Here is a 57,671-nt window from a genome sequence, read left to right on the forward strand (position 1 = left end):
TTTCATCCTTCGTAGTTCAAAGTCGGGTGGTTGTCAAGATGATTTTTTTGGTTTGGTGTCGTCTTTTAAGCTGCCGCATAACGTGCCGCGTATTGGCGATGGGCGGGATTTTTAGCACTGAACTTTAATCGAAGAACAGAAGTTGAATTTTGCACTTCCGTTGATACGAAGCCGTTCAGCCCGCCTATTGCCAATACGATGTTGTACGACGTAGTTATGTTTTGGGTTTTAGTCCAGCTAAATATTTTCGTATGTCATTTTCTAATTTATCCGGGTATTTGTACTCTAATTTTTTTGACAATTCAGTTCCTATTTCTGAAACTAAATCAGTCATTGAAAATAGAGCAGTCCAATTTTCCTTTATATCGCTCCCTGAAAATGTTTGTTCTGTTTTAGCCCACATTTCCTGGTTAAGATACTTTTTGAAAAGTCGTCCATATTTATTGGTCGTTATGTTCCAATTGTGTTCACTTGCAATGTGCCATTCAATTAAAGGAATTAAATATTCTGTGCGAATAACGGTTTCCGACATAAATTTCGCATAGAATATTTCATCTCTCACAAGACACTTTGCCACGTAAGTTGTGTCCCACCAAAAATCGTTTATTAGATTTTGAAACTCTTTTTCAGACGGTTTTTTGATAATGGAAATTTGATAAGTTGGTTTCAGCATTTGCTTTGTAATACCATCTTTATCAATTAAAATTTTATAACCAATATCCCAATCTTCTGGTAATTCTTTCTCTTGCGTTTCCTTTATAAATTTTGATTTGCTGTAAAGTTTAAAATCTACTTTCACACCGTCTTCATAAAGTAGCATTTTCATTGCGTGTTTATGGTTAAAACAACTTTCGTCTTCTTCAATCATAGCAATTGGATTTCCGAATTTAAGCGTCCAGCTTTTGTCTGAAATGTAATTTGTATTATCCTCAAAAACAAATTCAATGTCTAAATCACTAAATTCGTCAACAAGTGCTAAAGGATTTACAAGTGAACTTGTCAGAAGAAGAACTCTTACATCTTCGTTTTTCTCCGACCATTCTATAATTGTTCTTAACTTTTCTTCTCTGACTTTCATTTTGTTTGGTTCGGTTTTACTATGTCGTACAACGTTTTTCAGCTACACGCAGGCAGGGATTTTTACCACTAAGCTACCTACGATGAACTGAACTTTAAATTTACCACTTTCCAGTCTTACGAAGCACGAACCCCCTGCTTGCGTATAGGTGATGTTATGCGGTCGGCTTTCATTTTCTCTTCTTTCTCGTTAATTTGTCAAGCAAAGTTACTAAATTTGCAGTCAAGCAATTTCAATTTTTGAATTATGTATTTCAGCAGACCTTGGACTTCTATCTAAGTGATAGGCAGTCCTGAATAAATTCCAATCAATCTTTTAGGGCAAGACAATCAGTCTATGCTTTGTGTGTGCAGTCATTTTTTTTGATGGCATTGCTTTGTCGTAGTTGCTCTGTCGGGTAATACTGTCTATTCACTTCTCTGTGATTTGAATTCAAGTATTCACCTGTAAGACTTGAAAAAGAGTCTCCGAAACCTCATACAAAAAGATTCAGATCCGCAATTGGTTAAATTTGTCAATTCGATAGATTCAGTACCTGAGGTTGAAACCGCGTAAGTATTTGTCTAACAAGTCCGAATTTTACGATTTTACCCGTCAGAACTGAAGTGCCCCCCAAAAAAATTGTATCCAACTTTTGGGGGTCACTTCAAACTTCGATAGGGATAATTTTCAATTTTGGGGACTTGTTAGACAGTCTCATTATCTGGTAGCAGTTTACACAGCACCGGATCGTTTTTGATACGCTCCAGTTCCTCCTGCACAATCTGCTTCACCTCTTCCTTGATGCGCCGGTAGTTCGCCTGCACCGTTTCCTTCATGCGGTCGTTGCCGTCCTCGTCCGTGAAGTTTGTAATGACGGGAATTTTCTTGTAGGCACTTTCTTCCCGTTTCACCTTTTCGGCATCCACCACAATCTCGCAATGAAAAATCTTCTGCTCGATACGCTCGTTGAAGTTGTCGGATACAGAACCGACAAACATTCCCTGCGTAAGCCCGGAAATCTTACTCGGTGGAATGAGCGCGTCCATCTGCGTGTTGATGGAGGTGGAAACATCCTGCCGGTTGATGGAGATGGACTGCCGTTTCTGCAACACCTTACCGAACCGCTCGGATAAAGTCTTGGCGGTCTCGCCAACGACCTGACCGCTGAAGATGTTACCTACCGTATTGATAACCACCTTTGCCTCCTTGTCTCCATAATCGCGAACCAACTGCGAGAAGTCTTGGAAGCCTAAACACACCGCCACCTTGTTGCTTCGTGCCGTAGCAATCAGGTTATCCAATCCCTTGAAATAGATGGTCGGCAACTCGTCAATGATAACGGATGATTTGAGTTGTCCCTTCTTGTTGATGAGCTTCACGATACGGGAATTATACAGACCGAGTGCCGCACCGTAGATATTCTGACGGTCGGGATTGTTACCCACGCAGAGGATTTTCGGCTCTTCGGGATTGTTGATGTCCAGCGTAAACTCGCTGTCTGACATCACCCAGTAGAGCTGCGGTGAAATCATCCTCGAAAGCGGGATTTTTGCCGACGCTATCTGACCCATGAGCTGCTCCGCAGCCCCTCCAAGCCACGCATCCATGAACGGCGAAAGGTAGTTCTCCAGCTCCGGATAAGAGGTCAGTATCGGAAATATATCCTCGTAACGGCGGTTCAGAAACTCGATAGCATGGGGAAAGGTACAATACTTCCCGTTCTTGTAGATTCTTAGGTACCAAATGATGGCTGCAAAGAGGATAATCGGACTCTCCACGAAAAAGTCGCCCTGCTTCTGGACCCACGTCTTGTTGAGGTTGAGCATGATGGTGTATGCACTCTCATAAGCATCGGAAATGTCACTCATGAAATCCGGGTGAATGGGATTGCAGCGATGACTTCTGCGAGGATCATCAAAGTTGATGACATAGAACTGGGGCTTGACCTTATATCCATTCTGATGGTTCATCATGTGGTTGTAGGCAATCGTCGAAAGGTCGGGAAACTTGAAATCATAGATATACATTGAATACCCCTTCTCTATCTGCTGTTTGATGTAGTTGTTCACTACAGCAAAGGACTTACCACTACCCGGTGTACCTAACACGATGGTGGCACGGAATGGATTGACTACATTGATCCATCCTCTCTGCCATTTCTTCTTGTAATAGAATCGTGTTGGCAGATTGACGGAATACTCGTTCTCCATGAGTTTGGTCTCCTGCATGAAACTCTCGTTCTCATTATTGAACACATCCTCCATGAGGTTGTGTTTCAAGAGTCTGCTCATCCAGAGTCCTCCCATCAACAGGCAGATATAACCCGCTGTCATTGTAAATATGTACAGCGTGGCATTGCCCAAATTAGATATAGGCAACAATAATATCCACCAGTTGAGGAAGAACAGACAGGAGCCAACGACAAGAACCGTCCAAATCCTGTTCCAACTCATCTTTTCTGCTTTCACGCCCTTGGTTCCCAGACATGAGAGCGCCAGGAGTAAAAGCGAGAACAGCTTGGTGTAGAGGATAGAATGAAACAAGCCACCTGTACGGTTGAAGTTGATAAGGATTCTGTCAACAACCCCGATTGTCACTCCCCATATGTGCATTGCCTCGTAGCAATACCAATACACATTCATAATTGCGAGTATGATACTCACAGCACGGAGAAAATCCATAATTTTCCCCAATGCTCTTAAATCGTCTTCTTGTGCCATTGTTTTTTATTTTGAAGTTATACAAATTGTTTTTGATTGAAGGCTGACTTTCTCCATTGCATAAGAAAGTCAACCTTGATAACACGATTAAAGACTTCGCCCTTTTCGTTTCTTCTTCTTTCTACGCAACTCCCTGTCAAATGCAGCTTCCTGTGCTTCATTTGAAGGACCTCCTCCAGACATGAGTCCAAGACCGCTGCCGTATTCATCGAACAAGCCAGAATCGTGACGCTCTTGTTCTGAGATTGCACCATCTTCCTTTGGAATGGCAAGCGGTATCGGCTGTTCGTTCTCGTAAGGCAAGGTGAAGTGCTCCTGTAGAGCATTGGCAGAAAGATCCGTTCCAAGCCTTGAACCATTGAACACGCTTTGGGTGCGGTGGTCAATGAATGTTGCTCCGTAGATACGGCCGTCAGCTGTATGGCGGAAAACGACATCAATACCCTTTGCTTTCAGCAACTCAACGAACTTATCCTTATGGTAAGTCTGCTTCAAGACTGCTTCCACGCTATGACGGGTCATCTCGGAGAGTTTCTTTTCCTCCTTGAACTTCTTGGTAGAATAAGCGAACCGTTTTTCTATTGCCTCCACACCGACAGATTTGTCAATCTTGGAAGCCTTGAAAGGATTTCCAACTTTGTTGCCCAGTCCGTCAGTGGCAGAATAGACGAAGCCATGATACTCACGACCGCCAACTTCGCCTCTGACCTCCTCCAAGGATATATTATATAAGGAAAGAAGTGCACGGTATTCGCCCAATGACTGGAACCTGTAGGTAGCGCAGAGAGATTTTACGGTGTTGGCAACCTGCTTCTTCACATTGCCTTGGCTTATATCCACCTTACGGAGTGGATTGTCTGCCTGACGTTGCTTGCGGTCTGCCTTGTGGAGATTGTACTTCTCCTCCAAGTCACGGGTGATAGCCTTGCTCCTATGGTAGTTGTATCGGCTATCCAAACACTTGCCGTTTTCATCCACTCGGATGGTCACGATGTGCATGTGATGACGGTCGATATCCTCATGCTTGTAAACCATGTATGGCTGGTTGCCATATCCCATGCGCTCCAAGTATTCCCGTGCGATGTTCTCCATCTCCATATCCGTCAGCACATCATCAGGATGCGGATTCAGGGAGATATGCACGACAGGCTTTTCCGTTCTGATGTGCGGAGAAAGGTATCGTTGGAAATCACGCAAGGCATTGGCGATGCTCGTCTTTCCCGAACAATCATCGAAGATCTTGTTCGTTGCCAAGAGCTTTCCCTCTTCCTTGTTAATCTTCTCACCATTGTATGCCAGTGCGCCATACAATGAACTTCCGAAACTTATCTTTGCGACCATCTTTCCTCAAACTTACGGGTTAGTTCAACTATCTCACGGGTAAGAGAGACCAGTTCCCTGGTGCAGTTCTCCAACTTATAGAGCAAAGCCATCGCCTTTTTCTCTGAGAAATGACAACGGAGTTCCTTGACAACCTGGTTGTAGTTGTTGCCAATCATTCGGTACTGCGAGTGAAAAGAAGAAAGCTTGGTGTAGTATTCCACCAATGTCTTGTCCTCGCGCAGCACCTTGAACGGCTCGCCGAAAATACGTGCCTTGGCAAAGACAGCCTTCGCTTTCACATCAGTCTGCTCATACATGACGAGGAATTTCATCCACTCGTCATCGTCGAACCGAAGCATCACATGGTGCGACTTCGGGTTCAGCTTGGGGATTCGTCCCCCTCGTTTTCTTTCTGTGTTCATATTAAATGGATTAAGTGGTACATGCGGCAATAATGGAATTGCACAAACTATCGTCAGATTGGAACATGGGGAGCCCGACTTCGGAGAGGCTACCAACCCGGCAGGGCAAGGTCTTTGGAGAGTAACTCCAAAGGTTTTGAGTAACTCAAAACATACCTTGCTATGTCTTTGAGGACATAAAAATCCGCTTAGGGTGGATTGAAGTTAGCCTTCGTAAGAAGCTGTCCCATCCCGAATGGAAGCTGTTCGGGAAATCCTGTCCTTTGCGGAGCATCAAGCCTTGTTCTTGTCGGAACGATATGGATGCGCTATCCATTGCTTTGCCTTTCGGGTGCAAAATTACGGCTAAAAATGCGCCCTTGTAACAATGCGACCCCAGACAACCACTGCAACTATCGGCAACATGCTGCCACAGGATTTGAAAACCATTGTTTTTCGGAAATTTCGTTGTTATTTTGCAGCCAAACATTGAACCAATGATTTGAAAATATGATGAAACAAGCATTTGCAGCAACGAATAAGCCTGTCACTATTGCAGCGTCTCTTTGCATCCATGATGCTCCACTGACGTACAGACTTACTGATTCACTGTCGTACTGTCGTATGGAAATGATGAAGCATTGCAACAGTTCAAGGTCTCCATAATGGAGCAATGACCGATAGACATGGACATCAAAGTGTTCATATCTTTGAATTGGCAGGAAATCATAGAAACGAGTAATCAACAATTTAAAAAGTTAACGATATGAGTAAGACAAGATTTGTTGCGTTCGCAACACAGAAAGGCGGAATAGGAAAGTCCACCATCACGGCTCTTGTAGCCAACTACTTTCACAATGTCAAGGGTTACAATGTGGCGGTCATAGACTGTGACGAGCCACAATACAACCTTGCAGACCTGCGAGACGAGGAACTGGAACTCATCAAAAGCAGCGACTATTTCAAGGCGCAAGCCTGTGAGCATTTCAAAAAGCTGGGCAAGAAGTCCTTCAGCGTAACGAGAAGCAATGCTGTCAATGCGCTTGACGACGCAGAGACAGTGTTGAATGAAACAGAGGTTAAACTTGACTTCATCTTCTTTGACATGCCTGGAACTATCAAAAGTGAGGGCGTCATGAAGACCTTGTCTCAGATGGATTACATATTTGTACCCGTCAGCGCAGACCGCTTTGTTGTAGAAAGCGCAATGAGCTTCATGCAGTTGTTCCACGACAACTTTTTGACACAGGGTTGGTCGGTCACCAAGGAACTTGCTTTCTTTTGGACAATGGTTGACAAACGAGAACGCACGAGTTTGTATGATGTATATGAAGGTATGTTCAAGTCTCTCGACTATTCGGTTCTCAACACACGACTGCCAGACAGCAAACGTTTCAGAAGAGAGCTGTCGGAGAACAGAAAGGCAGTGTTCCGTTCCACCATCTTTCCATCAGACCCAAACCTGTTGCGAGGGAGTGGCATCAAGGAGTTGTCCGACGAGATTTGTGAAATCATAAAGACATGAGCCTATGGTAAGCAGAAAAATCAACACTGACGCAATAGATGAAAATCTGCTCATTGCCTCTATTGGCAAGAGCAAGATTGGCACGACAACGGCATCCATTCTTGACGGAGCTTCCCAATCCCAAGTGAAAGATACCGAAGAGAAAGAAGAGGTTGGCTGGAAGTCCCAATGCTCGCAGACCGATAAGCCGCCAATTTCACGCAAGCCTCCCAAGGCTTCTTCGGAAAGTTACGATTCGGCATTCTTCAAGCGAAACGAGATAAAGACTCGTCAATGCGTTTATATCAGCCGTGAGATACACAGGAAAATTTCAAGAATAGTCAGTGTGCTCGCAAAGCATGAGTTGACAGTCGGTGGTTACATCGACCTTATTCTTGAGAGACATCTTAAAGAGAACCAGGAAGAAATCAACGGCTTGCTGAGAAAAGAGATTGACGATTGGAATATGTAACAAAAAGGAACAAGCATGACAATGGAAACTATATTCTTGATAGTCTTGGCTGCATTCAATGTTTGGACTATCTATTTTTACAACAAGTTGCTTCTTGAAGTTGCGAACGGCAAGGAAAAGGAGAAAAAACCGCCTATCGACCCGATGGCACTTGTAGGCAAAAGTCTTTTCAAAGTGTCCCAACTGCGGAAGAAAGAAGAAACGGAACAAAAACAAACAGAATCCATGTCCGTATCGGATAATGACGTGACATTTGACGATTCTCCAAAGAGTACGGCACGGATTTCTGACGAACAGCTTGATGACGTGTTTACGAATGTTCGCATAGAAGATATTGGTATGAAATATTCTGACAACGAGGAAGATGCCGATGTGCCACAAGCCAAAGGGTCAAGTTTTGAGGACATTGACGCAGCTGTGAATACCGTCAAGGCACCGAAAGCAACGGACAAGGAGAAAAGACATGCAGGCAAGGTTTTCCATGAGATGGATGGCAACCAATTCTATGAGAAATTCATGGAGAACAGCGAGGAGTGCAAGAAGAACATCCATGATTACGTCACCTTCTACTTGCAAACTCACAAGATTGTAGAGATTTCCAAGCCAAAGAAAGAGTTTAAGGTGCCAGACAGTATAGAGGACTTCAATATCCTCGACTTTGTATAACAATTTAATAGGAGAATTATGGAAAGAACAGAAGAGAACAATGCAACAAAGGATAGATTTGCACATGTGGGCAAAACATTCTCGGAAATGGACAGCGAAAAGCTACAAGCTGAAATCGCAGAACGCTCAAAGATTATTAAACGCAAAATAGATGCGTTGATGGAATTGCATATGTCAGGTATCTGACAAAAACTGTTGAAGTCGGATTTTCAATAGTCAACAAGTATTTCAATAGCAGAGAATTTGTATAACAATTAAAAAATGATTATGGCAGACAAAACAAAAAACTGTGGTAAAGGACAACTCACTTCGACAGATGCCAAGGAGTTGTATGAGGCTTTCATGAGAAATTATGAAGAGACAATGGAGGAAGCTGGAAAACAGATTGACGCTTGTCTTGAAGAGACATTTCAAGACCGTACATCGTCAACTATTTCCGACAAGGAGGAGTGTTTTGATGAAGATGCAGCATATGAGAATTATGATGTGGGTGAATTTGAGCCAATCGACAGAATGGAGAAAGAGCGTGCTGAGCAGTATGTCGGCAAGTTCATGGCAAATGCAGGTTTTACCGCAAGATATGGCAGACATGTTGGCATCAGCGAGGACATTCATGAGCGTGTGACTAAATTTGTCAGTATCGTAGGCAAGGGAAAGATTTCCATTGCAAGTTATGTGGATAACATCATCAACGAACACTTCAATGCCTATGCAGCCGAAATCAAGGCTGCATTCGATGAAGGTCTCAAGTCGTATCGCCTCTGACAATAAATTAAGAGTACGCCAATGAAAAAGAAAGACTACGGCTAAAATCTCAGCTTGCCACTGAATCCACAGGACGGCATCATGCCACATTAGTAAGCAAAAGTGTCAATCGCCAGATAGGACTATCTCCCAAGGAACAGAAAAAAACGATTTATGAATAAAGGACAGTCCTTTTGATTTGGGCTGTCCTTTGTTATTCTGCAAGCATCGCAGATAAGGGCAAGAGGGTTTCTTTGCCACTTTCTTTTCCGCTCCTCGGCTCATGATTCCTAAGACATCACCAAATTTTTGAGAGCTTTTTTGTGTTAAAATAAGCAAAATTGCCCCCAGAAAGCATATAGTCATACCTACCCCTGTAGCAGAAGAAGACATTTTTTGACTTTTCTGTTACAAAAAAAACGATACGGAACTCTTTCTTTTAATAGCTTTTTGCTCGATTCCTAATTAGTTATCCGTATCTGTCCTCACAAGACTATAAGAGACAATGGTACATTGTCATAGTTCACTTGCTTTGGACTTTTCAATATGTAAGTTCTTTCTGTCGTCAGAGGTGTTCAACACTTCCCATTTTCTCTTTTGCTTGCCTATGGCAAACATTCTGCAAATGAGCTTAAACTTGACGGCATTCAATGCCTTACGCTTAGTATCAGAATCTTTTCTGCCTCCTAACTTTCGATTATAAAACATTTGCATTTCCACATCGTACTCAACAGCTCTCAATGCCGCCATAGACAGGTCAGCTTTCACTTGACCGTTACAGTGTGCGGAAGGTCGGGCACGCCATTTCACACTGGTACCAGAAGTGTGACTGCATGGAGCTACGCCAACATATCTCGCATATTGCCGAGCTGTGTCAAAAGCGGTAAAGTTTCGTGTGATGGCAATTATGTTTGTTGCATTGACAAAACCAATTCCTGGTATCGTCAACAGATTCTGAAAAGTGTCAAAGACATCTTCCTCCTTGGACATTAATTCACACTCTTCCTGATCTATCTTCTCAATGTCATGATTGAGCTTTTTAATGTAGCTCTCATACATGGCAGAATCCTCTTTCGTTTCAAACATCTGCATTCGGTTCATAAAGTTTGTCCGTTGCTCCACAAGGAACTTACGCTCATTGACAAGTTGCTTCAATTGTTGCATAGCCTTGCTTGGCAACTTGTATGGCTTGGCACATTCCGTGCCATCATAACGATAGAGGAAGTCAGCTATCTTTGCAGAGTCATTCTTGTCTCGCTTATCTATTGTCCCCATAGGATGATGTTTTACTATACGTGTACTAAGCATACAGAAAGAGTAATTCTTGGACGTGAGGAATTTTTCCAAGTCCAAGGAGTAGCAACCTGTAAATTCCATGCCAAACAGGGCTTGGGAAAGTACCACACGGCTCTTTTTGAGCCATGAGCACATATCGCCAAATCCCTTGCGAGTGTTGTTGAACACCTCATGAGGGAACATTTTGATGTTGGTGTCCTCACGAAATATAGATACATCTATGACATTTTTAGAGATGTCAATGCCTACAAATGATTTATTTTTCATATCTTTGCACCGCTTTACGAAAGGAACTCTCTATGTCAGGATAAGCCAAATCTTTTAAAAGCTGGGACGGACAGCTAATTCCCTAAAAGGCACTGAGTCTGACATTTCGGGCAGAGGAGACTATATCAAGGGAAAGGGCTTTGCCTAAGATTAAAAAGTTCACTACCTCTGTCTGGAGTTCCTTCCTTTTGAGGATTCCTCGCAAAGGTAGTGCCAAAAGCAACCAAGAGACTCTATCATGGTATAGTGATGGTCTTAAAACACTGTTAGTTCACTCCTGGTTGCTTGTTTTTCCCATTTCGATAATTGTCCGTCTCCACATACGGAGTACCTCGTTTTATAACGGCAAACATACGGAGTATCATCTTAAACTTGATTGCATTAAACACTATTCCACTGCATTTCTCCTTTCTCTTGCGTTCCCAGTAATCTCTGATGTTCGGAATGTGCTGCATGCAAACCAAACAGGCAATGGACAAATCTGCCTTTGCCTGTTTAAAACCTTTCTTAGAGACTGACGAGCCTTTTCTCACAGATGTACCAGATTCTTTCTTGAAAGGAGCGACACCAATATAGCAAGCGTATTTACGTGGGTTATCTATTGCCATGAAGTTTTCGGTCAAGACAATGGTTTCAAGTGCGACAACACGCCCAATACCAGGTATTGATGTCAGCAGGGAAAAGTTCTTGCTGATGTCCGCATCTTCTTTTATGTACATGTCAATTTCATTGTCTATGCCTTTAAGTGCATCATTGAGCGTTTTAAGTTGCCCATTCTTACGTTCCACAGACAAATCTGTGTCATACGCACATATATCATGAAGCTGCTGCTTGTAAAGGACTGACTGCTTGACTGTCTGCTTGCGTTCCGCCAAAAGCCTCTTCAACTTAAAATATACAGGAGAAGGAAGTTTTGATGGGTTGCGAAGAATCTTTCTGTGGTTCTGCTCACAGTAAATGGCTATGCGGAAAGAATCAAGCTCGTCAGTCTTGATGCGGTCGAGCGAACGCAGTCCATCATCCAAGTCTGGCTCAAAGCGATGCATCTTGCGAGGTTCCACCATCCTATAAATATAATGTTTCTCTTCCAACCACAGTCTAAAGTTTTGGGTGTAAAGTCCTGTATATTCCATACAGAACAAGACTATATCAAACCCCTTGCTTACCTTTGCCACCCATGAACCAATTTTCTTGAAACCTGCATTGTTGTTGCTCACCTTTATATGGGCTTTCTTCCAATCAATGCTTTCTCCGTCATAATAAGCAAGGTCGAGAGTCTGCTTTGAGACATCCACGCCTATGTAAAGTTCTTTATCCATAATTTTGACATTTAATAGTTAAATGGAATCAAGAAAGTTGGCTGGATTATATAAGGACTATGACATGAGAAAGGGCATACCTTGAAAGAAAGATAGTTCACCTTAACACCCATTAACCAAATATCCTAACTTGATTCCTGGGTGCAAAGGTAAAAGAAAGAAAGTGGCGGAACGAATTTTCATCGCTCCGCCGATATGGATTTTATGTTGTTGCAACCATTCGTTGCTCTATAAGTCTTGCATTGCTGTTCACCAAGTTGATGATGTCGGCATGGTGCTCGGTATCCTTGTTCTGTAGTCCGTGGCATTGTACGACTTTCATCTGTTCGAGTGAAAACTCCACGGTCTCAACCCTTTGTTCGGCTATTCTTGCTGAGAAGATGATGCAGTCGGGATTGAGTGAATAGTTTGTACCGTTGCCTACGCAATGATGCATCGCCTTGCCCTCAAGAACGTGCTCCTTGACGCTTTCAAGCATTCTCACCACGATATTGCCGTCCGTGAACATCAAACCGAAGAAACGGCTCTTCATTTCCTTGAACTTGTCCTCGTTCTTCAATGCCTTGCGTATCTCCTCCTCGGTGCGCTCCTTTTCTTTCTTGGCTCTGATTTTATCGGATATTCTGTCGTGCTCGGCTTCAAGGTTGTCGGGGCAAATGTAATGTGGACTTCTGATGTCTTTGCCCATTTCTACCAACATACAGATGTAGTCCGCCCATTTGCCGATGTCTGTAATAAGGTAATGGTTGCGGTTGGCTATCTTGTAGGCATTCCAACAAGTTTCCAAGTGCCGTGGATGGTCTATGAAGTGGCGGACGTGTCCGTAACGACATTGTTTCATCATCGTTTCGATGCGGTGGTCTGTCAGCATCGCCTTGAACAATGTAAGCGGTTCGATGCCGTGAAACGCTCCGTCAAAGCCGTTGCGCCATATCTGAGGAATGACTTTCATATCGGGGCAGACCGGAAATGAAGCAATATGCTGATAGGTGGTGTTGTCCTTGCGCAGTTCAATGTCGGAGTCGTAGCAGAACGTGTCCATATAGATACCCATTGTGCGCTTGCGTGCCATAACCTCCACCTTGCCTTTCTCGTTCATCCAATAGCGTGCCACCTCCCAACAATAGATGTCTGCCTTTTGTCCCTTGCGGTAATAGGCTTTCATCTGATATGCTCGCATGAGTTGCAGTCCCTTGCGCTCGGAGAGTACACTGAAATAGGTAGAAGACATTGCCTTCTGTCGCTTGGTGCGCTGCACTTCCAACTTTGCCTTACACTTCGGGCAGACACATTTGTCCGCATCCTCGTCCGTAGTCCAAGTGTGTCCGCAGTCCATGCAAGTGGTCTGTCCGTGCTTCAACTGAAAGGCATAGTGGTCAAGACATTTACGGAATGCCCATTGCATTTGCGCTCCCTTGATAGGTCGCAACCCCTTGTTTGAGGTTACGACTTGCTTCTGATATTTCGTTCTTGGTTTCATAACGTGTCGAATAATGATGGTTGGTGTACTTCTGTTTCCGTTCTCTGTGAGGTGCGCTTGGCGGTATCTCTGTTACGCATCTTGTTCATCTGCTCTTGCTGATATTGGCGGATGGCTTCCTGTCTTGCCTGTGCCTTCTCCTCCTCTGTGAGTTCGATGTGGTGGTTAACAGACACTTGGCAGTTCAATGGTTTTCCTACCTCGATGTCCTTCTCCTCGTAGTAGTGGATGGCTTGCCCATATATCTCGTCATCGCAAAAGCCGTTGCAACCGCTCTTCTGTACCCAATTAAGGATATAGGTGACGCAATCGTCTATGTTCTTGTCGGGGTTGTCATACTTGGCTGCAAAGAGTTCGTCCTCCATTGCACGCTCCTCCAAATAGGCTTGTATGGTTCTCTTGAAATATTCTGTAGTGTTCATGTCTGATGTTGTTAAAGGGGTTGTTACTCGTGATAGATGATGTCGCAGTCCTCAACTTCTGTAGGCAGTCCGAAGAACGGATAATGGCTGAAGTAAGGTTCTGTGCACATGTCCTCGTTGTATCTTGGACTTACTATCTCAATATTATTCTTGCGTATGGCTTCGTCCACCATACGGATTTCCTCGTCTGTCAGTCCGCTTGCATCGCCATTGATGATGTAGCAGAGTGCCCATGTAGGTATCGCTTCAATGCTTCTGTTCATATCGCTTGTACTTTAAAGTGTTAATAACCAAATGAATGTTCCAATCAGTACCACCATAGAAAGAATGGAAATGATGATGCCGAAGATGAACTTCACAATTCCCAATATGACTTCACCGACTATGCAGAGAGCCATATATCCCAACCAAGCCACCAAAGTGATGAGGGTTGAGCCGACTGCGGAGAGTAATCTCCACCAAGTCTGTGTTATGTTGATGTTTGTTGTCATATAGCCTTGAATTAAATTTATTTGCGGTTCCAGGAGCTGAAGGGAAGTTCTCGTTTCTTCACCTTTTTGTCGCTCCCTTTTCCGACATTTTTTTTGCGTCTTCCTGTCGCATCGGTCGTTTCGTTTCAGGTGCCTTTCAAGGGCGGCGAGGCTGGAAATACAAGGTTTTTCGGAAAAATACTACCCAACGGTGTGGAGATTTTTTCGAAAACCGAAGGCTCGACCTTTTATTTCCAAAGCCCGCTGCCATACCTTTGCACCTGCACGATAACGGTTGATGCCAAAAGGAAAGACCTTGTGGAGGAAAGAAAATCAGAGCGACAAATGAAAATAGAAACTTCACGGAAGTTTTTGGACTGCACGATTATCGCATACTCATTTCTGAGAAATGGATACAATTACTGTCTTGCAAATGTTTTTAGGAAAATGGAAATCGCATACAAGAATGGCACAGTCTTCAGAGAAATTCCGATGAAAGAAGAGTATGGCTTGTCCATGCTTCTTGCATCGGGTTTTCTCCAAGGCTGTGCAGCCAAGCATAAAAGTGGTCGTTGAGGTTTACATCAATGACTTCTTTCTTGCGGTGGAGTATGCAAACAAAATGGTACGGCAAATCAAGGAATGGTGTTTCTTTTGATCGGTTAGCCTGCAACCGACAAAAAGAAGCACTTTTCCTCATGCCGTACTACTAAGACATGAAAGGGTGGCGTGCCACTGTTTCATGTCGTTTGGATTGTGCGGTTAAAATGGAACTGCGAGTTGTGGCTATAAAAGTCAGCCGTTGTCAGCACGGCAAACAAAGAAAAGTCCTTGGCTGTATAGTCTTGAAGCATTTCAAGGCATACCGCCAAGGATTTTTCTTGCCGTGCCATAGTCGGAGGAAGTTAGTCTGAGGTACGAGGACTGTCTTTCTTCGACGACGGCTGACTTTTATACAAAACACACGACAGGATGAGAATATGCAAACGAAATAGACCATTCAAAAAACAGGAACCCTTGCCACATAAGTTTGAATGGATTGAAATGGCAATAGCAAAGAATAGAGAAGAATATGGTTTAATGAAAACAGATTTATCCAAGCAAAAAATCGAGGATAAAAAATCTTAAAACATTCTTTATCCCCGATTAAATATCGTACCTTTGCAACCGAAAGAGTTCTTTGGATGGTTATGCAAATCACAGCAGGATGCCACATTCTGTTTATTTCTAATTCGTAACCTCTTCTTTTTACGAGATAAAAACTTATCTCATTCTCAATCACTTATAAAAAATACGTACTTTCGTTAAAGGAAACAAATAGTTGCCCTACAGCATCGGCAAGGCAGCAAACAGACAAACGGGGCTGTAATACCTAATTACGGTCGCATGTGTTTCTCCAATATCGGGTAAAGTATCTCAGCATACCTCATAAAGCCCAAATCGGTAAAATGAATGCCGTCTACTGTAGCCTCCCCGTCGTGGCCGATGATGTCACGGGAAGCAAGGAAATAGATGTTTTTCTCTCCACGTTGCTTCAAAGAACGGAAAAAGGCATTCAATGTCTCATTCTTGTCCTTTACCTCCTTGGCAATCCTGGTGTCAAAAGGAGAGTGGGTAAAGAGAGGGTCTTCCACGAAAAGGACAGGCGTATCGGGATGCTTGCTGCGGATAGTGGTATAGAATTTATCGGCACGCTCTCTCATTTGCTCCACGGTAGCATTGGGCACAAAGTCGAGGACAAACATAGAAGCGTCCACACCGGCTATGACATCGGCAATCTCCAGGTCGAGCAAGGCATTGCCGCTAAATCCCAGATTGATGCACTCACGATTGAGCCAACGTTCCAGAATATTGGTATGCGCCATGCCGGGACGGGAAGCGCAGCCTCCCTGCAAGATGCTGGTACCATAGAATACCACCGGCTTCTCACGTTTCGGCAAGTCTACTGCCGGCGGGGTAATGGCGGATAAAGAATCCACGCCGATGGAAAGCGAGGTAACCCCATCATATAAAGAAAGGTACAAAAGGTATTCGCGCTCCTCGGGCAACATATTGCTTACGATAGTCGCCTTATTGATTTTGCCCTGCGGACGTCCGCTACCGGCAAATATCCACTTACCGTCTTGCAAGCAGTAGAGGTCGAGGCCTTTAATGCCGGTCGGTGTCATGTGGTTCATACTCATATTGTTCCTTACTTCCCATTTGGCAGAAATGCTTGTAGAGTTGGAACGGAAGCGCACGGCGAGTCCGGCACTGTTGCGGCCTAAGTCCCACAATGGCTTGCGGGAGATGTTCTGCAGAGAGTCCGGCAGACGCTCATAGCGGGTAAGGGTAGATTCTGTTGCTTTGCCCAGAAGGGGGAAGGCGGAAGCATCATGATAGATAGTCTGGGCATTGGCAACAGCGGCCAACAACAAGCCCATCAAAAGAATTCTGGTTCTCATATGACAAGATATTAAGTGTTAAGTATCAGATGGCAAAGATACAAGGTTTCTTTGAAAAACGAAGAAATGGAAGTATTTTACATCAATTAACTCCCACATGCTTGTTTCTTTACGAAACATTCGTAATTTCGCAAAAAACAATTTATATGAGACACATTCATTTACTCTTAGCAGGCTTCCTACTGTGCATCTGCTGTACCCTGCAAGCCAAAAACCGTGTGATTGACCAACCACCGTTTATCGTAAGAAACACGACTTCCATCGAAGTGAGTAAAGTAGTCATCAGTGACACGGCAACCGTGCTCCACATCTATGCCAAGTATCGTCCCAAGTACTGGATACAGATTGCACCCGACAGCTACCTGACAGACAATAACGGAGAAACCTACCAACTGCGTTCCGGTATAGGCATCATACCAGGTAAAGAATTTTGGATGCCCGAATCGGGCGAAGCGGAATTCCAGCTGGTCTTTCCTCCCCTATCCGACAATGCTACCTCCTTCGACTTCACCGAAGGCGAAAAGGTGGAAAACGGATTCAGCATCTGGGGAATACAACTGAAAAGCAAGAAACTGCCGGAACTGGCACTTCCCCAGAACGCCGTAGTACACAAAGCCGACCCTAATGCCGAACTTCCCGAACCGGTCATCCAATACGGAAAAGCCATGCTGAAAGGAAAACTCCTGGATTCACGCCCCAATATGGGAATGCCAATCAGTATTGCCGTGTGGGAGAATGTCAAAGGAGACATCACGGACATACCACTCGACATCCAGCCTGACGGCAGTTTCACCAAAGAAGTAACATTGCCCGGCACTACCCCATGTACCATATATTTGGGTAGAGAGCATATGCTCCAGTTCTTCATGGAACCCGGCAAGACAACAGAAATATACGTCAATCTACGCGAAGCTTCCCGGCGCAAGTCTAAATTCCACAGCGAAGGGAAACCCTATGGAGAAATGGTATATATCAACGGACCGCTGGAAACCGTGGCACAAGAATTGAACGGAAACCACCTCGGCATCGACATGCAAGACAAGCTCTATCAAAACATAGCTGCACTGGCTGGCAAGGATATTGATGCAGCCAAAGCATACGTACTTCAAATATCCGACGAAACACAAGAAGCAATAGACAAGTTGCCTTATAGTGCTTCTACCCGACAACTTTTGACTATCAATAACAAACTGATTACAAATGCCATGCTGTCTTCCGTTGCCAGCATCTTGACATCGGCTGCCCTACACGCCAATCTCATCAAACGGGAGGAAGCAAACAACTACTATCAGGAACTTGCCCGGAAAGTACCCGCCAACTACGTGTCCGACGAAGATATGAGTATATTGAATGTGCCGCAGGCAGTCTTGTCCAACCAGTATGTACAAATGGCTTCAAGGAATGTCGAACGGAGTGGAGAATTGGCCAAAGCCTGGGGAACCGACAAAGGTATCTTCTTCGATATAGCCCGTAATGTCACCCTCTACCGGGGTATCAAGAACTTCACCCCGCTCACCGACGAGCAAAAGGCCACCGTTGTCGCCATGCCCGCCGCATACCGTGAAATGCTGACTGCCGCCAATGACGAACTGCTGGCACAACTCGAAGCCAACAAGAAAAAGACGGGCTACACCATCAACCAAGTGGACGCCAACGTCAGCAACGAAGATTTGTTCACTTCCATCATCAGCAAATTCAAAGGAAAAGTATTGTTAGTAGATTTCTGGGCCACTTGGTGCGGTCCATGCCGTATGGCAAACAAGACGATGGCCCCCATGAAGGAGGAACTGAAAGACAAGGATATCCTATATCTGTACATCACCGGCGAAACCTCCCCCTTGAAGACCTGGGAGAATATGATTCCCGACATCCACGGCGAACATTTCCGTCTGACAGATGCCCAATGGAAATACCTATCGGATGCATTCAAGATAGAAGGGGTACCGACTTATCTGATTGTAGACCGCGAAGGAAACACCACGTTCAGACAAACCGGCTTTCCGGGAGTGGAGAAGATGAAGGAAGAGTTGCTGAAAGTGACTAAATGACAAACTGATAAAACAAAAAAACAGCAGGCTTATCACCTGCTGTTTTTTTGTTTTATCAGTATACCGCCATTACTTTTCAGCCCATTCCTTGGCTCCCTGCTCCTTCAGTTTAGCAGTAAATGCCCTTGCCTTCTCCATAGCAGCCGCTTCCTCTTCCGGACTTGCATACGCATGCTTGTAGCCTTTCACCACATTCCATTCACCACGGGTGAAATCAGGGAATGCCACAGCCGCACAACCGTTGTCCATGGAAAGTTCTCCCAATTCTGCAAGGCAGCACCACTCGGCAAGATCGTATACATCCATATCCAACGGAAGACCGTTCTGCAGGCAATATACCAGACGGCTGTCCATCACGAAGTCCATGCCACCATGACCTCCTACTTCCTTCGCCATCTCACCGTACTTCTTCAAAATGGGATGCTGGTATTTCTCCACGAGTGCCTCCATCTCCGTCTCCGGCAGGAAACCGTGTGAATTCAAATCATCCACTTTGGGCTGAACGCCCGATGCACTCAGCTGGTCAGCGTCAAGCGCATACCCTTCTACCGGATATTTGTTGGCGAATCCCTTGGTGCCCGTAAGCTGATACAAACGGTTATAAGGCTGTGGCGTCATCACATTGTGCTGAATCTCAATCACCTTTCCATTGGCTGTACGAATCATGGTCGTGGTATGGTCACCGTTACGGAACTCCTTGCACTCCTCACCGGTTCTTTTCTCTACCAGCTCCTTGCCTACCACAGACTTGGTATCCATGGCTACCAGCGTTTCCATACGGTCACCACGGTGAATATCCAGTGCTTGCGCCACCGGACCAAGGCCGTGGGTGGCATACACGTCACCGCGATGCTTCATGTTGTAGTCCAAACGCCAGCCCAGCTTGTCATTTTCTCCATTCTTCCAATAATGGTCCCAAAACGGGCTCAAATTATGTATATAAGCACCCTGCGCACGGATAACTTCACCGAACACGCCATGCTGCGCCATGTTCAGCGTATTCATCTCGAACCAGTCATAGCAGCAGTTCTCCAGAATGAAGCAATGCTTACGGGTAGATTCACTCAAGTTAATCAAATCCCAGCATTCCTGCAGATTCATGGCCGAAGGCACTTCTATCGCTACATTCTTTCCATTCTCCAACGCACACTTGGCAACGGGGAAGTGATGCAGCCAGTCTGCAGCAACATAAACCAAATCTATATCATCACGTTTGCAGAGTTCCTCGTATCCTTTGTCACCGGAATAGACGGCGGCCTTGGGCATGGATGCCTTCTTCAAGAGCTCCTGACATTTATCTGCACGGGCCTCTTCATAATCACAAAGAGCCACTACCTGCGTACCCGGAATATAAGTGAAACGCTCCACTGCTCCGGGGCCACGCATACCCAAACCAACAAAACCCACACGGACTGCCTCCAACTTCGGAGTAGTCAGTCCCAATACACTCTTCTGTCCTGCCGGACGCTCGGGAGTTTTGACAACAATGGTACCATTCTGCCATTCCCATTGAGTTCCCTTCTCTGTGGTTTGCACAGTAGAAGTCTGGCTTGTGCATGCACCCAATACGAAGCACATTCCCAGCAACAACGATTTAACTGTTCCCATATTTCTGCTTTATTTAAGGTAAAAGAATTCATTGCAACAAAGACAGCGCAAACCGAATGCAGAATAAAATGAACCCGTTCATTTTTTATGCTGAGGTGCCGCCAGTCTTCGCTTCTTCTGCAAAGATAGACAATCTTAGCCAAAAGAAGATTATCAACAGCCATGTTCTTTTCAATCTGGCAAAAGAATATACACACAGCAGGAACATTTAGATTAATTAACTCACTGTTTGATGTTTATTTACGAAATATTCGTAGATTTGCATTGAATTCATTTAAATACTTTATCCATGGAAAAGTTAACGATACAAGAAGAAGAAGCAATGTTGTACATTTGGGAACTGGGCAGTTGCTTCGTAAAAGACATTGTTGCCAAATATCCCAAACCGGCGCCTCCCTACACAACTGTAGCATCTATTGTGAAAAACCTGGAGCGCAAGCAGTATATCCGTGCCGCACGTGTAGGCAACACTTACCAGTATACCCCGCTTATACGCGAAAGCGAATACAAACGTACCTTTATGAGCGGTTTTGTGCGCAACTACTTTGAAAATTCTTATAAGGAAATGGTTTCGTTCTTCGCCAAAGACCAGAAGATTTCGGCCAATGACCTGAAAGACATTATAGACATGATAGAGAAAGGAAAGGAGTAAACATGTTAGCCTATTTTCTGAAAGTGAATGTAGCGATAGTATTGTTTTACGCATTCTATCGGCTGTTCTTCTACAAAGACACGTTTTTCGGCTGGCGCAGAACCGCACTGCTCTGTTTCTTTGCCGTTTCCGCCGCCATACCTCTGCTAAACATACAAACGTGGATTACGGAGCAGGAGCCGATGGTGGCCATGGCAGACCTCTATGCCAGCGTTGTACTGCCGGAACTCACAGCAGGCACCGAAGCGACTCCGGCCGACTGGAAAAGCATCCTTTCAGAATATGCCAATATCGCCTATTGGGGAATAGCGGCATTGCTGATGATACGCCTCGTCATGCAACTGGCGGGCATCATCCGTCTGGCATGCCGATGCCGCAAGGTACAAATAGGCAACACAAATATACATCTGCTTCCCAAAGCAGACGGACCTTTCTCCTTTTTCCACTGGATTTTTATCCATCCGTCCTCGCATACGGAAGAAGAATTCAACGAAATATTGATTCATGAGCGGACACACGCCCGGCAATGGCACTCCATTGATGTCATCATCAGTGAACTGGTGTGCATTTTTTGCTGGTGCAATCCATTTGCCTGGCTCATGAAACGGGAAATCCGCACCAATCTGGAATATATGGCCGACGCCCGCGTATTGGAAAACGGCTATGACTCCAAAACCTACCAGTACCATCTGTTAGGATTGTCACATCAAAAGGCTGCAGCAACTATCTATAACAGTTTCAATGTTTTACCTTTAAAAAAACGCATCAAAATGATGAACAAAAAGAGAACAAAAGAAATAGGAAGGACCAAATATCTGATGTTCCTTCCTTTAGCGGCCTTACTTATGATTGTCAGCAATATCGAAGCAGTGGCACGTACCACAAAGAAGATTGCAGCGGAAGTCATAGAGGCTGTAGACGCCAAAACCGGACAAGCGGTACCGGAAGTTCAAGCCCCTCAAGTAGCTCCCCTACCGGAACAAGATACGAAAACAGTGACTTACAAAGGAAAGGTAGTGGATAAGGATACTCTCGACAATCCGATTTTTGAGGTAGTGGAACACATGCCCGAATTCCCCGACGGAGGCATGTCTGCACTAATGGAATACTTGAGCAAGAACATCAAATATCCGGAAGCAGCCATGAAGAAAGGTACGCAAGGACGGGCTACCGTGCAATTTGTAGTGGAGAAGGATGGCAGTATTACCAATGTGAAAATATTGCGCGGCATTGACCCGGAATTGGATAAAGAAGCCATTCGCGTCATCAGTGCCATGCCTAAATGGAAACCCGGTACACAACGCGGAGAAGCAGTACGCGTAAGATTTACGGTACCAGTGATGTTCCGCTTGACAGAAGACAAGACCCCGGTGAAGTATGCTCCCATTGAAAACAAGATAGATGAAATGGTGGTAGTGGGTTATGCTCCCGAAGAAGCTACCTACCCGGAAGAGGCAACCGTTTTTGAAGTCGTAGAACAAATGCCCGAATATCCCGGCGGCATGCCCGCAATGATGGAATTCATCGGCAAAAACATCAAATATCCGGTAGCAGCACAGAAAGCTAAGATTCAGGGAAGAGTTACCATACAGTTTATCGTAAATACAGAGGGCAACATCATCAATCCCAGAGTTCTCCGTAGTGCCGACCCTCTGCTGGATGCCGAAGCAATCCGCCTGACTACCATTATGCCTAAGTGGAAGCCCGGCATGCAAAGAGGGCAAGCTGTAAACGTAAAATATACAGTTCCTATCATGTTCCGCCTGCAAGAACCGGAGAAGAGCCCTGCTGTTCAGAATGCCACTGTTACTCCAACTAAATAAACTAATTCTCTCTCTAAACAAGTTTAAATGGAAAAGGAGCAGTTACCCGACGACGGGCAATTGCTCCTTTTCATAAGGAAAACATCCATGTTTATTTATGCACTTCCACAATCCGCGTCGGCGCCATTTCCATATTTCTGCGGTCTACCTGACGGACTACGGCAGCAGCCAGTTGCAGGAAAGCGCGCCCGGTCACCGTATTCTCATCCAAAGCAACCGGAGTCCCCTTATCACCGCTCTCGCAGATACTCTGCACGATAGGAATTTGTCCCAGCAAGGGTACGTTCATTTTCTCAGCCAGTCTCTTTGCGCCTTCTTTTCCAAAGATATAATACTTGTTTTCCGGCAATTCGGCAGGCGTGAACCAAGCCATGTTCTCCACCAAACCGAGAATGGGCACATTCACCTTATCATTGGTAAACATATTGATGCCTTTGCGGGCATCTGCCAGCGCCACAGCCTGCGGCGTGCTGACAACGATAGCTCCTGTCAGTGCCAAAGTCTGCACCACTGTCAAGTGAATGTCGCTCGTTCCGGGAGGAAGGTCGATAAGGAAATAATCCAGTTCTCCCCAATCGGCATCACCAATCAGCTGCTTCAAGGCATTGCTTGCCATACCTCCCCGCCACAAAGTGGCCTGGTCGGGGTCTACAAAGAAACCGATGGAAAGCAACTTGATGCCATACTTCTCTATCGGAACAATCAAGTCACGTCCACCAATGTTCTCTGCCACCGGACGGGCATCTTCCACTTGGAACATCTTTGGAACAGAAGGCCCGAAGATATCAGCATCCAGCAGACCTACTTTATAACCCAACTTTGCCAAAGACACGGCAAGGTTGGCAGCAACCGTGGACTTACCTACCCCACCTTTTCCGGAAGACACTCCGATAACATTCTTCACCTGGGGTAATAGCTTACCCACTTCCGGACGTGCCGCCTGACGGCTTTCAGTCGTAATCACAACCTCCACCTCGGGAGAGACATACGTATGTATAGCTGTCTCGGCAGCCTTCACCATTGACTTCATGAACGGATCAGTCGGTTTCTCGAATGTCAACGAGAAGCTGACCTTCATCCCGTCAATCCGCATGTTATCGGCCACCATCTCAGCCTCAACAAGATTCTTTCCGGTGCCGGGATAACGCACTGTTGCCAATGCATCAAGGATTAATTTTGGATATAATGTCATTGTATGTACTATTTGACGATTTACTATTTACTATTTTTATGCGAATCAGTAGTATTTTTAACCACTGATTCGCATCATTTACTGGTTTGTAGTCCACTACGCTTACTACGGTTATAACTGCGGTACTCATCCAGCTCTATCTCCACATCCGGCTCCTGCAACTCGCCCTCTTGCGGAAGATGGAACTTGATGTACTTGATATTCAAACCACGATCCAGCCATTGTTGTTCATAATAGGTCTTGATGCTGAGTATCTCATCAGCCATGCCGGAGTGGTACAAGTCTTCCGTCATCACATCCACCGGCAGCCGGTTTCTTTCAATCATGTACCGGGTATAGGTAAACATGAAGTTGCTGTCCGTCTTCAGATGGACTATGCCGTCATTCTTCAGGAACTTGCGGTAGCGCTCCATGAAATAAGTGGAAGTAAGCCTTTTGGTCGCCTTCTTCATCTGCGGGTCCGAGAAAGTGAGCCAGATTTCGCTCACCTCATCTGTAGCAAAAAAGCGGTCGATGATTTCGATATTCGTACGCAAGAAAGCAACGTTCTTCATGCCCGACTCCAGCGACTCGGTGGCTCCCGTCCACATGCGGGCACCCTTTATATCCACTCCGATGAAGTTCTTTTCGGGAAACATGCGTCCCAATCCGACAGTATATTCTCCCCTACCACAGCCCAGTTCCAGGACAATGGGATGGTCGTTCTTGAAAAACCGCCCGTGCCAGTTCCCTTTCATGTCAAACGGCACATTATCCACCGCGGAATACGGATACTCGAAAACATGCGGATAACTCGCCATATCGGCAAACTTCTCTAACTTGTTCTTTCCCATTTAAGAAGCATTGAAACATAAAACATATTATTTTAGGCACGGATTACACGGATTTTCACGGTTTCTCTTCAATCTATCCGTGCTTTCCGCGCAATCCGTGCCTAAAAGTATAAAAAACAAAGTCCCGGCAAGTCTTATACGATAGATATTACCATCACCGTATTATTCAACAATCGTCACCCACCCGTGAGTATCCGGCTCGTCACCATACTGGATGGCACGCAGCTTGTTGTAGAGCTTCGTACATACCGGTCCCGGTTTTCCATCCTTGGAAATAACGTATGACTTGCCGTTCTCTACGTCGTCAATACGTTCGATGGGGCTGATAACGGCAGCCGTACCGCAGGCACCCGCTTCCTCGAAAGTCAGCAACTCTTCTTCGGGAACCGGACGGCGCTCCACCTTCATGCCCATATCCTCTGCCAGCTGCATCAGGCTCTTGTTGGTGATGGAGGGCAGGATGGAAGTGGACTTCGGAGTGATATACGTATTGTCCTTGATGCCGAAGAAGTTGGCAGCACCACATTCGTCCATGTATTTCTTTTCCTTGGCATCCAGATAGAACTCACAGGCATAACCCAAATCGTGCGCTTTCTTGTTGGCACGCAAGCTGGCTGCATAGTTACCACCTACTTTATAAATACCGGTACCCAATGGGGCAGCACGGTCGAATTCGCGGATAATGACATACGGATTGGTTGAGAATCCACCCTTAAAGTAAGGACCTACCGGGGTCACGAACACCACAAACAGATATTCGCTGGCAGGATGTACGCCTACTTGCGCACCGGTACCCACCAGCAACGGACGGATATACAGAGAAGCACCCGATTCATAAGGCGGAATGAAACGCTCGTTCAGCTTCACCACCTTCAGAATAGCTTCTTTGAAACGCTCCGTAGAAAGTTCCGGCATCAAGATGCCACGGCAAGTGGATTGCAGGCGGGCTGCATTCTCCTCCAAACGGAAGATACGCACTTTACCGTCTTTGCCACGAAAAGCCTTCAAACCCTCAAACGCTTCCTGACCGTAGTGCAAACAAGTGGCAGCCATGTGCATAGGAATGGTTTCCTCACTGCAAACTTCCAGTTCGCCCCATTGTTCGTTACGATAGTAAATTCTCACATTGTAATCTGTCTTCATATATCCGAACGGCAGATTAGCCCAATCAAGTTCTTTCATATCTCAAAGTATTAGTTACTTCTATTACGTACATTTTGCAACAAAAATAGCTTTTATTCTTCAGATTCCCACTTCTCCGACAGTAATTTTTCAATTTCCTTGTCAGCTTTGGTCAATTTATCGCTGCAAAATGCTATAATTCCGTTTGCTTCCTTTATTTTTTCAGCAAGCACATCTATCTCCAGTTCGTTGTTGTCTATCTGGCTGACAATTTTCTCCAAACGTGCCATGGCTTCGGAGTAGGTCTCTTTTTTCTTGGTTACCGGCATAATTGAAATTAATTAATCGTTGTACTTCTCAAGCCGTTTGTCAGAATTCCCGTCTTTGGGCGATGCGTTCTCCCACTTCATCTCCTTGGACGTCAGTTTCAAAATATGATATTGTTCAGTACAATGTTCCTCTTTATCATACAACTTAATCAATTTTTCATCAAGACTTATGATATAAGTTCCACGAAAAGGGACTCCGTTAGATAACGGGCTTCCGGTATAAACTTCATAGGTCTTGTCTGCATTAAACGTATAGCAGGTCACAAAATCGTCCTGCAGGACTGGTTCTTTCACAATCCACTTACCTACCAGTTGAGGAATTTCGACCTTATCATCCTCATCCGTACATGAAATAAAACTAAATGCCATACTTATCAGTATCAGCATAAAAAACAAATTTTGTGTTTTCATCTTTGTTCATTTTAAATGATTTAAACAATATTCATAAAATGCAGAGATTTGCAAAACACTGCATGAATGAGAGGAGAGTTAAATATGTACTATTGAAACCACTTCACCATTCTGCAGACGGGTTGTTATCATATCATTCTCCTGCAGTTCATCTGCATTCTTCACTACTTTCCCATCTTTCAACGTAATGCTGTAACCGCGGGCCAACAACTTTTCCGGTGAAGCATCTGCCAATCGTTGTTGCAACAATTCCAGGCGATGGCGATGGCGGAACAAAGAGGAAGTCACAGCCTGCACCACATCTTTCCGCACAGTCAGCAAAGCCATTTTTGCATCGGATATACGATGGTATGCGGCAGAAGGAATCCGGTTCTTGTAACCAGAGAGTCTGCGCTGTTCCTGCTGCAACAGATTCCTGACACCCTCATGCAAGCGAGAAGCAAGCATTTCCAGTTCATCAGCAGCGCTGTCCATGGACTCTATTAAGAATTCGGCAGCCGCCGTAGGGGTCTTTACACGGGTATGTGCCACAGAATCCAGCACCGTGTCATCCCGCTCGTGACCGATGCCCGTTATGACAGGCAACGGAAACTGTGCACAAGCAGCAGCAAGCAGATAAGTATCGAAACCGGATAAGTCGGACGTGGCGCCTCCACCGCGAATAATGACAACCACATCAAACTCGGACAAGCGTGCATTTACCCGGTCGAGAGCAGAGAGGACAGACTCCTCCACACGGTCGCCCTGCATCAGGGCAGGAAACAGTTCCGTATAAAAGTAGAAACCCCGGGAATTGTTTTCCAGCTGATGACAGAAGTCACCATAGCCCGCCGCCGTCGGTGAGGATATGACGGCAATACGTTGCGGCAGGCGGGGCATATCCAGTTCTTTATTAAGAGTGAGCACCCCCTCTTCCTCGAGCTGTTTCAGTATCTCCCTGCGGCGGCGTGCCATATCGCCCAAGGTATAGGTGGGGTCTATGTCCTGCACCGTAAGGCTATAGCCGTAAAGTTCGTGGAAGCTGACGGTGACCTGCACCAGCACTTTGATGCCCGCAACAAACGCCTGCCCCGTGGCTTCCTCAAAATAGGGCTTCAGCAGGCGGAACACATTTGCCCAGATTGTTCCTCTCGCCTTAGCTATCAGGCTGTTGCTGCGAGGGTCTTTCTGCACAAATTCCAGATAGCAATGCCCCGTACTGTTGGTACGCACATCGCTCAACTCCGCCTGCACCCAACACTCGTCAGGAAGGCATTGTTCCAGACTGCGGCGCACAAGGGCGTTGAGCTCATACAAAGACAACGATTCCATATGGCTATCTTTTGAGCAGATAATCCTGATATGCTTTCCACATATCGGGCACGCCATAACCGTAGATGTTATCGGGAAAATCGGCACGGTCACCGGAACGGCGCACCAATTCCATCACTTCTTTTGCCGTAAGTTCGGGGCAAGCCTGCCACAAGCAGGCCACCATGCCGCACATAATGGGTGAGGCAAAAGAGGTACCGTTCGCCCTTCCCTGGTTGCCGTCCGTGCGTATCACGTCGGCACCCAGCCCGACGGCTACAATATCCGGCTTTATCCGATGGTCTGCCGTATTCCCTACAGACGAGAAAGGAGCCAGGACAGCCTCCTTGTCGACAGCGCCCACCGTCAACACATTCCCGGCATCGCCCGGAGGCGTAATCTTCTTCCAAGAACCGGCGCCCGAATTTCCGGCACTGCATACCAATACCATGCCCTTATCGGCTATGCGCGATGCCTGACGTGACATCAGCGCATGGTGCCCATCCAGATTGCGGAGCTTATAATTCTTGGATTTATCATCGAAAGCGTAATATCCCAATGAAGTATTGAGTACATCCACTCCCACGCTATCGGCATATTCCACAGCCGCAGCCCAGTAGTCCTGCTCTACCAGATGCTCGGAGTATTCGTCTTCGCTGCGCAGCAACCAGAAAGAAGCTTCGGGAGCCGTACCGGTCATGACACCGGGGCGGTTCATGGCGATGCACGAGAGCACCGCCATGCCGTGGCTGCTTTCGGCAAATATATCCGATTGGGGGTTCACAAAATCCTTCGTACCCAGGATGCGGATATTCTGCATGGCGGTTATCTTGTCGGCATTGTGGAAGCCCGCGTCGATAACGGCAATCGTCATTCCTTGTCCCTTGAAGCCTTCTTCGTGCAGCTTATCGCCATTGCTCAGCCGTATCTGGTCGACAGCCAGTCCATAAATGCTGTCGGGATGCACGCTCGGGCGGTTTATCAGAGAGTCGCGCTCCGTTGCCATGAACGGCCCGTCACCTCCGGGAGCTATCCATACCTTTTCCGTCTCCCGGACAAAAGGCAGAGCGGCAATGCGCTCCACCAATGCAGAGTCGTTGCAGGACACTGTAACAAAATTCTCCCACTTGCCGGTAACGACAATCTTCACGCCTTGCCTGCGAATCTCATCCACATACTTACGGCATACCGGAAGGTCTGTCGAGTCTATCGGAAGGTTCTGCTTGCGGCGGCGCTCAATCGCCTTTTCAGAAAGGAACGCTTCCGGATGTTCCAGCGAATACGTGGTGGCAGCCTTGTCCTTCAGGCTGATGCGATACTTCAAAGTGTCTTGCCGGGCCGATGCGCCTACAGCAGCCAAGATGAAAAGTAGAAGGAAAAAGAGTTTTCTCATATATCTGTGTTTTTATTATTTTCTGCAATATACATCCCGATGCCCCGTTGGGAAGCGATGAATGAGCCGCCAACCACACGCCGGCCGACGTAGAACACGGCAGACTGTCCCGGAGCAATGGCAGAAGCCTCCGACAAGAAGCGCACCAGCAGACGCCCGTCCTCCAGGCGCTTCACGGTGCAAGGGATGGGTTTGCTGCGGTAGCGGATGCGCACGGTAAGCTCTTCACTGCCAAAGAATTCCGCCTCGTCAATCAGGTTTTCCTCTTCGGCAAGCATGTATCCGGCTTTCAACTGCTCCGCATCGCCCAGCATCACGGTGTTCTTCTGCGGATTGATTTTCAGCACGTAGGCAGGTTTGCCCAAAGCAATCTCCAGCCCCTTCCTCTGCCCGATGGTGTAGTAAGGGAATCCTTTGTGCCCGCCCAGCTTGACGCCTTCCGAATTGACAAACCATCCCGGCCCCACCTCGCTGTCTATCTCCGGAGAGTGCTCGCGCAAGAAGTCGCGGTAGTCGCCCTTGATGAAGCAGACTTCCATACTTTCCCCTTCTTCCGCCTTGAGCGTATATCCTTTATCACGAAGATACCCGCGGACCTGCATCTTGGTGAACGCCCCCAGCGGGAAGATGCACCGCTTCAACACCTCCTGCCCCAGCCGCCAGAGGAAATAGGACTGGTCTTTCTTGTCGTCATCTCCGGCAACGATGTAAGTCTTCCCGTTCCGCTCCTCCAGACGGGTGTAGTGCCCGGTAGCGACGAACGCACAGCCCAGCCTGTCCGCCCACTCCGTCAGGATGCGGAACTTGAACAATGGATTGCACATCACACAAGGATTGGGAGTACGCCCCCGGCGATACTCATCAATAAAGTTCCGAACGATAATCCGGCGGAAAGCATCGCGCTCATCCGCCACATAGTGCTCAATTCCCATACTGTCGGCAAGGCTGCGGGCTTCCACCGGTTCGTCTCCCCACACCCACATGGTGAGACCGATTATCTCATAGCCCTGCTCCCTCAGCATCAGACAAGTGGCGGTACTGTCTATACCTCCGCTCATGCCGACCAATACTCGCTTCCCGGGTTTGTTCATATTCTGCAATTCATTTATATAGTCTGCAAAAGTACGCGTTTTCAAGCAGAATACACAGCTTTTTCGCTAAAGAGAAATGTATTTTCATCCTCCATCTCCTTCACCTTCTCCCTCAATCTTCCTATTCATCGGCTTTTGCGGTGAAACTCCTTTCCTTCGCGCTACCTCGCCCCGCAGGTGCTCCCGCATCTTCTTATCGACTGCGTACCGGTCTTTCACTGCACATTCCCTCCCCTCGGCATAACCATGTATGAATCAGCAGACAAGCACTGCAAAGACAGTGCATCCATTTTGCAGTAGCACTGCAACCGTATTTGCAGTGACGCTGCAACTGTTATGCAGTGACACTGCAACCCTTTTGCAGTGACGCTGCAACCGTTGTGCAGTGATGTTGCAGAAGTGAGGGAGTGAGGCTGATGAAGGGAGAAAGTGTCGCCGCGCCTTTACCGCAGTGAAGCCGGCAGCTGTCAATTGACGGCTGCCGAACCTTCAACGGGAAAGCGGACACAGAGTAAAAGCAGTTTCATCGCAAAAACCGATGAACGGGAAAGATTGGAGGGGGATTACTTCCTCAGCAGAACCGAGACAGTCTTCGCTCTGAAATAATCTTCGGACATGTAGAGCAGCCCTGCGTAGGCGCCATATCTTCCGTACGAATTCTTCAAGAGATAGTAGAAGCGTCCCGCCTCATCGTGCGCCGTGCCGATGAGGTGCATCATGTGGTCGTCTGTGGTAAGGAAACGCTCGAACTCATGTTGCCGCATCTCCTGTGTCACCGGATGCTGCGTCCAAAGAGCCATTCCCTGACGCGGACTGAAAGTATCTTCGCTCACATCTCCATGCCAAGCCACCGTCTTGCCGGCAGACAGCGCACGGCGCACCACCTGCTCCAACTCGTCCAGCGGAAGGTTGAAATAGCACTGATGCTCCCAGTTGTCCGGTACTTCCAATATAAAAGGGGTATAAAAAGGATGATGCGTGAAGCTCGTCAACTGCACATAATCCTCCGCCTTGAAGCGAAGCGAGTCGGCAAACGAACGGGCGGTATAGCTCCTGCCACGGTAGAGAAACGAATCGGGCACCGCCCCCATCTGCTCGTCCAGCAGGGCTACAGCGCGTTTCCTGTAGCCGGGGAGGTCGCAATGCTTCACGGCCTCCTCCGCCAGCTTCTTCAGTTGTTTCAGCAAAGCCCCGTGGTCATGCCTTTTGCTTCCCTGCCGTCGCCCCCGATATGCTTCCAACGGCAGCACACCGTCTTCCTCCAGCACACGGAGGAAAGAATGTCCCAGTCCGCCATTCCTGATTTCTTCCCTGCCGCAAGAGTAATAGTAGGCATCAAGCTGATTCAAGTATTTCTGCCTGACCATGTACATAGGCGACAGGCGCACGGTATCTCCGGGATGCCCCGCCAGCCAGTCAGACTCCAACAGAGAGGCCGAAGCATAAGTCCAGCAGGTAGAAGTGCGGCCCTGGTTCAGCGCCGGCGTATGGGCACACACTGCATCCGGTACGAAAACATGCGCCTCCAACCTCTTTTCCGTACGTGAACAGGCGGACAGAGCGAGGGAAAGGCATAAGAGGGGAAGTAATTTATTCATATGCAATCTATTAAATACAAAATTATTATTTCTTGTCTTGCCCTGCAAATATATTCATAATGAAATTAAAACTCAACCTATTCCGTACGCGTAATGCAAACCATTACGGAATATTGTAAAGAGCAACCATCTCTTTTGCTATATCACCCAACCGGCTACGCAACAATGAAGGCTGCAAAACCTCCACATCTGCCCCGTGCGAAAGCAACTCCTGCACAAAATCATACGTTGGCCGTATTCGGTATTCGTAAACGGTATGTCCTTCCGTAACTTCTACCGTACGTTGGGAATGATGCAATGGCAAGGCATCAAAATACTTGTCCTGAGGAGCGTAGACCTTCAACTGCACAGTCTCTATCCCTATATCATCATCTGCTACAATGCCAAAGCAGGCATCAAAATAAGACTGAGGATTGAATTCTTCCGGATAGTAAAACGTTTTCTCCGACACCTCCAAATCAAGAATACGGTCAAGCGAATAAATCATCACGCGATTATAATGCGGACTGCGTGCCACCACATACCAGCGCTGCCGGAACAATTTCAGACAATAAGGTTCTATTTCAAAGTTAGCAGGTACCTGTTGCCGAAAACTCTGATAGTCCACCTCAACAATCATACCGTCGCGCATCGCTTCAATCAGCGGAATCAGATACCGCTTTCCAGAAGGAACTTCTTCAAGCAAAATACGTGATTTTAGCTTACGGCTTTCAACTATCAGGTTGTCTACCGCAAACGAATTCAACAGCCACTTGCGCACACAACCTTTTTCCAATTCTTCTGTATCCTCTATATAATAGCAATAACCTCCACGCTTGATGCATTCAATATTGATGTCAAACAGCTCTTCTATCGCATCCCGATGATGATGAAAAGTACGGAGTGAAAGAGTTTCTCCACCACTTAGTTCCGAACGAAGCCAGCGAGCGTTGATTTCCTCGAATGTAATCTTACCCGCACGATGAATGGTCTCCAAGAGCCAAACATAACGACTAAAAAGTTCCTTACCCATATTGTTTTAACTTATAATTATTTATAGCCAAGTCTCAATCCTCAATTATCTTATACCAGAGTTCTGCCGCCAAATGGCATAATCCCTACCTACCTTTGCCGTAATCAAACCAATTCTAAAAACAACAGACCATGGACGTATACTCAAAAGAAACCTTTGAACTCATCCAATCAGAACGAGACACTGCCCGAAAACGGCACATACTGACAGCCATCGAGATGGAACTAAAACGAATTATCCCCACCACAACCATCCCGGGCCACCATTGCACTTATCCGCGTTTAGACAAAATCCAAGATAGAGAGACTTTGGATAGAATAGAATACCTCTTACACACAAGAAGCTATCTGCTGAACCAAATGTTCCTATGCAACCAGGCCGAAAAAGAACGTTTCAAACAAATCAATGAACTGCTTCTCGGACTGACCAGGCAAATGTATGCCCACACTGCTAATCTATATCGAGCCATGCACCAATCACTGAAAGACGAAACTTTTGATGATGATTGTGAGATTGAAGGTCGATTGCTGTTTAGCCACAACGGAAGCGAGTCCGTACTTGTTCTGGAAGAAGATATGTTCTATTCTTCGGACTTCAACCGCATAATCAAACTCATCGATACACTGCTCGATAAAAAAGGGCTTGCCGAGATAGAAAGTTGTTCCATTTCAAATGGCATCGACAATATACCGGATGTAACTGACAAAGCACTCGGTTTAACCGATGAACTCGATGACGAAACAAGCTGGGCAGAAGGCTGCTTGAGCAGGTCTGAACTGGAAGACATCTGCATTTGCCATGCAGTACACGACATTTGCACCCATAAGCCCTACTCTATCCCCGACCTATTGCGGATGAATGATTTCTGGGTGGAAGCCGAAGTGACATTCCAGCACTTTGCTTCCCAAACCAACGAGTAACGTCCAAACCCCTTATCTGCATCATCTTTTTCAGACATCAATAAGACAAGCTGTAAAAACATGCTGTTTGAAAAAACTGTTCCTACAATGTCTGAAAAAGATTTTGATTCCATCCACACTATCTTGGTCAGCGAATGGCGGCAAATGTATCAGCCAAGCTCCCTGCCATCTCTTCGATGTTGGTTCCTAAATAGGAATAACGCCGGGGATGGGAAGTCCATATCACCTTGGTAGAGTAGCCGGGCAAGGTATATACAGCCTGTAGCTTGTCCTTGTAATACACTTTCTGCCACTCAAAGTCCATACCCTCGAATACATCGTCACGTTCTTCCCAATTGAAAATGAAGATAAAATCCGGGTGGTAGGCTTCTATCACCGACTTCAATTTCTCAAAAGGGCGACCGGCTTCCCGGATTTGACAATAACCGTCCAAAGAAGTTATCGCTTCCCAATACCCTTCTTTCGATAAGCTGGTCTGCTGCTCTATGGCATTGATGTTTCCGTAACCAATCTCTTCGAGTATCACTTTGTCTGCGGCACTTATCTGCATTATGTCTTCAGTGTATCTGCCCGTGCGTATCAGTAGATGCAGTTTGGCAACCATTGTCCAAAAGGAACCGGCGTTATTTTTCCATCCCAACATTTTTTCAACATCTACACATGCCGCGTTTTTCCCCAGATAGTCTTCCAAAACATGATTCGTAAAAGCTTCGAAAAGTTCTTCTTGCTCCACCCAATAATAAGTATCCCTGCCCATATAGAATATTTTCACATCGGCATCGTTATATCGGGGCATCGTATAGGGCACAAATGGTCCCCATGGATACCCACAAGTATACAACGGTTGTGTCTTCTCGCAAAAAGCCTGCAAAAAAGGCTTGAAGTAATCTGTGTTAATACAGTTCATATCTTTAGCTTTTTAAGGTTGGCACAAAAAAATATACCGGTCAATCAAGTGCCGCGAAATCAAAATCCCCTCTGTTGCAACAAGCTTTCTCATAATCGAAGCTGTAGAGACGCATATAAGCCTCCTTCAGTTCTTTTGCACAATTACTGAAAGGATCCGACATATTGATTTTAGTCGTAACAATCACTTCCATCTCCGGTGTCAATACCAGACCATTTACTTTTTTAAGTCTCTTGGGCTTTACTTTAAATACTCTTGACATAATTACATTGTTCTCTAAATTCACCTACTCTTCTCGGTTTTCGGCATTTCCGGCTGTCATAACAAAAGAAAAAGGACACAGCACTCACTTTTTCCTATTTCTCCGGTTAGGTTCTGGTAAACCTTGAAATCAAAATAAGTAAAAGCAGCCTGTGCCCTTCGTGAGGGTACAAACCAACTTAGACCTATTGTTCTTGATTTCATGTTTAATTTACCAGATTTAACCGAATCGAACAATTGTCCGCAAGTTTGCAATATGTCTTGCCCGAAGGCTATTATTATCGTTTACATTCCAAAAAATCTTTTATTCAACACAAAGCTATAAAAACTTTTCCAAAATGCAAGCAGTAATCCCCAACATACCATGCAGACTACTTTTACTTTACCGCAAAAGTAGCTGCCGGATATGCCAAACAGTTGCATATCATCGCTTAAATGCAAGGCACTTCCGCCACAATTCCTAAACAGAAATTTATGTATCGGCATGAAAAGTTGCCTTACCATTCTCACTGCTGTATCTTACAGTATTACCGTCTCTACCCGATAATCCACTTACTGCCCGGTATCAACGAGATGAGCTTGGTTGCCACGAAACAACTGATAAACGTACATACCGCTATAACCGGAATGGCAGCCACGGTGGGCAATCCCAATGTAGACTTAAACACCGACACCCACAAGCCAAGCCAGAATATGTGCATAAGGAACATGCCGTAGCTGAGTCTCGACATTTCGGCAATGAAGCGCGGAGGTTGCGGAATGCTGATGCAACTGAACAGCAGAAACGTGCCTGCCGTCAACGCCACGCAATTAAGGGTGCAGAAAGCCCATCCCACCTCAATGACCGGCGTAGAATGAACCACTCCCGGAACAGCCTGGACATAGAACGACCATATGGTAGCCACCGCCCCGACCAGCATAAGCAGGAAACCGACCCACAGACGCAAGGAACGCCCCCAAGTAAGATGCACGCGGATATAATGTGCCAGCACAAGGTAGCCCAAATAACCCGAGAAATACCATAGCATGTGATATTCGTTCCAGAAGCACTGTCCCCACACCTCACCAAACCAACGGTTGAGGAAAGGTATGCAAGTAGAAACCAGGAACAGTCCGATGAAGAAACGTTCTTCTTTCGCCGAAACCTTCTCCAGCCACGGTGAGATGACCGGGATGAACAGGTAAAGGCCTATCAACGGATACATGAACCAGAAGTGTCCGGCAAGCATAGGAAAGTTCAGCCAGATGCGTGAAAGGTCGTTCATAGACTGTTCGCCGTCTATCTGTCCCCACAACATGGGCAACGTGCTGTACAGCACCATGAAAAAGATGAACGGCGGCATGATGCGCAGGAAACGTTTGCGGTAAAACTCCCAACAGCTTTGTCCCTTCTTCATAGGCGCAAGCAGGTAAGCCGAAACAATCATAAACAGAGGCACAGACATACGTGAGAAGCCATCGTAAATAGATACCCATAACCTATCGGCCTCGTTCTGAAGGAAAGCCTGCGGTCCCACCATGTCCGTATAACCTACAGCTCCATAATAATTCTCGCTGGCATGAACCAGCATGACCAAGAAGCACGCAAACACGCGCACATAATCCAAAAAAGCAATACGTTTCATTTTATTTCAAGTTTTCTGTTTATGCAAAGGAGTTAAAGGTATCAGCACTTCACTACTGTCCGCATCATTCATCAATTTATTCTTTTGTATTCGGGAACGCAGTTATCCTTAACCGCGCCGCTCCCATGGGGATGAGTGTGATTTCTTCTTTATCGCCTCTCGCCGCATCCTCTTCGGGCAACACACCACACAACCCGGTTTCATCTATTTCCCATTCGGGAACCAATCGGCCGACAGCCTTCACCTCCAAAGGTACATTGGCCACCGTAAAAGGGTAGTCGTCAGCCGGCCATGATTTACGGATTACCTCGAAGTGCTTCAAGGGTTCTGTCTTGTCCAACACCAGCGAATAATTCCACGCGCTGCCGGGATATATCTCAGTAGTGGGCCATTTTTGAGGGTCAGCATCTTTCTGCCATTTAGGATCACCGATGGCCGTTTCGCGGCTGTCCTTCTCCACATATTTCTCAGCAATCTTAAGAGAGAGCGTGAGAGGACCGTAATCCACACTTACGCTGTTTTTATTGACCTGCCAGGTGCGCATGGACAAAGACATCGGAAACGTCAATTCCACGCGGTCCCCATCCGACCACTCGCGATGGATGCAGAGATACTTTCCTGCCACGGGAGCCGCATCCACTTCCTCACCATTCACGCGCACTTTCGCCTTTTGAGTCCATGAAGGAATCCGGAAATAGAACGGGAAGACGACTTTCCCCCCGGTAGAGACAGAAAAGCGGATGTCTTCCTCAAAAGGATAATTCGTCTCTTCGTGCAAAGTGATTTCCTTTCCATCAGCTACTTTCACCACAGCCTTGCAAGCTGCATAAAGAGCCGTTGCCACTCCATTGTCGGGAGTTGCCAAAACCAGATGTTCGGCAAAGTAGGGCCAGCCTTGTGCATGATTGTGCTGGCAGCAACGACTGCTGAAAGGATTCATCGAAAGAAACGGTCCGCGGTTGTCGATGCCCGGATGATGATTCTTGGAATCACTGACGACATGGTTCGGGCAAGTGATGTAGCGCAGCGCTTTAAAGTCCGGCATCACGGCAACCGGATAAGAGTTAAATGCCACTTCTTCGCAATGCTCGGCCCATAAGGGGTCGCCCGTCATGCGAAGCATAATTTCATCGGAAGCCATCTGCTCAACCAGCCCGCAGGTTTCCACCCCCTGGCGAGGGTCGATATATCCCAAACGGGCATTCTCATCCGCCCCGAACATGCCGCCGGGCACCTGCCCGAAAGTACGACGGATCAGCCGATGGACATTATAAGAGGCTTTCAGCATGGCAGAATCACCGGTCTGCATATAATAAGTGGCAGGCTCACGGAAACATTGGGCAATGTTTACGTTGTGCCAGTTGGGCAAAGAGGTCGACTGAGTCCAGTCCGCAGTGTTGCGATGAATCTTTTCGGCCAATTCGAGCAAAAAAGCATCTCCCGTATGGCTGTAAAGCCAGTAGATGCTGATGATATTATCACCTCCACGACTGTTCTCCCAAAAGTCTTCCAGAAGCCGGTCGTCGGGGACCGTCATCTGCCATTTAAAGTAGTTTGTCATCAGGTCTATGACACGCCGGTCCTGAGAATACTCGTAATAAGATTGCAGGCACCAGAGCATGATCATCTGTGCCCAAAGTTCGCGCTTCCCATTGCGTTCGTTGACCGGGCCGAAATAACCGTCCGGCTGGCAGCTGGCAAATACGCCTTCAATCCAGTATTTGGTTTCTTCTATCATCTCCGGATCATTCAGAATATATGCCAAACTGCTATACCCTTTGAGCCAATAGGGAACTTCCTCCCAACCATGGTCTCCGCCGGTCGTAAGCCAGGCATTGTCATCCTTTTCCAACCAAGCGCTGATTTCCCCTAAATGTCCGGTCAGGCCGTCGCGCTGCAACTCCAGAAATTTCCTTACCCAACCCTCGGGGCGGATGCTGCCTACCGGCAATTTTATAAAGTTCAACGGACGAAGCGGGGCACGGTAACCCATATAATTGGCATTGACAGCATGTGTATCCGGCCGGTCCACCACCGTCACCGTACCGGCAGAAGAGGCAGAAGTACAAGCCGTAACCGAAACTGTCAATGCCACGAAAAGGAGGGCAGCCACCCATGTATATAAGTTCTTCATGTTATATCTTAATCTATGCTATTCAATAAATCCACCTTCCCCTCATTAACCAACTTCAATATCAGCTCACCGAAAAGGGTGTTCTGCCAGGCAAACCAGGGGCGGGTGAAGTTGGTTGCATCATCCTTATGAAACGATTCGTGCATAAAGCCGGTACCTGCATCCGTATCCATCAGCATCTTGATGCAAGTTTTGATTTCGGCATCATCCCGGCTTGTGAAGGCTTTCATCATAATGCTCATGGGCCACACCATGTCATAGCCGATATGCGGTCCGCCGATACCCTCGCCGGCTTTGCCGCTGAAGAAATAGGGATTGCTGTCGCTCCACACAAAACGGCGGGTATTCTGATAAATGGGGTCATTGACATCTACATCTCCCAAATAGGGCATGGCAAGCAAGCTGGGTACATTGGCATCGTCCATCAGCAGATGATTGCCGAAACCATCAACCTCGAAAGCATAGATGGTACCGAATTCAGGATGGTTGTAGGTTGCATAGCGTTTCAAAGCCATCTCCACCTCATCGGCCAAGGCACGGCAGTCGGCAGCCAGGGCAGTCTCCTTGTTCACTGTTTCCAGAATCTCGGCAGCCTTGCGCAAGGAAGTGACGGCAAAGAAGTTGGAAGGCACAAGGAACTGAAGCGTTGTGGCATCGTCCGACGGGCGGAAGCAGGACACGATGAGTCCCACCGGACGGACAGGAGCACCCAGACCGTCATTGTTCAGCGTATCGAGCGCACGCTCCGTCTTGCGTTGGAATTTGTAGGGACCGACACCCTCTTTGCGCTGCTGCTGACAAAAAGTAGTATAAATGTTGCGGATGGCTTCCAGCCATTCAGCACCGAAAACCGAAGTGTCACCCGTCACCTGCCAGTAGTGATAAGCCAACCGCAAGGGATAACAAAGCGAGTCGATTTCCCATTTGCGTTCATGCAGTTCGGGCTTCATGTCAGTAAGGTCACTCATCCAATGCCCATCGGGCAGCGCACCGTCGTTGTAGGCATTCGCATACGGGTCGATATTGATGCACTTGAACTGGCGCAGAATAACACCGGCCAGCATCTCTTTCAGTTTCGGGTCGTTGTTGGCAAGCTGCACATATGGCCATACCTGCGCCCCTGAGTCACGCAACCACATAGCATGGATGTCACCCGTATATACAAAAGTATCAGGCTTTCCATCGCTGCCCTTGCGGAAGTGCACAGTAGTATCCAGCGTATTGGGAAAACAGTTGGCAAACATCCAGGAAAGCTTGCGGTTCTTCAAAAGTTTCTGTACACGGGCAATCTCTTTCTCCACGGCAGTGGAACGGAAAAGGCGTTGTTTCTCTTTAGGACGGTTAGAGGAATAGTTTCCGGCAGATGCCGTATTGTCCTGCACGGCCACAAAACCCGCATCGGCAAGAAGGCAGCTACTATTGGCAGCCTGAACCATCCCGGCAGCCGCAGCCAGAACAAGACTGAAACAAATCTTTTTGGAATTAAGACTCATATTTCTTCTATATAAATTTGAATTGAAAATTGCTATTAGTCAAGTGGGGTTTGGGTAGCGTTCACTCCCTCGAAAGTCATGCGCACCGGATTTATCTTTCCTTTTTTGTCAAAGTACATCCGGTCAATGCAGGTGGCACGGCTGTTTGCAGCCGTTTCTCCCAACGGGCGACGGTGGTAAATGATGTACCATTCGTCCTTGCCTTTTCCACGCACCACCGAATGATGTCCGGCACCGGTAGCTACACCGGCATCCTGCTGAAGAATTATTCCCTCGCGATGGAACGGTCCGAAAGGAGAGTCGGCAATGGCATAGGCCACACGGTAGTCGGGGCTTCCCCAACCGCCTTCCGACCACATGAAGTAATACTTTCCGTTACGTTTCAGCATGAAAGGCCCTTCTACATAGTCCTGAGGAGTCACTTCCTTATAGACTGTGCCATCATCAAAAGGAACGACACCAAGTAAATCGGGAGACAGTTTCACGATGTTGCAATGCCCCCATCCGCCATAGTACATATAGTAAGTGCCGTCGTCATCGCGGAACACAAACTGGTCGATGGGTTGTGCTCCATTCACAATCTTATCAATCAAGGGCTTGCCCAGCGCATCTTTGAAAGGACCTGCCGGATTGTCTGCCACAGCCACCCCGATACCGCCAATCTCAGAGTTGTTCTGTATGTCGTTCCCTCCGAAGAAAAGATAATAGCGGCCATTGGCCTCGATGACAGCCGGTGCCCACAAAGCACGGCGCAGCCATGGGATGTTTTCCTTTGAAAGCACGCGTGGATGCTTGGTCCAATGCACCAAGTCGGGCGAAGAATAGGCATCCATAAAAGTCTGTTCATCATAAGGAGCGGAATATGTAGGATAAATCCAGAACTTCCCGTCCAGCACTACTCCCTCAGGGTCGGCATACCAACCGGGAAAAATCGGATTGCCGCTACGTTTCTTTTGAACTTCTTCACCAGATTGCGCATAAACAGAAGAAGAGGAGCAAAACAATGCCAAGCAGTAAATAGTAAGTTTCTTAAGTTTCATGGTAAATAGGGTTTTCAAACAGTGATTTATCGTAAGAGAGAGAGGGTGTGTCAAAACGTTTTTCAGCTATCACTCCGTCAGACATTCGGCACACCCTCATCATTAATTGCTATGGTTTTGGCTTTGAGGTCACTTCTTCTTTTTAAGCGTTTTCGAGAAGGAGTAAGGAGCATCCTCCTCTCCTGTCCCACGCAGTTTGTTGGGCACATTGTCCATAGTGAAGCGCAGCGAGGAGCCGTTCGTCAGTTGCTCGTGTGTCAGAAAGTTGCGTGTATAGTCAACGCCATCCACTGTAAGTTTCTGCACGTAGCGGTTGGCACGACTATTCTCAGGAGCTTCAATCGTCACAGTCTTGCCATTTTCCAAGTGCAGACGCACAGAACGGAAAAGAGGAGCACCCAGCACATACTGATCTGTACCCGGACAGACGGGATAGAATCCCAAAGCTGAAAACACGTACCAAGCAGATGTCTGGCCGTTGTCCTCATCACCGCAATAGCCGTCGGGATTGGCACTGTACATACGCTCCATAACCTCACGCAGCCAGTACTGCGCCTTCCACGGCTGGGAGGAATAGTTATAGAGGTAAATCATGTGCTGTATGGGCTGGTTGCCGTGAGCGTAGTTGCCCATGTTCATGATCTGCATCTCCCGAATTTCGTGGATGACACTGCCATAATAACTTTCGTCGAACACAGGCGGCAACACAAACACGGAATCCATCATCTGGTTGAAGGAGTCCTTGCCACCCATCAGGTCAATGAGTCCTTGCGGATCGTGGAAAACCGACCACGAATAATGCCAACTGTTTCCTTCGGTGAAGGCGTCACCCCACTTCAAGGGGTTGAAAGGCGATTGGAACGTACCGTCTTCATTCTTGCCGCGCATCAACTTATGGGCAGGGTCGAAAAGATTCCGGTAGTTCAGCGCGCGTTTGGCAAAAGGAGCCAGTTCTTTCTTCGACTTGCCGAGCGAAAGTCCCAACTGGTAGATGCACCAATCATCATAAGCATACTCCAGCGTACGGGCTACATTTTCGTTGATACCCACATTATAGGGCACATAACCCAGCTTGTTGTAATACTCATGTCCCAGGCGTCCGGTAGAGGAAACCTCGGGATGCACATTCTCCGTACCGCTCTTCACAGCATTCCATAATGTCTCGATGTCGTAGCCACGCAGACCTTTCAGCCAGGCATCCGCCACCACAGAGGCGGAATTGTTGCCCACCATGCAACCACGGTGTCCCGGACTGGCCCATTCGGGCAGGAAACCGCTCTCCTTGTAAGTGTTGGCCAATCCTTCCTGCATCTTGGCATTCATGGATGGATACATCAGGTTGAGAAAGGGGAAGAGACAACGGAAAGTGTCCCAAAAACCGGTGTCGGTAAACATATAGCCGGGCAGCACCTCACCATTATAGGGGCTGTAGTGCATTACCTGACCTTGCGCATCTATCTCGTAGAAACTGCGCGGGAAAAGCACAGAACGGTAGAAACAAGAGTAGAAAGTACGCAGACGGTCGAGGTCGGTATCCTGCACTTCAATGCGGCCCAGCACCCGGTTCCATTCGTCACGCCCGGCTTTCGCCACCTCTTCAAGCGTCCGGCCACCCAGTTCCTTCAAGTTCAACTCAGCCTGCTCGTGACTGATGAATGAGGAAGCCACACGTACATTCACCTGCTCGCCACGGAGGGTATGAAAACCGATGATGCCACCGGCATGATTGGCACCTGCCTCGGTGGTACGGGAATCAATCTTTCCGTCCTTCACGGCAGCAGTATAAGTAAAAGGCTTATCGAACTGCAATACAAAGTAGTTCTTGAAATTGCTTGGCACGCCACCGCTGTTCTTGGTAGTGTAGCCTATGATTTTCTTTTCAGCCGGAATGATTTTCACAAAAGAGCCGTTGTCCATGGCATCTACCACCACATAGGCTTCCTCCGTTTCAGGGAAAGTGAAACGGAAAGCAGCGGCACGCTCGGTAGGAGCAAACTCCGCCGTCACATCATGGTCGGCAAGATAGACCTTATAATAATAAGGAGTGGCAGTCTCGGCTTTGTGAGAAAACCAACTGGCACGCTCGTCCTGGTCGAAAGCCACCTTTCCGGTAACGGGCATAATGGCAAACTGTCCGTAGTCGTTAATCCACGGGCTGGGCTGGTGCGTCTGCTTGAAGCCGCGAATCTTGTCGGCATCATAGGTGTAGGCCCATCCGTTACCCATGGTTCCGGTCTGTGGAGTCCAGAAATTCATGCCCCAAGGCATAGCCACGGCAGGATAAGTATTACCCGTAGAAAGGGAATGCTTGGACTGCGTGCCAACCAAGGTGCTGACGTAATCCACAGGTGTAATCGGCTCATCAACCGGCAACGAGGCCGCCTGCATACCGCCAACAAGAAGGAGGGCGGTTCCCCATGCAAAGAGTCTTTTCATTCGTTTGGTAAATTTTGTCATTGTTTATTTTGCATCAACTTGCCTTCAAGCATCTTCATGTAATATCCGCCTATTACCGAGCGGGCCTTGAAGCCACGCCAGTTGGGTTTGTCGGTAAACACCCAGTCGGACATCGGCACGCGGTCTATCGTTTCGTTCATGAACTTATGCACCGGGACGATGAATTCACGGAAAGTAGCCTGGTCGGGAGCCATAGTGGCAGTCCACATAATCCAGTCGGTCTTGGTGTAAGTCTCACGATTGTCGAGGGGCAGACCATAGATATTCTGCTTGGCCAGATAATAAGGTATCTCCATTTCTGCAATTTTGCTGTCGAAGATGTCCAGTCCGAGCAGTCTGTCCCAAACCAGGTTGTACTTCTGGCTCCATGTACCCGGCTTGTCGAAAGTCAGGCGATAATGGTCGCCGTCGTTGGCCATGCGCTCCCATTCGGTAGCCATCTGGCGTGCCTTCGTTGTATAGGCTTCGGCCACATCCTTCTTGCCGAGCATTTCAGCCAACCGGCCATAAGAGGCCACTCCTAAAATTGCCTTGATGGAAAGATTGGTGTTATGCGCAAAGTGTCCGGCGAAGTCATCGGTACAGAGTTGGTTTTCAGGGTCAAGTCCCTTTTCCACCAGATAGTCTGTCCAAGTGGTGAGCACTTCCCAATGTTTGGCAGCATAGTCGGCATTGCCTTCTACGGCAGCAATGGCAGCTGTAAGAATCAGCATGTTTCCACTCTCTTCCACCGGCATATCGCCTCCGTAGACCTGGCCGTTGGCAAGAGGATAGGTACCCAAATCATGGGCGGCGAAGGGCTTGGTCCATTTGCCGCTTTCACTATAATGGAAGATACCGTTCATCATGCCCTTCTCCAGTTCCGGATTATAAATCAGATAGAGGGGAGCTGAGGGATAAGTCAGGTCCACCGTATTGATACAGCCGTTACTGTTGTTTTCCTTCGACAGCCACAACAGGTCACCGTTGGGGGCTTCCACCAGTTTGTGGGCGGCAATGGACTGACGGTAGGCCAACGCGCAGAGTTCGGCATATTCCTTGCCGCCTGCTGCTGAAGCGTCTTCCATCAACTTCTTATCGAAAGCATAGCAACGTGCCAGCAATTTGTCATACTCATTGTAGGCAGCCAGCATTTCAGCCTCGATGGTACGGTCGCCTTTTGAGTTCCAGTAAGGACGCAGGTTTGTACCGAAGTACTGGATGGAATAGATGTCGTCATAGCCCAGCATTATCTTGTCGGTAACATTCTTCACTTTGCCATGGCTACGCACCAAAGCCATGTTTCCATTGCTGTCCTCTCCCTCGAGCGAAGCTGAGTTCAAAGTTCCGTTCACGAAGTTCTTGCGCAGTTCGGTACTGTTGCCGACACTGTATGCAGTGTTTTCCTTGCCGGCAACCATGTAGAAATATCCCCAGTCAATGCGGAGGTCATCGCCCTGCTTTGCCAGGATGTTCTGTTCCTTGCTTCCACTCTTCAGGTAGAGCAGCCCGTCAGCTTCATATCCCTTGCTTGCAGATTGCTGGTAAGGCTGGTCGAGCGCCCAGCGCGGAGAAGCCTCAAAATACACCTCCACTTCGTGTTCCCTGCCGTCACGGGCAGCAACACTATAAGTAAGGTAATTCACGGGACGGCTCAGCAGCTTCAGGTCTTCCATAAAGAGAGGTGCCGTGAAGGTGACTTTCAGGTCGACATCACCACAGGTAAAAGCGTAGTGTGTCTGCATGGGCTGCACGTCGGCAGAGGTCTGCACGGCTGTATTGCCAAACACAGTTTCCAGATGTTTCGGAATCTGCAGGCCGAAGTCGAGCAAGCCGTTACCAACCGGATTGATACATTCGGCGGCAATGATGTTGTCGCCCTGCTTCAAAACCGCCAAAGCCTCATCGGGAAGTTTCACGACTTTGTTCTTGTTGCACGTGGTTCCTGTGCCGTGTATTTTCACTCCGTTGATGTAGAATACGGCATCGTCATCGTTGGAGAATTCCAGATAGACAGGTATACCGGTCAAATCACGGTCAATATTTACCATACGGCGCACCCAGATATTACGGGTTCCCCACTGGGTTTTTGCCGTAGGCTCATTTTCCTTGGTACCAAAGGCACCACGGTCTGACTTCCATTTGGAATCGTCGTAACCCGCAGAGGTCCAATCGCCCGCAGGCTTCTCTGTGGTATACCGGCCCGTCCAATCGCCTTGCTGCGAGGTGGGCACGATGGCATTCATCTCCAATTCCTCGGTTCCCATAAAACGGTAGGAAACACCGTCTACCTTCACCACGCCAATCAGTGGGAAATCCTTACCCGTCCAATGGCGAACGGGGCTGTCATAAAGGTTATCGCTCATGGACCATGCACTGGCATAAGGGTCGATGGTAACAAGCGGGTAGGCTGGAGCTCTCAAGTCATTCTTGACGACTTCATAAGACGTATCCTTGTCACTGCACGCAAAAAGGCATGATACCAACAAGGTGTATAAAAGCTTTTTTCTCATATTGTTTATATGAAATAATTGTTTATGTTGTTACACTTAAAAAAATAAAAGGCCTGAGATTACCAGCAAAACTTCACCGACACTCCGTCAGGATTATTCTCAAACTCTATCAAATATGTATGGCTTGCTGCATGCCAACGCTTGGCATCGAATACTTCTCTGCCGTCGACTGTCACACTCTTAGGACAACGGGGCAGCAGCACCCGCGATACGTTTGAAGTCTCGGCAGGACTTTTCGCCACATAGGAGTACCGGCCTTTTCCGCGTTCTTCCTGTTCTTCGCGACTTGCTGAAGCCAGAACCTGCGGCTTCTTCTTACCGGCTACACGTTCTACATTCAGCAACAAGGCTTGCTCACCCGGATTTATCCGCTTGGAAGTGTAGATCGGTAATTTGGGGTCGAAAAGGTCAATCAAACATCCTTCCACAGTAAACGGCTCGTCGCTCACGCTTTCTTCAAGCACAGCAGCCAAGTCGTAATCTCCCCTTTGCAGATAGAAGTTATTTTTGAACTCCAGCTTCCCCGCTTTCGCATTCTGCTCGTACATTCGGGCCGCAAGATACAAAAAATCTTTGTCACCGCCTTCATGCAGGACATAATCTTTAGGGTCGGTACGGACAATACATACGGTTCCCTTACCGTAACTGTATTCTCCCTGTTCCGGTCTGGCAGGAAGTCCCATCTGCTCAAAAAGATGTGCGGAAGGAGTAGTATAGTTATGCCCGTTGGTATTCCACCATTCTCTTACATTCTGAAAAGGGTCGTTGTCCGTCCCGCTGTAAATCAGCACTCCGCCCTTCTTCACCCAATCGGCAATGTGGCTGTGCGCTTCGGACTCAAGCGGTTTCATGTTTGCATAAGTCATCAGCAACACTTTTGTGTCAGCCAGCGCTTCTTTATAGCCGAGGTTCTCAATGTGGACGGTCTTGACGGGCACACCTCGTTTGAGCAAAGGCAACGCCTGACCGTAGAAGTTGGCAAGTTGTGGGTCTTCATATCCGTTGTGCGTAGGGAAACGCTGGAACATCAAAGAATTTGCCATCAGTACGCTGAATCCTTCGCTTCCGGTCAGTTTATTATCGGTCAGAGGCATACGGTTCAGGGCGTTAATCATCACTTGCATCTGTGTGGAATAGAAACGGGGAATGCGTTCTTTCTTGTCGCTATTGGCACTTGTACGGTATAGCCCTTCGTAGATACGTTCCGGCCAAGGCATCACTTCGTAATCGGCTATGTTGGGATAGAGCAATTGCGCCGTAAAGGTGGCCTGATAATTCTTCTTATAGTCTGCCCAGTCACGCGGCCAGTCTTCAATAGGATCTGTCAGAAAGAACATCTTACGACCGGTGGGAGCAGTCATCGACTCCATGGAACCATACTCCAGATAGGCAGTCTCGAACACACGCTCACGTTTGCGACCGTCAAAGAAATTCGGCTCGCGCGAAGTTCCGGTCCATACCTGAGCGATGTAACCGTCTACACAAGGAAGTGAAGCAAGACTTGCTTCCGGACTGACAATCTGCCATTGCGAATAGTTCACCAACGAGTGGGTGGGAACGTAGCACTTCACGTCCATCCCTTTGCTTTTACCATATTCCTTGGCAAAGGTGAAGACTTCATTCAGTGCACGATAGTACAAGTAATACTTGAGTTTGCTCGACAAGTAAGTGTTTTCCGGAGATTCATGTTGCGGTCTCCAGTCGAAGCCATAGTATTTTTTCCATTCTTTCTTAAAGGACTCACTGTAACCGGCTCTTGCCCAGAATTCCGGTTCCTCCATGAAGATGGCATCCACGCCGGCGTCGATTACTCTCTTCACATGTCTCTCTTTCAGATAACTTAAAAAATTCTCCGATGGTACGATATAGGGCACCATGTGACCGTGCCATATCGTGTCTCCGGCCTGCGTGACCTGCCCTTCGTCCAAATGCCATTTCCCGTCCCATTGTCCGGTGAAATAGTCCTGATATTCACCCCAGGCAATACCGGTCATAAAGTGTATGATATATCCACGCTCTTTCCAGGACTTTACCCGGTCCTCGAAAGACAGCTTGCGTGACTTGTCCGAGGGATTTCCCCCTACTCCATACACCATCACCGCATCGGCCCTGTTGTCGATGGAAGGCTTCCACTCGCGTGAGGTTTGAAAAGTGGTCTTGACATTATCCTTGGTTTGGGCACCTACGGAGATGCCTGTTGCCAAGACAGCCAAACTTATCAAAAAATGTTTTTGCTTCATATTGGTTTCTCGTTTTTATGGTATTAATCATTACTCTTGCCATTATAGTGGCAAAAGATTGCCTATATACAGGCAAGACCGTGCCACTATAGTGGCACAGTCCCGGCTGTATGTCATCAGGCTACGGAATAAGCACTTCCATCGGCTCGCTGTAGTTCCAACGGCGTGTACCGCTACCTACGGGTGTGTCGTAGTTAATACGTGCGGCAGCGCGTACAAACACTTTGCGGCCCGAAGGTACGTTACCGTTCGACTGGATGGTAACTTCCTTCCCCAATAAGCCCTCGAAACTCTTGCCTTCATAGTTGATGCTGCTCGACCAACGCTCGTCGCGTGCCCGGTAGCCTACTGTGTTTGAGTAGCTGACGAAGAATTGGATGTCGGTCACGTTCAAGTATTCGTCCTTCCAATTGCCCATCGGCTGGATTTTCTCACGGAAGACCTCATCCGACACGCCGCGTGTTACGCGTACTTGTGCCTTGATGACACCGTTGCTCACCTGCGGATTGCCCACAAACTCGACGTTCAGGAAGGGCTGCACCTCGAACTTCACTTTCGTCGTGCCACTGATTTCAGTATTGACAGAGCCGTCGTGAAGCAAGGTACCGTCTGTATTCTCACGTACTAACGGAATGAACGGACCGTCGATACGGACATTATACTCACCCTTGAAGATTTTCGTGTTCTGGAATGTACCGTCCATCATGCAGTAAAAATCCGGGTTGTGTTGCACATTGTCACCCCAACTCAATTCGGTCAGGCGGACACGGATGCCCTCACTGCCCTGGTCGGTCAATACACGCTTACCGGTCGCTTCATCTACCACCTCACCCCAGATAGTCTCGGAAGGTTCCTCATAGTTGTCTATTTCGAACATACTACACGAGGTTAACATGAACAGGGCGCTGAATAAGCTATAGAATATTGTCTTTTTCATACGTTTTAAGTTTTTAAATTATTGAGTTTTATCGATTAGGCTGCTGGTCAATCACAGGACTCTTAGAAACCTCACCACCCGGAATCGAGAAGTAATAGTCCAAAGGAGTGTAGCCAAAGTCTTTGTCACCGGCAGTCGTATAGTTGAAACAAACGTCGAAGAACCACTTGCCTGTCTCCGTCGAATAGAACGGATAGATACCACGGAAACGATAACGGGTCGTGTTGCTGAAACGGTCCTTGTCACGTTGCTCACCCCAGAATCCGTCGCGACCTTCATAGTGGTTCACACGCCAGCGGCGCAAATCCCACTTGGTCTTATGTTCGAAAGCCAACTCTTTGCGGCGTTCCTTGCGGACGATGTCGCGGCTGTCGATTGTACCAGCCAGTGAGGAAGTCAGTAACCGGGCACCAGCACGTTCGCGGATGTCGTTGATAGCTTTCGTTGCAACACTTAGCATATCCGTGTCGTCCGGCGAAGATACACCAGCCAGTGAAAGTTCCACAGCAGCCTCGGCCGCATTCAGCAACACCTCGGCATAACGCATCAAGATGAAAGGTTGTGCACTGTTACCTTCCCGGGGAACAAATGCAGGGTCAGGATTCAACCATTTACGTGCCAACAGACCGGTCATGGCACTTCCACCATCTTCATAGAAAGGACCGTTCTGACCGGCAGCCTTCATCGTAGAGCCGTCGGGCAGGGTTACAATTTCCTGCTGGTCTTCCGATTTCGGACTGAGATAAAGCGTTTTGGGCTTCTCTTTATAAGCACTCAGATGGTTGTACTTAGTAGTGGCCGAACCATACGAATAGTCGCTAAGAAGTGGCTTGATAGGCGTGGAACCCGTATAAACACCGGCATAAATCTCAATCTCCTTGCCTTTGAACATATCACCGGGGAAGATGACATAAGCACGCAGACGAGGCTCAGCATTTTTGTAGTAATCCATCGGACTATCATACATAACATAGTTACCTTCGGTAGAAGAATTGCCCGTCGTCACCTTCAGGGTACCATCGGGATAACGGTCGAAACCGTCGAACAGCTCTACAAAGTCGGCTGTCGGGCAAACGCCACAATTCAACGGAGCCTTGAAGGTAAGCGGCAGATTGTAAGAATCGTAAGCGTGAGTGCTCGTGGGATAAGCGTACTCCTTCACATAGATGTTCTCAGGATTATTACTGAGATCGGAGAACATATCTACCATATTCTGATATTGCGCTTCCGGATCGTTAGCAGCCCATTTCTTCTTGTAAAGTGAATATACACCGCTTTTAATCACCTCTGAAGCAGCTTTGTAGGCTTCGGTGAAGTACTTCTTGGATGCCTCTTGCCAACGGCTTTCATCGAATCCAATCACACGTACGCCCGTTTTGGCACCCAAGCCGGTCAGACGGCCGGTTACCGTTTCATTGTATTTAGCTACACTACCTGCATAGAGCATCGCTTCCGACTTGAAAGCCAGAGCCACGTACTTGTTGCTATAACCGCTCTTGGGACTGCCGGGCATCATCAGTTCGATGGCCTTGTCATAGTCAGCCAAAACCTGATTCCAAGTTTCTTCCTCACTGGCACGGGGCACTTCCAAGTTGCCGTCTCCGGGATACTGGATGACCTTTGTTACCAAAGGGATACCACCGAAACGACGGGCCATGGCGTAGAAGACCGTGGCACGCACGTAATAAGCTTCGCCCAAATAGTGATTGTAGGTAATCTCGGCGTAAGAGCCTTGGTATTTCGGCAGGTTCTCAATCAGGTAGTTGGCATCGCGCAACAATTCAAAAGCTTTACCCCAGTAAGCATTGTCTTCACCGGTAAACGCACGGCAAATACCATCGCGGTTCATTGCTTCGCCGGTACCATCGATACCGATAGCATTCAGCCATCCGTTAAAATTCAAACCCCATTGAGACAGATATTTGAAATCTTCCCACGGCATATTGCTATATAGACGCGCCATGTAGATGTCCATACCCGATTCGTTGGAAAGCAACGACTCGGAAGTCACGATATTTTTGGGAGCAATATCCATATCGACACATGAAGTGGCGAGAGTCATGCACAACATCGCGGATATCAGTTTATGTTTCATATTTACTATTTTTTAGGTTTATATCATTGATTACTTAGAAAGAGAGGGAAACTCCCAGTGTATAGGTCTTGTTCAACGGATACATACGGCCCAGATCGTCATCGGGATGCTCAGGGTCAACGAACTTCACGCCAGTGAAAGTCAACAGGTTGTAAGCATTGGCATAAACACGCAGGCTGGCATTGGGAATCTGCTTCAGTTTTGGGAAGGTATAGCCCAACTCGATGCTCTTCAGACGGAGGTAAGCAGTGCTTACGCGGTTGAAAGCAGAATTATTTTTTGCCCAACGGCCTGTGTAAGCATAGTGACCGGAAGTCCAGACTGTAGAAGGATCATAGGGATCGGCTTTCGGGTCTACAGGATGCCAGCGGTCGAGGAACTGTGTCAATGCACCACCGCCATTCTTACCCCAAATTTCGTGCAGAGGCTCTTTGTATTCCATAGAACCCAGTGCAGAACCTTGCAACAGCATATTGAAGTCGAAGTTCTTCCATTGCAGGCCGGCATTCAAGCTGAATTGCAACCACGGAGTCTGGTCAAAGGCAAACGGATGTTCGTCCTGACCGTTAATCTCGCCGTCACCATTCCAGTCTTCATACTTATAATCACCCGGCAGGACGTCGCGTTCCTTGAAGCCGTAGTAATTCCAAATATCGTTCCAACTGGTGTAACGACCGGCGGAAGTATAACCAAACTGTACCCCTTGATAACGGTTCGTCAGGTTGTCGTTGCGCCAGCGATCATACGAGTTGGCCCAAGGTCCTTTTTCCGAAGCAGTCAGGTATTTCTGACGGGTAACGGTAGCAATACCCTTCAGGTTATAGCCTACTTCACCAATCTTATTACGGTGGGTCAGCTCCAATTCCATACCGAATTGGCGGTCGCTGTCCAGGTTTTCACGCGGAGCAGTGGCACCTACCACGGTAGGCAGGGCACCGGTACGGCGAGCGAAACGGCCGGTACGCAAACGGTTGAAGTAGTCGAACGAAACACCCAGCAGGCCGTCCCATCCTTCAAAGTCGAAACCGATGTCGAATGTCTTCGATTTGAACCAAGTGATGTTCTCGTTAGGCAATGCCATAGGACTGGCTGCACTGATAAACTTGCCGCCGAAAATGTAGCCCGGCGAATAACCGTTGTAGTCGCCGTTGGCCATGTTGCCGCTGGTCGAAGGATAGGTGTACCCCATAGCCCAGTCATAATTCAGGTCGCCGTCATCACCAAGTACACCGTAGCTGGCACGCAACTTCAACTGATTGACAAACTTCAGAACATCGATACTCTTGAAGAAAGGTTCTTCGGAGATTCTCCATCCAGCCGATACGGAGGGGAAGAAGCCCCATTGGTGTCCCTTGGCAAACTTGCTGGAACCGTCGTAACGGAACTGTGCTTCCAGCAGGTAGCGGTCGGCAAACGAGTAATTGATACGGCCTATCAAGGCTTCGTTGGCCTGTTCATAAAGGTCGTTATTACCGGTCTGCATGGCACCAATCTGGCCTTCGGTCACACCTGCCAGCAGGTAAGGCATGGAGAATGCTAGGTCGCGGACAGCGTAGAAGTTGTCGCCGTTGCGTTTCTGCACCTCCCAACCAATAACACCACCCACGTGGTGAACATCGTTAAAGGTGCGGTCGTAGTTCACTGTGAATTGTCCCAACATCTGCGACTTGTCATAAAACTCGCGGCGCATGTTGCTGGGCGAACTTTCGTTATAGACTTTCTGCTTGTAGGTACCGGTCTGTTCGTCATAAGCATACTGGTAGTACTCTTTACGGAAAGCCTCGTTGTTGTCGGCACGGTAGTCGTAACTGAACATGGCTTTGGCAGTCAACCCCTTCAATACCGGAGTGTATTCGCCGAAGTCGGCCGTCAGAGTAGCCGAGGACTGGAAATATTTCTGTTTGTACTTCTTGTAACCGGAAATGTCGGCCGTCATCATGGCCACAGTGTTCTGTTCCATATCCAAACCGTTGTAGTTCAGCATTGTTCCCTCGGGATCGGCGTATGCCGGATAGAGAACACCCTGACGCCAGTAGTTACGGATGATGTCTTGTGAGCTGGTGTAAGGCGTGTTGCGTTCGTCGGAGATACCGCTCACGCCGAGTTCGAACTTTATACCTTTAGCAATTTCAGTCGAAATGTTAGAGCGCAGGTTGAACTTGTTGTAGTTCAAGTCTCCTGAACGGAAGATACCTTCCTGATAGAAGTAGCCCATGCTGATGTAGAACTTCGTCTTCTCGGTACCACCGGAAATACTGATGTCGTGTTGCGTTTGCGGAGCCACGTTAGAGATAATCAGGTCGTTCCAATCCGTTGTACGGCGCGTGCCGTTGCGGAATGCTTCGAAACTCTCTTCGCTGAAAACCCATGAACCGCCGTTGATGTTATTCATCGACATTTCGTTGAACAGTGTCATAGATTCATAAGGATCACACAGTTCAGGCATACGTGAAGGCTGTTGGAAAGTGTAGGAACCGTTGTAAGAGAATTCCGTTTTTCCTGCTCCTCCTTTTTTAGTAGTCACCAGCACTACACCGTTGGCGGCACGTACACCATAAATAGCGGCTGAAGCATCTTTCAACACAGAAATGTCATCAATATCCATTGCATTCAAACGCTGGAATTCTTCCGTGCTCCGGGGAATTCCATCGATGATAATCAATGGAGCACCCATACCGCGAACATCGAAACTGTTGTTGAAAGTTCCGGGTTCAGAGCTCTTCTGCCATACACGCAAACCGGGAATACGTCCCGTCAGCATGTTCTGCGGATTTTCGTTCTTGGTCTTTATCATATCCTGACCTTTTACGGCAGAAACGGCACCCGTCACCGATCCGCGACGCTGTGTTCCGTAACCTATCACCACCACTTCGTCTATCATCTTGGAATCGGTTTCCATGATGATATTGATAGTGGTACGTCCGTTCACTTTCTCTTCCTTGTCTTTCAATCCCACATAAGAGAAGCTGAGGATACCGTTCGCGGGAGCACTGATGGTGTAGCGTCCGTCAATGTCGGTAATGACACCGGTGGTAGTGCCTTTCACCATGACGGCAGCGCCAATGACCGGCTCGTTGGTATCGTCCATAACTATTCCCGAAACGGGAACAGAGTTTTGTGCGAAAATATCTGCCGGAATCAGCATCAGAAGTAACGCCATAACCATGCAGGATAATCCTTGTCGCATCTTGCTAAAATTCTTCATAGTCCATTATTTTTAAAATTATTTTTTGCTCCATTCATAATTCGCCAACACTGCATACTCGGCTGCAAAAGCAAAAGTGAACATGCCTTCCACATTGTTCTTGGTCCTTTCGGCTTTATTCCAGCCCACCAGCAGGTTAGTGGGAAGCATATGCTTGTATTGATAATTTTCGTAGGCATAATCCAGATTGTTCTGGAAAGCCTCGATACAGCTTGCAGCAACAGTGTGGGCTGAATAAGCATCCACATATCCGCGCATCAACACACCGTTGAACCAATTGCAGAATCCACTGATGTCAAATGTATAGCAACCTGGTTTTGTGGCATCAGGTTTGGCAAAGTAAGCAAAGCTATTATCAGTCAATTCAGCCAAGTCCGTCCGATAGGCAGCATCGCCCGTAGCTCTGAGAAGGTCGGCAGCACCGGAAAGCATCGTACCGCTGTTGTAAGTGATGGCCGGACCTACGCGATCGCGCAATTTGGAACCCGTCCGATAGCGTTCGCCATCAATGGTGACATATTTTATGTCCGGCGAATCATAACCGCCCATCATGTCGTCGTACACTCCATCGGGTCTCAGCAAATACTTCTTTTGCCAATCATAAACGGCTTTGGCAAAACCCAGATAATAGTCGGACTTTTTCTCCGTGCGCAGCTTGCGGCTGTTATCGGCAGCCACATAACCGTAGGTCACTTCGTCTGACTTGCCTTTGTAAATTTCATGAAGCCACACCAACGGGCTGACAATGGGACCGTTGCTACAAGAGTGCTTGGTGAGATACCCGGGGCCCCATGTGATGCCTCCCAACGGATTGCCTTGTTCATCAAGAGTGCAATCCCAACCGTCGAGCACGTATTCCATCAGGTATTCCGCCTTTTCCAGATAACGTTGCTCACCAGTGATATGATAGGATTCCAATAATTCACGTACCAGCCACATCTGGTCATCGTAAACATTGAGGATGCCTTCTACCTGGGCAGCTCCTTTGTCGTTTCCACGGTTTACGCCGTATACCGTCCACTGCTTGGTCTGCGTATAAGAGGTCAGCGTAAAAGTACCTGCATAATACTCCAAATTATCATAAAGTTGGGTCAAGAGTTCCTTGTAACGGTTAAAGTGAGAATCATAAAGAGCCGTTTCACCCTTTGCCTGCCCGGTCTTCATGGCTTTCATCGCAGCGTTTACAGCCTCAATGGAACTGGTGTACATCCACACACTGCCCAACTCGCTGGAACGATTGCCTGTATAAGGATTGTAATAACGTGACATAGCCATGCCCGTACCCGTGAAATAGCACTCCACGGCATTGTCAATCAGCTCTATGGCACGCGCCACGTTCTGCATCGGCAGATTACCCGCAGGAATATCCGTCCCCCCGCTGCCCGGCTTTTCATCAGCAGCAGAGTCGTTGCTGCAAGCCACTAACGTCCATAAAAGCAAAGTCAGTAAAGTAAATAAATTTTTCATTCTGTTCATATCATACTATTAGTTTCTTCAGCCTTCCCCCTCCTCCTTCTTCCATAAGATGCAGAAAGAAGTAAGGGGAAAGCTTCAAGAATAATTAAATATCAGTAGTTTGTCATTCCATTGTTATGCTACGCAGCACCAGCTTGTTCTCGTCGCCGTTCTCTTCTCCTTTGAAGATACCGATAGTCAACATCACGTCTTCTCCGTTGAACTGAGACAAATCGTAAACAAAATCGGCATATCCTTCCGGATCTCCCTTTCCTCCTGCCTCATGGATAAACTTCCAGCAACCGTCGGCGGCAGCCTCGGCAAACTGGGCCGTATTGGAGGCAGGTGCCAAGTGCATGAGAGTTCCATCCATGCGGATGGCTGTCACCTTGAAGAAGGTGGCATTCGTTCCGCTGAAATTGCGGGTCTTCAATGTCATCTTGTTGCGTCCGGATGCAATGGAGAACTTGGCATAGAAATAGGATTCGGGCACGGTTGTGCTCACATTGTTTCCACCACGTGTCTTTATCAGATAACCTTCGGAAGGGAATACCTCAGGGTCTTTGCTGAGCGGCATATACGACCACTCGGCACAAACGTGGTCTACCTCGCGCCATGCACGATAAGCGTCCACATAGTTATCGCGGCTTCCTCCGATGGGGCTCATACCCGTGAACTGCGACTTCACTTGCGGCATGGTAGAACGTACCATTTCCTGAGTCATCTTCCAGCCGTCCAGTTCTTCGACTGCTGTTCCCGGCAACCATCCCCATCCTTCAACAACTTCCTTGGCAAAAGCGATGCGACGCAATACCAATTGCTTCCAGTAGTCGCCTGTCTGGGCGCGGAATGTACCGATGGCAATGATTACTTCCTTACCGATGTATTTGCTCAAGTCTACCGGAACAGAAGTGTAATTTTCCGAGGCATAGGTTCTGACGTCGCCCACCATCTCAGCCTTCGGATCGGCAGCAGTCAGGTCTACCACCTGCACGCCATAGTATGCCGGAGCAGCTTCGTCGGCACTGTGCGTACGAATCTGGAGGGTCATCATGTAGTTGTCTTCTGTAATCAGCTTGCTTCCGAATACAAAGGAATCGAACATCTCCAAGTCGGCGGGGTTCTTGCGGTCGTCTTCACTGTTGCGAATGCGGAGAGTGGTACCTTCGTTCTGCTCTTCCCAGTCGCCACGGAAATCCATCGTACACATGTAATTGCAAGCCCAGTCCCAATGGGGATAGCTTTCGGCGTTCCGTCCACCGCGGTATTCGTTATAATACCATTTTTCGGCAGCTTTCAAGTCGTCGATGGTCAGTCCGCGCAGGATTTCCGTTCCCCCCATACGCACGTCTGTAGTAGCAATGCCATCCACAAAGTCGGCCATAACCACTTTCTTCACGATAGAAGCATAACCATCTTT

At 47.5% G+C, this 57,671-nt stretch carries 48 protein-coding genes (1 of these 48 running past the window's edge); 10 read left to right on the forward strand and 38 right to left on the reverse strand.

The window, feature by feature from the left end:
* Positions 1–214: 214 nt before the first annotated feature.
* The 4 genes from DW896_RS15970 to mobA all read right to left on the reverse strand — a co-directional run bounded on the left by DW896_RS15970 (position 215) and on the right by mobA (position 5,525).
* Positions 215–1,078 (reverse strand): aminoglycoside 6-adenylyltransferase AadS, encoded by an 864-nt coding sequence (locus DW896_RS15970; protein WP_003013318.1) that lies wholly within the window; start codon positions 1,076–1,078, stop codon positions 215–217.
* A gap of 686 nt (positions 1,079–1,764) precedes the next feature.
* The gene (gene mobC, locus DW896_RS15975; protein WP_118192123.1) at positions 1,765–3,780 is read right to left on the reverse strand and encodes a conjugal transfer protein MobC; all 2,016 of its coding nucleotides are present in this window, start codon (positions 3,778–3,780) and stop codon (positions 1,765–1,767) included.
* A gap of 87 nt (positions 3,781–3,867) precedes the next feature.
* Positions 3,868–5,121: a conjugal transfer protein MobB gene (gene mobB, locus DW896_RS15980; RefSeq protein ID WP_117663910.1), complete on the reverse strand. Its 1,254-nt coding sequence runs from the start codon at positions 5,119–5,121 to the stop codon at positions 3,868–3,870.
* Positions 5,106–5,525, reverse strand: coding sequence for a conjugal transfer protein MobA (gene mobA, locus DW896_RS15985; protein WP_032856281.1), 420 nt, complete (start codon positions 5,523–5,525; stop codon positions 5,106–5,108). The genes mobB and mobA overlap by 16 nt, the downstream gene beginning before the upstream one ends.
* 745 nt (positions 5,526–6,270) lie before the next feature.
* Between mobA and DW896_RS15990 the strand changes: the two genes are divergently transcribed.
* From DW896_RS15990 to DW896_RS16005, 5 genes are all read left to right on the forward strand, one after another.
* On the forward strand, positions 6,271–7,029 hold the full coding sequence (locus DW896_RS15990; protein ID WP_119993549.1) for a ParA family protein: 759 nt from the start codon (positions 6,271–6,273) through the stop codon (positions 7,027–7,029).
* Positions 7,030–7,033: 4 nt separating this feature from the next.
* Entirely contained in the window at positions 7,034–7,480 is a 447-nt protein-coding gene (locus tag DW896_RS15995) for a DUF3408 domain-containing protein (RefSeq protein ID WP_119993552.1), read from the forward strand.
* A gap of 15 nt (positions 7,481–7,495) precedes the next feature.
* A complete protein-coding gene (locus tag DW896_RS16000) occupies positions 7,496–8,146 on the forward strand; it encodes a hypothetical protein (RefSeq protein WP_119993555.1) in 651 nt (216 codons plus the stop codon).
* Between the two features lie 18 nt (positions 8,147–8,164).
* Positions 8,165–8,332, forward strand: coding sequence for a hypothetical protein (locus tag DW896_RS21500; RefSeq protein WP_165860121.1), 168 nt, complete (start codon positions 8,165–8,167; stop codon positions 8,330–8,332).
* 81 nt (positions 8,333–8,413) lie between these two features.
* Entirely contained in the window at positions 8,414–8,911 is a 498-nt protein-coding gene (locus DW896_RS16005) for a DUF3408 domain-containing protein (protein ID WP_230315341.1), read from the forward strand.
* Between the two features lie 495 nt (positions 8,912–9,406).
* Here DW896_RS16005 and DW896_RS16015 read toward each other — a convergent pair whose 3' ends face one another.
* From DW896_RS16015 to DW896_RS21510, 7 genes are all read right to left on the reverse strand, one after another.
* A complete protein-coding gene (locus DW896_RS16015; RefSeq protein ID WP_007896893.1) occupies positions 9,407–10,453 on the reverse strand; it encodes an IS110 family transposase in 1,047 nt (348 codons plus the stop codon).
* Between the two features lie 266 nt (positions 10,454–10,719).
* Positions 10,720–11,772 (reverse strand): IS110 family transposase, encoded by a 1,053-nt coding sequence (locus tag DW896_RS16020; protein ID WP_007896891.1) that lies wholly within the window; start codon positions 11,770–11,772, stop codon positions 10,720–10,722.
* Between the two features lie 202 nt (positions 11,773–11,974).
* Entirely contained in the window at positions 11,975–13,252 is a 1,278-nt protein-coding gene (locus DW896_RS16025) for a PcfJ domain-containing protein (protein ID WP_119993559.1), read from the reverse strand.
* Complete coding sequence (locus DW896_RS16030; protein ID WP_004312216.1) at positions 13,249–13,674, reverse strand: PcfK-like family protein; 426 nt, start codon at positions 13,672–13,674, stop codon at positions 13,249–13,251. The genes DW896_RS16025 and DW896_RS16030 overlap by 4 nt, the downstream gene beginning before the upstream one ends.
* Positions 13,675–13,697: 23 nt before the next feature.
* Positions 13,698–13,937, reverse strand: a complete 240-nt coding sequence (locus DW896_RS16035) for a hypothetical protein (protein WP_089544682.1) — start codon at positions 13,935–13,937, stop codon at positions 13,698–13,700.
* A 12-nt stretch (positions 13,938–13,949) separates the two neighbouring features.
* Positions 13,950–14,165, reverse strand: a complete 216-nt coding sequence (locus tag DW896_RS16040) for a hypothetical protein (RefSeq protein WP_119993562.1) — start codon at positions 14,163–14,165, stop codon at positions 13,950–13,952.
* A gap of 719 nt (positions 14,166–14,884) precedes the next feature.
* The gene (locus DW896_RS21510) at positions 14,885–15,037 is read right to left on the reverse strand and encodes a hypothetical protein (RefSeq protein WP_165860123.1); all 153 of its coding nucleotides are present in this window, start codon (positions 15,035–15,037) and stop codon (positions 14,885–14,887) included.
* A 79-nt stretch (positions 15,038–15,116) separates the two neighbouring features.
* Here DW896_RS21510 and DW896_RS21515 point away from each other — a divergent pair, with 79 nt between their 5' ends.
* Entirely contained in the window at positions 15,117–15,272 is a 156-nt protein-coding gene (locus DW896_RS21515; protein WP_158556339.1) for a hypothetical protein, read from the forward strand.
* A 248-nt stretch (positions 15,273–15,520) separates the two neighbouring features.
* Here the strand turns inward: DW896_RS21515 and DW896_RS16050 are convergent, their stop codons facing one another.
* Positions 15,521–16,588: an SGNH/GDSL hydrolase family protein gene (locus DW896_RS16050; RefSeq protein WP_005833392.1), complete on the reverse strand. Its 1,068-nt coding sequence runs from the start codon at positions 16,586–16,588 to the stop codon at positions 15,521–15,523.
* Between the two features lie 146 nt (positions 16,589–16,734).
* On the opposite strand from DW896_RS16050, the gene DW896_RS16055 reads away from it, so the two are divergent.
* Entirely contained in the window at positions 16,735–18,636 is a 1,902-nt protein-coding gene (locus DW896_RS16055; RefSeq protein WP_119993566.1) for a TlpA disulfide reductase family protein, read from the forward strand.
* A 69-nt stretch (positions 18,637–18,705) separates the two neighbouring features.
* Here DW896_RS16055 and DW896_RS16060 read toward each other — a convergent pair whose 3' ends face one another.
* On the reverse strand, positions 18,706–20,244 hold the full coding sequence (locus tag DW896_RS16060) for a Gfo/Idh/MocA family protein (protein WP_005833396.1): 1,539 nt from the start codon (positions 20,242–20,244) through the stop codon (positions 18,706–18,708).
* Positions 20,245–20,533: 289 nt separating this feature from the next.
* On the opposite strand from DW896_RS16060, the gene DW896_RS16065 reads away from it, so the two are divergent.
* Together DW896_RS16065 and DW896_RS16070 are read left to right on the forward strand one after the other, a co-directional pair.
* A complete protein-coding gene (locus DW896_RS16065; RefSeq protein WP_005829755.1) occupies positions 20,534–20,896 on the forward strand; it encodes a BlaI/MecI/CopY family transcriptional regulator in 363 nt (120 codons plus the stop codon).
* A 2-nt stretch (positions 20,897–20,898) separates the two neighbouring features.
* Complete coding sequence (locus DW896_RS16070; RefSeq protein ID WP_119993568.1) at positions 20,899–22,719, forward strand: M56 family metallopeptidase; 1,821 nt, start codon at positions 20,899–20,901, stop codon at positions 22,717–22,719.
* A gap of 91 nt (positions 22,720–22,810) precedes the next feature.
* On the opposite strand, the gene DW896_RS16075 is transcribed toward DW896_RS16070, so the two are convergent.
* The 11 genes from DW896_RS16075 to DW896_RS16120 all read right to left on the reverse strand — a co-directional run bounded on the left by DW896_RS16075 (position 22,811) and on the right by DW896_RS16120 (position 32,990).
* Positions 22,811–23,911 carry an Mrp/NBP35 family ATP-binding protein gene (locus DW896_RS16075; protein ID WP_005829749.1) on the reverse strand — a complete coding sequence of 367 codons (1,101 nt, stop codon included), beginning with the start codon at positions 23,909–23,911 and terminating at the stop codon, positions 22,811–22,813.
* A 74-nt stretch (positions 23,912–23,985) separates the two neighbouring features.
* Positions 23,986–24,744, reverse strand: a complete 759-nt coding sequence (gene trmB / locus DW896_RS16080) for a tRNA (guanosine(46)-N7)-methyltransferase TrmB (RefSeq protein ID WP_009037846.1) — start codon at positions 24,742–24,744, stop codon at positions 23,986–23,988.
* A 162-nt stretch (positions 24,745–24,906) separates the two neighbouring features.
* On the reverse strand, positions 24,907–25,926 hold the full coding sequence (locus DW896_RS16085; protein ID WP_005833410.1) for a branched-chain amino acid aminotransferase: 1,020 nt from the start codon (positions 25,924–25,926) through the stop codon (positions 24,907–24,909).
* Positions 25,927–25,979: 53 nt separating this feature from the next.
* On the reverse strand, positions 25,980–26,195 hold the full coding sequence (gene xseB / locus DW896_RS16090) for an exodeoxyribonuclease VII small subunit (RefSeq protein ID WP_005829741.1): 216 nt from the start codon (positions 26,193–26,195) through the stop codon (positions 25,980–25,982).
* A gap of 12 nt (positions 26,196–26,207) precedes the next feature.
* Complete coding sequence (locus DW896_RS16095; protein WP_005829739.1) at positions 26,208–26,606, reverse strand: lipocalin family protein; 399 nt, start codon at positions 26,604–26,606, stop codon at positions 26,208–26,210.
* Between the two features lie 78 nt (positions 26,607–26,684).
* A complete protein-coding gene (xseA, locus tag DW896_RS16100) occupies positions 26,685–27,917 on the reverse strand; it encodes an exodeoxyribonuclease VII large subunit (RefSeq protein ID WP_005829738.1) in 1,233 nt (410 codons plus the stop codon).
* Positions 27,918–27,921: 4 nt separating this feature from the next.
* Positions 27,922–28,902, reverse strand: a complete 981-nt coding sequence (locus tag DW896_RS16105) for a S8 family serine peptidase (RefSeq protein WP_227742370.1) — start codon at positions 28,900–28,902, stop codon at positions 27,922–27,924.
* Positions 28,903–28,925: 23 nt separating this feature from the next.
* On the reverse strand, positions 28,926–29,039 hold the full coding sequence (locus tag DW896_RS21895) for a GlyGly-CTERM sorting domain-containing protein (protein ID WP_366208882.1): 114 nt from the start codon (positions 29,037–29,039) through the stop codon (positions 28,926–28,928).
* A gap of 246 nt (positions 29,040–29,285) precedes the next feature.
* Positions 29,286–30,380, reverse strand: a complete 1,095-nt coding sequence (mnmA, locus tag DW896_RS16110; protein WP_005829733.1) for a tRNA 2-thiouridine(34) synthase MnmA — start codon at positions 30,378–30,380, stop codon at positions 29,286–29,288.
* Between the two features lie 563 nt (positions 30,381–30,943).
* Entirely contained in the window at positions 30,944–31,978 is a 1,035-nt protein-coding gene (locus DW896_RS16115; protein ID WP_005829726.1) for a C1 family peptidase, read from the reverse strand.
* Positions 31,979–32,081: 103 nt separating this feature from the next.
* A complete protein-coding gene (locus DW896_RS16120) occupies positions 32,082–32,990 on the reverse strand; it encodes a YafY family protein (RefSeq protein WP_005829725.1) in 909 nt (302 codons plus the stop codon).
* Between the two features lie 131 nt (positions 32,991–33,121).
* Between DW896_RS16120 and DW896_RS16125 the strand changes: the two genes are divergently transcribed.
* Positions 33,122–33,910, forward strand: coding sequence for a hypothetical protein (locus DW896_RS16125; RefSeq protein ID WP_005829722.1), 789 nt, complete (start codon positions 33,122–33,124; stop codon positions 33,908–33,910).
* A gap of 127 nt (positions 33,911–34,037) precedes the next feature.
* Here DW896_RS16125 and DW896_RS16130 read toward each other — a convergent pair whose 3' ends face one another.
* The 14 genes from DW896_RS16130 to DW896_RS16195 all read right to left on the reverse strand — a co-directional run.
* On the reverse strand, positions 34,038–34,817 hold the full coding sequence (locus tag DW896_RS16130; protein WP_005829720.1) for a hypothetical protein: 780 nt from the start codon (positions 34,815–34,817) through the stop codon (positions 34,038–34,040).
* Positions 34,818–34,857: 40 nt separating this feature from the next.
* Positions 34,858–35,079, reverse strand: a complete 222-nt coding sequence (locus DW896_RS16135; RefSeq protein WP_005829718.1) for a DUF6140 family protein — start codon at positions 35,077–35,079, stop codon at positions 34,858–34,860.
* A 535-nt stretch (positions 35,080–35,614) separates the two neighbouring features.
* On the reverse strand, positions 35,615–36,703 hold the full coding sequence (locus tag DW896_RS16140) for an acyltransferase (RefSeq protein WP_009037844.1): 1,089 nt from the start codon (positions 36,701–36,703) through the stop codon (positions 35,615–35,617).
* Positions 36,704–36,779: 76 nt separating this feature from the next.
* Positions 36,780–38,837: a beta-L-arabinofuranosidase domain-containing protein gene (locus DW896_RS16145; RefSeq protein WP_009037843.1), complete on the reverse strand. Its 2,058-nt coding sequence runs from the start codon at positions 38,835–38,837 to the stop codon at positions 36,780–36,782.
* Between the two features lie 8 nt (positions 38,838–38,845).
* Positions 38,846–40,330 (reverse strand): glycoside hydrolase family 125 protein, encoded by a 1,485-nt coding sequence (locus DW896_RS16150; RefSeq protein WP_009037842.1) that lies wholly within the window; start codon positions 40,328–40,330, stop codon positions 38,846–38,848.
* A 35-nt stretch (positions 40,331–40,365) separates the two neighbouring features.
* Entirely contained in the window at positions 40,366–41,370 is a 1,005-nt protein-coding gene (locus tag DW896_RS16155; RefSeq protein ID WP_119993570.1) for a glycoside hydrolase family 43 protein, read from the reverse strand.
* 129 nt (positions 41,371–41,499) lie between these two features.
* Positions 41,500–43,806: a GH92 family glycosyl hydrolase gene (locus DW896_RS16160; protein ID WP_119993576.1), complete on the reverse strand. Its 2,307-nt coding sequence runs from the start codon at positions 43,804–43,806 to the stop codon at positions 41,500–41,502.
* Positions 43,807–43,823: 17 nt separating this feature from the next.
* Complete coding sequence (locus DW896_RS16165; RefSeq protein ID WP_009037840.1) at positions 43,824–46,319, reverse strand: glutaminase domain-containing protein; 2,496 nt, start codon at positions 46,317–46,319, stop codon at positions 43,824–43,826.
* 59 nt (positions 46,320–46,378) lie between these two features.
* Positions 46,379–48,559, reverse strand: a complete 2,181-nt coding sequence (locus DW896_RS16170; RefSeq protein WP_009037839.1) for a hypothetical protein — start codon at positions 48,557–48,559, stop codon at positions 46,379–46,381.
* A gap of 121 nt (positions 48,560–48,680) precedes the next feature.
* Positions 48,681–49,496, reverse strand: a complete 816-nt coding sequence (locus DW896_RS16175) for a DUF3823 domain-containing protein (RefSeq protein ID WP_005829701.1) — start codon at positions 49,494–49,496, stop codon at positions 48,681–48,683.
* A 28-nt stretch (positions 49,497–49,524) separates the two neighbouring features.
* A complete protein-coding gene (locus DW896_RS16180; protein ID WP_005829699.1) occupies positions 49,525–51,591 on the reverse strand; it encodes a RagB/SusD family nutrient uptake outer membrane protein in 2,067 nt (688 codons plus the stop codon).
* 34 nt (positions 51,592–51,625) lie between these two features.
* The gene (locus DW896_RS16185) at positions 51,626–54,796 is read right to left on the reverse strand and encodes a TonB-dependent receptor (RefSeq protein WP_009037838.1); all 3,171 of its coding nucleotides are present in this window, start codon (positions 54,794–54,796) and stop codon (positions 51,626–51,628) included.
* Between the two features lie 18 nt (positions 54,797–54,814).
* Positions 54,815–56,272, reverse strand: a complete 1,458-nt coding sequence (locus tag DW896_RS16190) for a glycoside hydrolase family 76 protein (protein ID WP_005829695.1) — start codon at positions 56,270–56,272, stop codon at positions 54,815–54,817.
* 103 nt (positions 56,273–56,375) lie between these two features.
* A protein-coding gene (locus DW896_RS16195) for a carboxypeptidase-like regulatory domain-containing protein (RefSeq protein ID WP_005829693.1) crosses the window boundary here: on the reverse strand, positions 56,376–57,671 show its 3' portion. 546 nt of this gene lie beyond the right edge of the window; the window shows 1,296 of its 1,842 coding nt (coding positions 547–1,842); its start codon lies off the right edge, out of view; the stop codon is at positions 56,376–56,378.

It is taken from the genome of Bacteroides sp. AM41-16 (genome assembly GCF_003603495.1).
Taxonomy (GTDB): Bacteria; Bacteroidota; Bacteroidia; order Bacteroidales; family Bacteroidaceae; genus Bacteroides; species Bacteroides uniformis.

What these genes read in the sequence shown, in the direction of transcription:
- DW896_RS15970 (WP_003013318.1), bottom strand. Translation starts at nt 1,078, where the DNA reads ATGAAAGTCAGAGAAGAAAAGTTAAGAACAATTATAGAATGGTCGGAG.
- mobC (WP_118192123.1), bottom strand. Translation starts at nt 3,780, where the DNA reads ATGGCACAAGAAGACGATTTAAGAGCATTGGGGAAAATTATGGATTTT.
- mobB (WP_117663910.1), bottom strand. Translation starts at nt 5,121, where the DNA reads ATGGTCGCAAAGATAAGTTTCGGAAGTTCATTGTATGGCGCACTGGCA.
- mobA (WP_032856281.1), bottom strand. Translation starts at nt 5,525, where the DNA reads ATGAACACAGAAAGAAAACGAGGGGGACGAATCCCCAAGCTGAACCCG.
- DW896_RS15990 (WP_119993549.1), top strand. Translation starts at nt 6,271, where the DNA reads ATGAGTAAGACAAGATTTGTTGCGTTCGCAACACAGAAAGGCGGAATA.
- DW896_RS15995 (WP_119993552.1), top strand. Translation starts at nt 7,034, where the DNA reads ATGGTAAGCAGAAAAATCAACACTGACGCAATAGATGAAAATCTGCTC.
- DW896_RS16000 (WP_119993555.1), top strand. Translation starts at nt 7,496, where the DNA reads ATGACAATGGAAACTATATTCTTGATAGTCTTGGCTGCATTCAATGTT.
- DW896_RS21500 (WP_165860121.1), top strand. Translation starts at nt 8,165, where the DNA reads ATGGAAAGAACAGAAGAGAACAATGCAACAAAGGATAGATTTGCACAT.
- DW896_RS16005 (WP_230315341.1), top strand. Translation starts at nt 8,414, where the DNA reads ATGGCAGACAAAACAAAAAACTGTGGTAAAGGACAACTCACTTCGACA.
- DW896_RS16015 (WP_007896893.1), bottom strand. Translation starts at nt 10,453, where the DNA reads ATGAAAAATAAATCATTTGTAGGCATTGACATCTCTAAAAATGTCATA.
- DW896_RS16020 (WP_007896891.1), bottom strand. Translation starts at nt 11,772, where the DNA reads ATGGATAAAGAACTTTACATAGGCGTGGATGTCTCAAAGCAGACTCTC.
- DW896_RS16025 (WP_119993559.1), bottom strand. Translation starts at nt 13,252, where the DNA reads ATGAAACCAAGAACGAAATATCAGAAGCAAGTCGTAACCTCAAACAAG.
- DW896_RS16030 (WP_004312216.1), bottom strand. Translation starts at nt 13,674, where the DNA reads ATGAACACTACAGAATATTTCAAGAGAACCATACAAGCCTATTTGGAG.
- DW896_RS16035 (WP_089544682.1), bottom strand. Translation starts at nt 13,937, where the DNA reads ATGAACAGAAGCATTGAAGCGATACCTACATGGGCACTCTGCTACATC.
- DW896_RS16040 (WP_119993562.1), bottom strand. Translation starts at nt 14,165, where the DNA reads ATGACAACAAACATCAACATAACACAGACTTGGTGGAGATTACTCTCC.
- DW896_RS21510 (WP_165860123.1), bottom strand. Translation starts at nt 15,037, where the DNA reads ATGGCACGGCAAGAAAAATCCTTGGCGGTATGCCTTGAAATGCTTCAA.
- DW896_RS21515 (WP_158556339.1), top strand. Translation starts at nt 15,117, where the DNA reads ATGAGAATATGCAAACGAAATAGACCATTCAAAAAACAGGAACCCTTG.
- DW896_RS16050 (WP_005833392.1), bottom strand. Translation starts at nt 16,588, where the DNA reads ATGAGAACCAGAATTCTTTTGATGGGCTTGTTGTTGGCCGCTGTTGCC.
- DW896_RS16055 (WP_119993566.1), top strand. Translation starts at nt 16,735, where the DNA reads ATGAGACACATTCATTTACTCTTAGCAGGCTTCCTACTGTGCATCTGC.
- DW896_RS16060 (WP_005833396.1), bottom strand. Translation starts at nt 20,244, where the DNA reads ATGGGAACAGTTAAATCGTTGTTGCTGGGAATGTGCTTCGTATTGGGT.
- DW896_RS16065 (WP_005829755.1), top strand. Translation starts at nt 20,534, where the DNA reads ATGGAAAAGTTAACGATACAAGAAGAAGAAGCAATGTTGTACATTTGG.
- DW896_RS16070 (WP_119993568.1), top strand. Translation starts at nt 20,899, where the DNA reads ATGTTAGCCTATTTTCTGAAAGTGAATGTAGCGATAGTATTGTTTTAC.
- DW896_RS16075 (WP_005829749.1), bottom strand. Translation starts at nt 23,911, where the DNA reads ATGACATTATATCCAAAATTAATCCTTGATGCATTGGCAACAGTGCGT.
- trmB (WP_009037846.1), bottom strand. Translation starts at nt 24,744, where the DNA reads ATGGGAAAGAACAAGTTAGAGAAGTTTGCCGATATGGCGAGTTATCCG.
- DW896_RS16085 (WP_005833410.1), bottom strand. Translation starts at nt 25,926, where the DNA reads ATGAAAGAACTTGATTGGGCTAATCTGCCGTTCGGATATATGAAGACA.
- xseB (WP_005829741.1), bottom strand. Translation starts at nt 26,195, where the DNA reads ATGCCGGTAACCAAGAAAAAAGAGACCTACTCCGAAGCCATGGCACGT.
- DW896_RS16095 (WP_005829739.1), bottom strand. Translation starts at nt 26,606, where the DNA reads ATGAAAACACAAAATTTGTTTTTTATGCTGATACTGATAAGTATGGCA.
- xseA (WP_005829738.1), bottom strand. Translation starts at nt 27,917, where the DNA reads ATGGAATCGTTGTCTTTGTATGAGCTCAACGCCCTTGTGCGCCGCAGT.
- DW896_RS16105 (WP_227742370.1), bottom strand. Translation starts at nt 28,902, where the DNA reads ATGGCAACGGAGCGCGACTCTCTGATAAACCGCCCGAGCGTGCATCCC.
- mnmA (WP_005829733.1), bottom strand. Translation starts at nt 30,380, where the DNA reads ATGAACAAACCCGGGAAGCGAGTATTGGTCGGCATGAGCGGAGGTATA.
- DW896_RS16115 (WP_005829726.1), bottom strand. Translation starts at nt 31,978, where the DNA reads ATGAATAAATTACTTCCCCTCTTATGCCTTTCCCTCGCTCTGTCCGCC.
- DW896_RS16120 (WP_005829725.1), bottom strand. Translation starts at nt 32,990, where the DNA reads ATGGGTAAGGAACTTTTTAGTCGTTATGTTTGGCTCTTGGAGACCATT.
- DW896_RS16125 (WP_005829722.1), top strand. Translation starts at nt 33,122, where the DNA reads ATGGACGTATACTCAAAAGAAACCTTTGAACTCATCCAATCAGAACGA.
- DW896_RS16130 (WP_005829720.1), bottom strand. Translation starts at nt 34,817, where the DNA reads ATGAACTGTATTAACACAGATTACTTCAAGCCTTTTTTGCAGGCTTTT.
- DW896_RS16135 (WP_005829718.1), bottom strand. Translation starts at nt 35,079, where the DNA reads ATGTCAAGAGTATTTAAAGTAAAGCCCAAGAGACTTAAAAAAGTAAAT.
- DW896_RS16140 (WP_009037844.1), bottom strand. Translation starts at nt 36,703, where the DNA reads ATGAAACGTATTGCTTTTTTGGATTATGTGCGCGTGTTTGCGTGCTTC.
- DW896_RS16145 (WP_009037843.1), bottom strand. Translation starts at nt 38,837, where the DNA reads ATGAAGAACTTATATACATGGGTGGCTGCCCTCCTTTTCGTGGCATTG.
- DW896_RS16150 (WP_009037842.1), bottom strand. Translation starts at nt 40,330, where the DNA reads ATGAGTCTTAATTCCAAAAAGATTTGTTTCAGTCTTGTTCTGGCTGCG.
- DW896_RS16155 (WP_119993570.1), bottom strand. Translation starts at nt 41,370, where the DNA reads ATGAAACTTAAGAAACTTACTATTTACTGCTTGGCATTGTTTTGCTCC.
- DW896_RS16160 (WP_119993576.1), bottom strand. Translation starts at nt 43,806, where the DNA reads ATGAAAAGACTCTTTGCATGGGGAACCGCCCTCCTTCTTGTTGGCGGT.
- DW896_RS16165 (WP_009037840.1), bottom strand. Translation starts at nt 46,319, where the DNA reads ATGAGAAAAAAGCTTTTATACACCTTGTTGGTATCATGCCTTTTTGCG.
- DW896_RS16170 (WP_009037839.1), bottom strand. Translation starts at nt 48,559, where the DNA reads ATGAAGCAAAAACATTTTTTGATAAGTTTGGCTGTCTTGGCAACAGGC.
- DW896_RS16175 (WP_005829701.1), bottom strand. Translation starts at nt 49,496, where the DNA reads ATGAAAAAGACAATATTCTATAGCTTATTCAGCGCCCTGTTCATGTTA.
- DW896_RS16180 (WP_005829699.1), bottom strand. Translation starts at nt 51,591, where the DNA reads ATGAAACATAAACTGATATCCGCGATGTTGTGCATGACTCTCGCCACT.
- DW896_RS16185 (WP_009037838.1), bottom strand. Translation starts at nt 54,796, where the DNA reads ATGAAGAATTTTAGCAAGATGCGACAAGGATTATCCTGCATGGTTATG.
- DW896_RS16190 (WP_005829695.1), bottom strand. Translation starts at nt 56,272, where the DNA reads ATGAACAGAATGAAAAATTTATTTACTTTACTGACTTTGCTTTTATGG.